General features: G+C 43.9%; 45 protein-coding genes (2 of these 45 only partly in view). 20 read left to right on the forward strand and 25 right to left on the reverse strand.

Annotated features, from left to right (window positions below):
• The 6 genes from AC5JPY_RS09930 to cysM form a co-directional block, all read right to left on the reverse strand.
• On the reverse strand, nt 1-121 hold the 5' end (the start) of the coding sequence (locus tag AC5JPY_RS09930) for a hypothetical protein (RefSeq protein WP_443525452.1). The gene continues 320 nt to the left of window position 1, outside the view; 121 of the gene's 441 nt are visible here — the first part of the coding sequence; its start codon is at nt 119-121; its stop codon lies off the left edge, out of view.
• A 282-nt stretch (nt 122-403) separates the two neighbouring features.
• Nucleotides 404-1342 carry a bifunctional DNA-formamidopyrimidine glycosylase/DNA-(apurinic or apyrimidinic site) lyase gene (gene mutM, locus AC5JPY_RS09935; protein ID WP_443525454.1) on the reverse strand — a complete coding sequence of 313 codons (939 nt, stop codon included), beginning with the start codon at nt 1340-1342 and terminating at the stop codon, nt 404-406.
• A 56-nt stretch (nt 1343-1398) separates the two neighbouring features.
• On the reverse strand, nt 1399-3933 hold the full coding sequence (locus AC5JPY_RS09940; protein ID WP_443525455.1) for a RelA/SpoT family protein: 2535 nt from the start codon (nt 3931-3933) through the stop codon (nt 1399-1401).
• Between the two features lie 379 nt (nt 3934-4312).
• On the reverse strand, nt 4313-5884 hold the full coding sequence (gene rlmD, locus AC5JPY_RS09945; protein ID WP_443525457.1) for a 23S rRNA (uracil(1939)-C(5))-methyltransferase RlmD: 1572 nt from the start codon (nt 5882-5884) through the stop codon (nt 4313-4315).
• A gap of 61 nt (nt 5885-5945) precedes the next feature.
• Nucleotides 5946-6770 (reverse strand): 3'-5' exonuclease, encoded by an 825-nt coding sequence (locus AC5JPY_RS09950; RefSeq protein ID WP_443525459.1) that lies wholly within the window; start codon nt 6768-6770, stop codon nt 5946-5948.
• Nucleotides 6771-6824: 54 nt separating this feature from the next.
• A complete protein-coding gene (gene cysM / locus AC5JPY_RS09955; protein ID WP_443525460.1) occupies nt 6825-7787 on the reverse strand; it encodes a cysteine synthase CysM in 963 nt (320 codons plus the stop codon).
• 607 nt (nt 7788-8394) lie between these two features.
• Here cysM and AC5JPY_RS09960 point away from each other — a divergent pair.
• From AC5JPY_RS09960 to tsf, 10 genes are all read left to right on the forward strand, one after another.
• Nucleotides 8395-11985, forward strand: coding sequence for an ATP-binding protein (locus AC5JPY_RS09960; protein WP_443525462.1), 3591 nt, complete (start codon nt 8395-8397; stop codon nt 11983-11985).
• A gap of 270 nt (nt 11986-12255) precedes the next feature.
• Entirely contained in the window at nt 12256-13068 is an 813-nt protein-coding gene (locus tag AC5JPY_RS09965) for a crotonase/enoyl-CoA hydratase family protein (protein WP_443525463.1), read from the forward strand.
• Between the two features lie 369 nt (nt 13069-13437).
• Entirely contained in the window at nt 13438-14697 is a 1260-nt protein-coding gene (locus AC5JPY_RS09970; protein ID WP_443525465.1) for a multidrug effflux MFS transporter, read from the forward strand.
• A 364-nt stretch (nt 14698-15061) separates the two neighbouring features.
• Complete coding sequence (locus tag AC5JPY_RS09975; protein WP_443525467.1) at nt 15062-15931, forward strand: substrate-binding periplasmic protein; 870 nt, start codon at nt 15062-15064, stop codon at nt 15929-15931.
• A 12-nt stretch (nt 15932-15943) separates the two neighbouring features.
• Nucleotides 15944-18151, forward strand: coding sequence for an ATP-binding protein (locus AC5JPY_RS09980; RefSeq protein WP_443525469.1), 2208 nt, complete (start codon nt 15944-15946; stop codon nt 18149-18151).
• 61 nt (nt 18152-18212) lie between these two features.
• On the forward strand, nt 18213-18575 hold the full coding sequence (locus AC5JPY_RS09985; RefSeq protein ID WP_087814005.1) for a response regulator: 363 nt from the start codon (nt 18213-18215) through the stop codon (nt 18573-18575).
• A gap of 30 nt (nt 18576-18605) precedes the next feature.
• Nucleotides 18606-19055 carry a chemotaxis protein CheX gene (locus AC5JPY_RS09990; RefSeq protein WP_443525472.1) on the forward strand — a complete coding sequence of 150 codons (450 nt, stop codon included), beginning with the start codon at nt 18606-18608 and terminating at the stop codon, nt 19053-19055.
• 41 nt (nt 19056-19096) lie between these two features.
• The gene (locus tag AC5JPY_RS09995; protein WP_319051887.1) at nt 19097-19546 is read left to right on the forward strand and encodes a chemotaxis protein CheX; all 450 of its coding nucleotides are present in this window, start codon (nt 19097-19099) and stop codon (nt 19544-19546) included.
• Nucleotides 19547-19956: 410 nt separating this feature from the next.
• Nucleotides 19957-20745 carry a 30S ribosomal protein S2 gene (rpsB, locus tag AC5JPY_RS10000; RefSeq protein ID WP_201607367.1) on the forward strand — a complete coding sequence of 263 codons (789 nt, stop codon included), beginning with the start codon at nt 19957-19959 and terminating at the stop codon, nt 20743-20745.
• Nucleotides 20746-21120: 375 nt separating this feature from the next.
• A complete protein-coding gene (gene tsf, locus AC5JPY_RS10005) occupies nt 21121-22002 on the forward strand; it encodes a translation elongation factor Ts (RefSeq protein ID WP_201607368.1) in 882 nt (293 codons plus the stop codon).
• Nucleotides 22003-22212: 210 nt separating this feature from the next.
• Here the strand turns inward: tsf and AC5JPY_RS10010 are convergent, their stop codons facing one another.
• The 4 genes from AC5JPY_RS10010 to hflX all read right to left on the reverse strand — a co-directional run bounded on the left by AC5JPY_RS10010 (nt 22213) and on the right by hflX (nt 26505).
• Nucleotides 22213-23025: a lytic transglycosylase domain-containing protein gene (locus AC5JPY_RS10010; protein WP_443525475.1), complete on the reverse strand. Its 813-nt coding sequence runs from the start codon at nt 23023-23025 to the stop codon at nt 22213-22215.
• Between the two features lie 582 nt (nt 23026-23607).
• Nucleotides 23608-24297, reverse strand: a complete 690-nt coding sequence (locus tag AC5JPY_RS10015) for an LrgB family protein (RefSeq protein WP_443525476.1) — start codon at nt 24295-24297, stop codon at nt 23608-23610.
• Nucleotides 24298-24313: 16 nt separating this feature from the next.
• Nucleotides 24314-24748, reverse strand: a complete 435-nt coding sequence (locus AC5JPY_RS10020) for a CidA/LrgA family protein (protein WP_443525478.1) — start codon at nt 24746-24748, stop codon at nt 24314-24316.
• A gap of 329 nt (nt 24749-25077) precedes the next feature.
• The gene (gene hflX, locus AC5JPY_RS10025) at nt 25078-26505 is read right to left on the reverse strand and encodes a ribosome rescue GTPase HflX (protein ID WP_443525480.1); all 1428 of its coding nucleotides are present in this window, start codon (nt 26503-26505) and stop codon (nt 25078-25080) included.
• Between the two features lie 306 nt (nt 26506-26811).
• Here hflX and AC5JPY_RS10030 point away from each other — a divergent pair, with 306 nt between their 5' ends.
• Nucleotides 26812-27615: a lysophospholipid acyltransferase family protein gene (locus tag AC5JPY_RS10030; RefSeq protein WP_443525481.1), complete on the forward strand. Its 804-nt coding sequence runs from the start codon at nt 26812-26814 to the stop codon at nt 27613-27615.
• Between the two features lie 175 nt (nt 27616-27790).
• Here the strand turns inward: AC5JPY_RS10030 and AC5JPY_RS10035 are convergent, their stop codons facing one another.
• Together AC5JPY_RS10035 and AC5JPY_RS10040 are read right to left on the reverse strand one after the other, a co-directional pair.
• Complete coding sequence (locus AC5JPY_RS10035) at nt 27791-28831, reverse strand: aldo/keto reductase (protein WP_443525483.1); 1041 nt, start codon at nt 28829-28831, stop codon at nt 27791-27793.
• Nucleotides 28832-28896: 65 nt separating this feature from the next.
• Complete coding sequence (locus tag AC5JPY_RS10040; protein ID WP_443525485.1) at nt 28897-29394, reverse strand: FKBP-type peptidyl-prolyl cis-trans isomerase; 498 nt, start codon at nt 29392-29394, stop codon at nt 28897-28899.
• A 192-nt stretch (nt 29395-29586) separates the two neighbouring features.
• Here AC5JPY_RS10040 and AC5JPY_RS10045 point away from each other — a divergent pair, with 192 nt between their 5' ends.
• On the forward strand, nt 29587-30243 hold the full coding sequence (locus AC5JPY_RS10045; RefSeq protein ID WP_443525487.1) for a DUF1294 domain-containing protein: 657 nt from the start codon (nt 29587-29589) through the stop codon (nt 30241-30243).
• Nucleotides 30244-30386: 143 nt separating this feature from the next.
• On the opposite strand, the gene lspA is transcribed toward AC5JPY_RS10045, so the two are convergent.
• The 4 genes from lspA to AC5JPY_RS10065 form a co-directional block, all read right to left on the reverse strand.
• Nucleotides 30387-31025, reverse strand: coding sequence for a signal peptidase II (gene lspA, locus AC5JPY_RS10050; RefSeq protein WP_443525489.1), 639 nt, complete (start codon nt 31023-31025; stop codon nt 30387-30389).
• Nucleotides 31018-33879, reverse strand: coding sequence for an isoleucine--tRNA ligase (ileS, locus tag AC5JPY_RS10055; RefSeq protein WP_443525491.1), 2862 nt, complete (start codon nt 33877-33879; stop codon nt 31018-31020). The genes lspA and ileS overlap by 8 nt, the downstream gene beginning before the upstream one ends.
• 460 nt (nt 33880-34339) lie before the next feature.
• The gene (locus AC5JPY_RS10060) at nt 34340-34903 is read right to left on the reverse strand and encodes a protein disulfide oxidoreductase (protein WP_443525493.1); all 564 of its coding nucleotides are present in this window, start codon (nt 34901-34903) and stop codon (nt 34340-34342) included.
• Nucleotides 34904-35030: 127 nt separating this feature from the next.
• Nucleotides 35031-36668, reverse strand: coding sequence for a carbon-nitrogen hydrolase family protein (locus AC5JPY_RS10065; RefSeq protein WP_443525495.1), 1638 nt, complete (start codon nt 36666-36668; stop codon nt 35031-35033).
• A gap of 533 nt (nt 36669-37201) precedes the next feature.
• Between AC5JPY_RS10065 and AC5JPY_RS10070 the strand changes: the two genes are divergently transcribed.
• On the forward strand, nt 37202-37831 hold the full coding sequence (locus AC5JPY_RS10070; protein WP_443525497.1) for a BLUF domain-containing protein: 630 nt from the start codon (nt 37202-37204) through the stop codon (nt 37829-37831).
• A 95-nt stretch (nt 37832-37926) separates the two neighbouring features.
• Here AC5JPY_RS10070 and AC5JPY_RS10075 read toward each other — a convergent pair whose 3' ends face one another.
• On the reverse strand, nt 37927-39369 hold the full coding sequence (locus AC5JPY_RS10075) for an FAD-binding oxidoreductase (RefSeq protein ID WP_493852392.1): 1443 nt from the start codon (nt 39367-39369) through the stop codon (nt 37927-37929).
• A gap of 345 nt (nt 39370-39714) precedes the next feature.
• On the opposite strand from AC5JPY_RS10075, the gene serA reads away from it, so the two are divergent.
• Nucleotides 39715-40941, forward strand: coding sequence for a phosphoglycerate dehydrogenase (serA, locus tag AC5JPY_RS10080; protein WP_493852393.1), 1227 nt, complete (start codon nt 39715-39717; stop codon nt 40939-40941).
• Nucleotides 40942-41047: 106 nt separating this feature from the next.
• On the opposite strand, the gene trhO is transcribed toward serA, so the two are convergent.
• The 4 genes from trhO to metX form a co-directional block, all read right to left on the reverse strand.
• Entirely contained in the window at nt 41048-42121 is a 1074-nt protein-coding gene (gene trhO, locus AC5JPY_RS10085) for an oxygen-dependent tRNA uridine(34) hydroxylase TrhO (protein WP_443525502.1), read from the reverse strand.
• Nucleotides 42122-42396: 275 nt separating this feature from the next.
• Nucleotides 42397-42978: a tetratricopeptide repeat protein gene (locus tag AC5JPY_RS10090; RefSeq protein WP_443525504.1), complete on the reverse strand. Its 582-nt coding sequence runs from the start codon at nt 42976-42978 to the stop codon at nt 42397-42399.
• A 387-nt stretch (nt 42979-43365) separates the two neighbouring features.
• Entirely contained in the window at nt 43366-43983 is a 618-nt protein-coding gene (metW, locus tag AC5JPY_RS10095) for a methionine biosynthesis protein MetW (RefSeq protein ID WP_443525506.1), read from the reverse strand.
• Nucleotides 43980-45308 (reverse strand): homoserine O-acetyltransferase MetX, encoded by a 1329-nt coding sequence (gene metX, locus AC5JPY_RS10100; RefSeq protein WP_443525564.1) that lies wholly within the window; start codon nt 45306-45308, stop codon nt 43980-43982. Before metX ends, metW begins: the two co-directional genes overlap by 4 nt.
• Before the next feature lie 490 nt (nt 45309-45798).
• Here metX and hemH point away from each other — a divergent pair, with 490 nt between their 5' ends.
• The gene (gene hemH, locus AC5JPY_RS10105) at nt 45799-46818 is read left to right on the forward strand and encodes a ferrochelatase (protein ID WP_319051868.1); all 1020 of its coding nucleotides are present in this window, start codon (nt 45799-45801) and stop codon (nt 46816-46818) included.
• Between the two features lie 192 nt (nt 46819-47010).
• On the forward strand, nt 47011-47841 hold the full coding sequence (locus AC5JPY_RS10110) for a BPSS1780 family membrane protein (RefSeq protein ID WP_319051867.1): 831 nt from the start codon (nt 47011-47013) through the stop codon (nt 47839-47841).
• A gap of 132 nt (nt 47842-47973) precedes the next feature.
• On the opposite strand, the gene AC5JPY_RS10115 is transcribed toward AC5JPY_RS10110, so the two are convergent.
• From AC5JPY_RS10115 to AC5JPY_RS10130, 4 genes are all read right to left on the reverse strand, one after another.
• A complete protein-coding gene (locus AC5JPY_RS10115; RefSeq protein WP_443525508.1) occupies nt 47974-48327 on the reverse strand; it encodes a hypothetical protein in 354 nt (117 codons plus the stop codon).
• A gap of 275 nt (nt 48328-48602) precedes the next feature.
• Nucleotides 48603-49139: a hypothetical protein gene (locus AC5JPY_RS10120; RefSeq protein ID WP_493852394.1), complete on the reverse strand. Its 537-nt coding sequence runs from the start codon at nt 49137-49139 to the stop codon at nt 48603-48605.
• 347 nt (nt 49140-49486) lie between these two features.
• Nucleotides 49487-52474, reverse strand: coding sequence for a DNA polymerase I (gene polA / locus AC5JPY_RS10125; RefSeq protein ID WP_443525511.1), 2988 nt, complete (start codon nt 52472-52474; stop codon nt 49487-49489).
• 379 nt (nt 52475-52853) lie between these two features.
• Entirely contained in the window at nt 52854-53267 is a 414-nt protein-coding gene (locus tag AC5JPY_RS10130) for an Ohr family peroxiredoxin (RefSeq protein WP_319051787.1), read from the reverse strand.
• 325 nt (nt 53268-53592) lie between these two features.
• On the opposite strand from AC5JPY_RS10130, the gene AC5JPY_RS10135 reads away from it, so the two are divergent.
• The 4 genes from AC5JPY_RS10135 to AC5JPY_RS10150 all read left to right on the forward strand — a co-directional run.
• Nucleotides 53593-54498, forward strand: a complete 906-nt coding sequence (locus tag AC5JPY_RS10135; RefSeq protein ID WP_443525513.1) for a hypothetical protein — start codon at nt 53593-53595, stop codon at nt 54496-54498.
• A 194-nt stretch (nt 54499-54692) separates the two neighbouring features.
• Nucleotides 54693-56288, forward strand: a complete 1596-nt coding sequence (locus tag AC5JPY_RS10140; protein WP_443525515.1) for a peptide chain release factor 3 — start codon at nt 54693-54695, stop codon at nt 56286-56288.
• A 328-nt stretch (nt 56289-56616) separates the two neighbouring features.
• Nucleotides 56617-57348 carry an RsiV family protein gene (locus AC5JPY_RS10145; protein ID WP_443525517.1) on the forward strand — a complete coding sequence of 244 codons (732 nt, stop codon included), beginning with the start codon at nt 56617-56619 and terminating at the stop codon, nt 57346-57348.
• Nucleotides 57349-57463: 115 nt separating this feature from the next.
• Nucleotides 57464-57671: the 5' portion of an FHA domain-containing protein gene (locus AC5JPY_RS10150; protein WP_443525519.1), read on the forward strand. 1037 nt of this gene lie beyond the right edge of the window; 208 of the gene's 1245 nt are visible here — the first part of the coding sequence; its start codon is at nt 57464-57466; its stop codon lies off the right edge, out of view.

A 57671-nucleotide genomic window follows, 5' to 3' on the forward strand; every position in this document is an offset into this window, starting at 1 on the left:
TCTCGTCTATTTCTATGGCTGCAAAAGTAGGCTGCATACTAGCAACCATTAACCCTAAGGTAGCACCAACAGTAAAAAGACTTTGCTTAACTGTGCGTTGGGTTCTAGCTTTAACAGTCATAACGATATCCTAAGATTCATAATTAGTATGATTAATGGCTGCTGCTGTCTTCACATGGGAATAATGCGGCAACGATATACGGGTGTAGTATTACAGAAAAATAAATAGCTTGCACTGTTTATGTAAGTGCTCCTTCTATTAAAGCAAGATGCACGTCAATAAGCAACAAGAATGCGCAGGATATTCTTACTGCAATAAAACATACTTTGCTCAGTTAGAGCGACTTGGTAAGAGTGCTCGCTTGAGCTTAAGGCAAAATAAGGCGCCATGTATAGCCAGCGGTTACGCTAGCGGTTGACACTCTGGACAGTAAACACTGGCTCTACCATTGAGTTTTATATTCTCCAATATAGTATCGCAATGTAGACAGTGCTCTCCTTGGCGACCATAAACGTTCAAAGTTTGCTGAAAGTAACCAGTCTGACCACTTGCTACTGTAAAATCGCGTAGCGTCGAGCCCCCAAGCTTAATAGCCTTTTTTAAGATATCTTTAATATGATCAACCAAAATATTAAGCTGTTGGTATGAGATTTGGTTAGCAGGGGTAGCGGGATGAATACCTGATAGATAAAGGCTTTCGGTCGCATAAATATTACCAACACCTACCACAACTTTTTGTTCCATGATCACTGATTTAATGGCTCGAGTGATAGATTTTTTCTGCTTGGTCGATAAGGAACTGTCCGGTTTTGTGCTGAGGTTATCTTTACGACCAGAATCAGTACGTTGAATCAACGCGTACAAATAATCTGCAGTAAACGCTTTTGAGAGTGGTTCAGGGCCTAAATGATCTAATAATTTAGCACCGTAATCTTTGTACCATAGTACTGAGCCAAAACGTCTAGGATCATAGTAATGTAGTTGAGACTTTGTATTGTCAGCATTGTTAAAAGTAATGATCAAATGATCATGTTTGCGTTTATCAGTACCATGAGGATGCTGCTGCAAACTACCTGACATTCCTAAATGAACGAGCAGCTGAAGTGGTGATGCTATTTTCATGGAGTCAGATTTGTCATCAACTATGACAGGTAAAAAACTGAGAACGAGATATTTTGCTCGACGCTCCACGCTATCTAACGTGTGATTCATTACACTATCTAAGTCATTTGGCATTGCCCAGCGTAACTTGGGTTGGAACACTTTTATATCAGCTACCTGTTGTCCCAATAGCGGTGCAAGGCTGGTTTTGGTCGTTTCTACTTCTGGCAATTCAGGCATAGTATTCTTATGACAACTCTATTGTTGAATAATCGATATATAGATAACGGTATGACTTAAGCGACAGCACGGCGAGCATGCAAAATACCATGCTGCTGCTCTAGCTTTGCTAGTAGCTTAGACAAATGTGCCAACCCTGAAACCTCGATATGAAACTTTAGAAAGGCAATATTGTCATCATTACTAAGGGTTTGAACTTGGCGAATATTGACATTTTCTTTGTCAATAATTTGCGTCAGATCACGTAATAGACCACGCCTGTCGTATGCTTCTACATGAATATCAACTGGTTGATAGCGACCTGATTGCACCTCCCAAGCTGCCTCGATTTTGCGTTCGGGATCGCGCTCAACCAGACGTGTATATTCAGGACAACCGCGGTTATGAACACTCACGCCTCGTGATAATGTAATATATCCAGCGATTGGTTCGCCATGCACAGGATGACAGCAGCCTGCTAAGTTGACCTCAATATTATCTAGACCATCGATATGGATTTTGTAAGCATCAATCTTACCTGAGTCTCTATTATCCACATGAGAGGTAAAATTCTCTGACGGTATTTCAGGCTCTAGATGCAGCTGACGCGAAATATGACTGGTAAGCTGATTAAGTCCAATATCACCTGTAACAAGACCCACAATAATATCATCGGTGGTATTAACGTGAAAATGCTGAATATAGTCATTTAAATCAATACTGTTAGGATGTACAGACAGACGCTCAAGCTCTTTGCTGAGCATCTGGCGACCTATCTCTATATTTTTATCACGGTCTTGCTTGTTGAACCACTGGCGCAGTTTTGAGCGCGCGCGGTTGGTATGAATATAACCTAGTGAGGCCACTAACCAGTCGCGGTTTGGCTCACGTGAAGACTTGGTGATAATCTCAACCTGCTCACCTGTTTTGAGTTGATAGGTCAGTGGCACATAGCGCTGATTGACTCGAGCGGCTTGTGCACTGTTGCCTACTTGAGTATGCACGTAGTAGGCAAAATCAAGAACAGTTGCACCTTTGGGCAGCTCGGTAATGTCGCCATCACGGCTGAAGATATAAATACGCTCAAGCTCGTCGAAATCAACGAGTTGTTCTTCTTCATCGAACTCTGTGTCATCGTCTTCGCTTGTCAGTGTGGATGAGCGCGTTTGACTACGCGTTTCATTATTAATAGACAATAACTGACGTAGTGAGCTGATTCTTTGGTTTAAGTAGTTGTCCTTTTTATTCTTCAGACCTTCTTTATAGTTGACATGCGCACACATGCCAAGCTCAGCCTCAAAATGCATTTCATGCGTACGAATCTGCACTTCCAGTGATTTGTTCTCAGCAATGACGGCAGTATGTAGAGAGCGATAGCCATTTGACTTTGGATTAGTAATATAGTCATCAAACTGCTCAGGAATATAACGCCATAAGCCATGTACCAGACCCAAAACGTGATAGCAGTCAGAGGGATTGGTTACCAATACACGTAGTGCACGAATATCATAAAGCTGATCGAACGACAAACCCTTAAGTTTCATTTTGCGATAAATGGAATAGATGTGTTTGACACGTCCAGAGACCTCACCTTCAATACTTGCCTGTGCTAATGAGTCATTGAGCTTGTCTTGTACACGTTGGATGTAGGATTCGCGTTCGCTGCGTTTTTCTGACAGTAATTTGGCAATTTCTTTATATCTGTCAGGCGCAAGATAACGAAAAGCCAAGTCTTCAAGCTCCCATTTAAGCTGTGCAATACCCAAGCGATGCGCGAGCGGCGCATAAATAGTCATGACTTCGCGTGCAACCCGGCTCTGACGCTCTTCATTAGAAAAGGTCAGCTCACGCATGGCAAAGGTACGCTCTGCCAGCTTAATAAGGACCACGCGCACGTCATTGGTGACAGAGATAAGCATGCTGTAGATGTTTGACAGCTGATCACGTTGGTTGTTTACGAAGTGGTCTTCTAAGCGCTTGTTACTCTCGATAATCTCTGAAAGCTTACCCATGGCCAAGGTGTCTTTGACAAGGGTATGAACATCTGAGCCGAAGTTTTTCTCTACTTCAGCAAGACTAATGATCGACTTACGAGCACTACGGTATAGCATGGCTGCGACGAGTGCATCTTCATCCTGATAGAGATAGGTCAATATATCCGTCATTCCGATGCCGGTCACATAAGCCCCTGAACGCTCAGATTGGCTGGTGTTCATATGATTGCGGATAAACTCACAGGCAGCACTAAGATGAGGCACTGACTCTTGTCCAATGCGTTTGGCAACATTATCTAGCCATGTTGGGACGTCGATATTGGCTTGATCTATATCAACAGGGTCGAGCTCTTCATTTGACTGCGCGTAGGTATTGTCTAATTGCTCATTATCAAGCTTGGGATCGCGGCCATCATAAGTATGTGCAGCGGAGCGATCAAAAGTCGTATGTAGCTTATGAGTTGCCAGCTGGTATTTGATATCGAGGGGAATTTGGGCATAGCTATTGGCCGACTGATGAGAGCGTTGGCTCGCTACCAGTTGCGCCGCCAGTGTTGCACTATCGGCCTGTGTGGTCTGTCCATCCACCAGTGGTAATCCTTCACGAATCTTTACCATAGCCGACTCCTCTTAGCTATTTTGAATTGATTATAACCTCATCTACTATGCACACACTCTGAATTGACGATTCATAAAGTGCCAGCTATAAACCAATACAACTGCTAAAAATGTTATTTTTAGCAGCTATAAAATGCGCGTAAAATATATAAAGCTATGAGCGTAGGTACTTCTCATACTTTGATCTAAAATATAAGAAGATTGTTTACTATTATCTCACTTTGAAATGACAAATCAAGCGAGCGTCTGTAATGACTGTGGCTAATTCTATGGATTAGCCGTTATTTCTCGATAAGAACTTATCCAAATTTTGTATCAGATTATGTCATCATCAAACGTCTACTTAATATGGCTTATTCATCATATGATAGGGCCTAAATTAAACGGCTACTTTTTCAAAGCGAGCGATAGATTCAACATGGCCTGTATGGCAGAACATGTCCATTACACCCGCGTGTGTTAGACGATAGCCTTGCTCTAGCAATGCCTTTGTATCACGAGCGAGCGTTGCTGGATTACAAGAGACATAGACGATACGCTCCGCATTGAATTTTGGCAAATACTGCATAATCTCCCACGCACCAGAGCGTGGTGGATCGATCAACAGTGCATCAAAACCTTGATTGGCCCAAGGCTTGTCAGTGCAGTCTTGCGTCAAATCTTGACTATAAAATTCAGTGTTATTGATACCATTGCGGCGTGCGTTGTCAGCCGCGCGTTCGGTCATAGCTTCGCTACCTTCGACCCCAATCACTGAACCTGTCTCCCCGACCAGACGCGCTAAAGGTAGACTAAAGTTGCCCAAACCACTGAACAGATCCAGCACTCGTTCGCCTGCTTTTAGATCCAACAAGTCGCAAGCCAGCTTCGTCATTTGACGGTTTACAGATAGGTTGACTTGGGTAAAGTCAGTAGGGATAAACTCAAAGGTTAAGTCATATTCTGGCAGTTGATAATACAAGCGACCAAACTGCTCGCTTAAGTCGTCGGCATCGGTTAAAGCGATACGTTGAATGCTATCAGCACCTTTCGACTGCAGATATAGCTGCCAGTTACGCGCTGCAAAGAATACTTTTAGTTTATCTATATCCGCATCTGACAATGGTTCTAAGTTACGCACGATAAGGGCAACTGGCTGATTACCATCGGGCAGCTCAGGCAAATGCTCACCCATCGCAAGTTCAAGCTGAGCAATCTTGTCACGACTCTCTAATGTGCTGATTAAAGTCTTTAGGTTTTCAATCTCAAAGCCAATACGTGGGTCTAAGATATGACATTCATTTAACTCTGCCAAAAAGTTGCTCGAGCGCTCACGGAAGCCGACCAGCGCTGTTTCTTTTTTGACCACATAACGCACGCCTAGACGTGCTTTGGTACGGTAGCCAAGTCGGTCGCCAACGACAGGAGGTAGCCAGTTATCAGGAACTGCATTGGCTTGATGTACCAGCATCTCAGCAAGTACAGTTTGCTTAAAGTTTATCTGACCGTCTGGCTGCCAATGTTGTAAGTTACAACCACCGCAAACCCCAAAATGCGGGCAAGGCGGTACTGCACGTTCAGGATTTGGATTGGCAGTAATACTAATTGCATCCCCTTCTTCAAAACTGGCACGGCTATTGGTTATTTTGACCAAAGCGCTTTCGCCCGGTAGTGCAAAGCTGACAAATATTTTTTTGCCGTGTTTGTCTTCAGCATGGCCATCATCAATACCAAAGCCATTACCATAGACAGCAACGCCTCGACCATCGTGTGATAAGCCGTCAATATTGAATGGAATCGGTTCTGCATCCTTTAGACGACGACGCGTTTTTGATGATGGTTTAGACTTTTTCTTACTAGGCGGAATAGCAATCTTCTGGGTATCGTTCGTTTGAGCTTCATTCGTTTGAATACCACTGTTTTGTGATGTCGCATCAGATGCTATAGGCGTTTTTGAATCGGTGGGTTGCATAAACCTGCCTTAATAATAAATAACTAGAAAAGGGGAGTGAGAGCTGCTGATCGTATTATGGCTATAATGTGGGTGCCGATGACCAGTCAGCAATAAATTCTTGGTGCCGCAGACTACCATTTGCCTGGGTATACTGTGCCAGATAGTCGTAGCTCTGCTGTTGCCAGGCATCGAAGCCTGGTGAGGATAACTGCCCCGTAAGACGTAACCAGCGTAGATAGATAAGCCACGTGTTCATCACATCAGACTCACAATAGATAGATAAGGTCTGCCAGTCTCCACTCTCGACTAGAGCACCGACCATGCTACCATCAACGTCAGTCTTGCCTGGCAAGCCATACAAGCTGGCGACGATATCCATAGCTTCGCGGCGGCTGGCGCCGTATTGACTAAATCTGTCCATCAAATCAAGGTGACGCGTGTGGAAGCGATTGACATAGTTATCAAAACGCATGTTTTTGATGCGTTCGCCTTCTTCAAACAGCCATGGCGCCGATAAATCGTACTGCATCGCACGATATATCAGTACAGGCATGTCAAAGCCCGAACCATTCCAGCTGATGAGCTGTGGCAATGTCTCAACATCGCTAAACGCTCGAAAAAACTTAGCAAGTATGTCTTTTTCACTAAACTTATCTGCAGTTAACGAAAATAACGATAACTTGCCGTCTTTGATATATAACGCTGAGATACAGACAATGCGCTGTAGTGGCAAGCGCATAAAGTCATGCCCTGCCTCTTGCATCCGGATTGCCGTCAGTGCGCTCAACGTATCTGCATCGTTGAGCTGCGCCAGCTGCGGATAGATACGACGCGCAGCATCAATATCGGCAACCGTCTCGATATCAAAGACGAGTATAGGGTCAGATGGTAGCGATTGTGACATGAATAATCCTAACTATTTATCAGCTTACTATTTGTAAGCTAGCTGGTTATAAGCTTAATTGGTGGCGTCATCTATAGCGCTATCATCGACGCTGTATAGACCGGTTGATAAATAACGATCTCCACGATCGCAGACAATAAAAGCAATAACAGCATCAGGATTGTTTTTGGCTACTTGCGTTGCTGCCCAGGTAGCGGCGCCTGAGGATACACCAGCAAAAATCCCTTCGTTCTTCGCCAGTTTGCGCATATAAATCTCAGCGATATGCTGATCGACATCCATGATGTCATCTACCAAGTCTGCGTCAAAAATACCTGGCATATATGCAGCAGGCCAACGGCGGATGCCAGCAATAGAAGCTTCTTCATCGGGTTGCAAACCGATGATTTGGATATCTGGATTTTGTTCTTTTAGATACCGTGAGACACCTGTGATGGTACCTGTAGTACCCATTGAACTAATAAAATGAGTGATTTTACCGTCGGTTTGTGCCCACAGTTCGGGCCCTGTGGTTAGGTAATGTGCTTGGCTATTATCAGGATTGTTAAACTGATCTAACACGATGCCTTTGCCGTCGGTTTGCATCTGTAATGCCAAGTCACGCGCCGCTTCCATACCTTCATCCACCTCAATCAACGTCGCGCCATAAGCAATCATAGCGTCTTTGCGTTCTTGAGTTGAGTTGGTTGGCATTAGCAAGGTGATTGGATAGCCGCGCATTGCCGCGACCATGGCTAGCGCAATACCAGTATTGCCACTAGTTGCTTCAATCAACATGTCACCAGGCTTGATATCACCGCGCTGTTCGGCTTGATAGATCATATTAAAGGCCGGGCGATCCTTTACAGAACCAGCAGGGTTGTTGCCTTCCAGTTTAGCCAATAGCGTGGCACCATTGTCGATGTGCTCTTGCTCAGGCAGTCGCTGTAATTTGACCAGTGGCGTTTGACCGACACAATCAGCAAGCGTGGTCACTTGAGTGATAAAGTTGGTGTTTGATATGGCCGTAGCGGACATAAGCGATCCTTATTTATTTTTTAGAATATTTTTTGGGTAACCGTTTTGGATAGGGTTACTGTTTTTATTGTTTGATAATAATTCGAGACAGCTGCTTTGTATATTGGTTTATGGTGAGAAGCAAACCAAAACGTGAAGGCAGTAGAATACGCTCCCATACGTGTTGACTATGAGCGATCTATTGTGGCAAATAAAAAGTTGCGTCATTATATCATTTTGTTTTCAGCTGCGCTTATCGCATGATGGAATAATAGTGACTGAGCTAGCTTGTTAGTTGAATGGGTCTTGATGGGTGGCCTAAATACCAGTTGTGGTACAGCAACCTTGATTATCATCGAGGTTAGATGTAACTAGGATGAAAAATATGTAGCGGGGCATATCACTTTCGTATTGACTGCCGTATTGGGTAGAGTGGTTGTCTGATCGAGACTTAACTGAACTAGTATTAATGGTTCACCGTCATTTATAGAATCCTGTTAAGATAATCTCAAGCGTAAAACAATATATTGTGTGAAGAAATAGGCTAGCATAGTTAATCGCTTGTGCAGCGCATGTTAGAAGCAGCATCAAAATTCACTGCAAAAATTCGGTAGAGAGTAGGGCGAGCATGGCATATAGAAAACGTTTCGATACCAGTAGTGCTTATGGTCAGTTGGTCATACTGGTGTTTTTGCCCATTTGCGTGTTGGCAGCGGTGGGTGGTATTTTGGTGTTTCACGAAACCATGCGTGCTAGTGACTCAGAGCAAGAAGTGTTGGCTGAAGCGGTACTTATTCGCTATACACCAGTTATCGCTGAGCTAATCCCTGATCTGTTAGCGCAAGAGCGTCAGCAAATATGGAAAGGCACCGCTGGCGCATCGGAAACTGCAATGACCACGCTTGAAAGCATACAAGATAAACTTGGGCGTATGCAGTCTGAGCAGCATGTACAGCGTATCGCTATCATCAATGAAGGCAATCAGGTCTTGGCAACCGTTGGCTATGGTCTGAATGAAGAGTGGCCTTTAATCACTGATTCGGCAAGTTTCTTGTCACAAAAACCAACGCCGGTAGGAACAGCATATGGCAGTGTTTTGGGTGAGTTTGAAGGGCAGACCTTGTGGCTACTGGTCGATATGGACAATGAGCCTCTTTATATTGCCCGTTATCGTATTGCGATGGCACTGGTGATTACAGGTCTATTCACTATCTTAATTCTATTGCTCAGCTTAAATATCTACTCAAAACGTTGGATTGCGCCAATCTACGAGCTGCGCTTGCAGTTACAACGTACCCATGTCGACAATCTATACCAGCCTGTACCAGTCGAGTCAGATGGTGAGCTCAATTTATTACAGCAAGACTTGGTTAGGACGCTACGCCGACTGCATAGGAGTTTCCAAGAGCTAAAAGACCACGCCGAGCAGACCGAAGATGACCTGCGTTTGGCTTTTGATGAGATGGAGATGCAGAATATCTCTATCCGAAACGCGCGTGATGCAGCAATCTCAACCAGCCAAGCCAAGTCTGCATTTCTAGCCAATATCAGTCATGAACTGCGTACCCCGCTAAACAGTATTGATGGTTTTATCAACTTGCTGGCGCGTCACGGTGAGCTAAACCCTGAGCAGGATTTGTATGTACAGACCATACGTAAGTCTTCGGCGCACCTGCTCGCTCTAGTAAATGACGTTTTAGATTTTTCTAAAATTGAGGCTGGCAAGTTAGTGCTGGATCGCCATGAATTTGATCTTTATGACACGATATACGATGTGGTCGATATGCTCTCTCCTGTCTCTGCGGAGAAGGGTTTGCGTATGGCAGTACTGTTCTACAATGATGTGCCGATGCGTATCAATGGCGATGCACTACGTCTTAAGCAAGTACTGACCAATATCGTCGGTAATGCCATCAAGTTCACGGATAGTGGCGATGTGGTGGTGCGAGTGAGCTTGGATGACCATCGCGATAACTATCTGATGATTAGTGTGCAGGACAGTGGTAAAGGCATCTCTCTTGCTGATCAAAAAATGCTGTTTCAAAGCTTCAGCCAAGGCGATCCATCCATCACGCGTCAATATGGCGGTACAGGATTGGGACTGGTCATCTCCAAACAGCTGACGCGTCTGATGGGCGGTGACATTGGGTTTCATGACAATGCTCAAGAAAATATTGCCAATCAAGGCGCGACGTTCTGGTTCCGTATGCCAGCTCATGTCGATGTATTAGAAGCAGCAACTGGTCAGACCATTGAGCTACCAGTCTTGGCGCCGCTTGCGAGCGAAACCGATGAGTTTAACGTGTTGGTCTGGATCAATCATACCGCCTCAATACAAGTGCTCAAAGCAAGCTTGCAATACTTACCGATTAAGCTAACCCAAGCCAACTCACTACCAGGGGTACTTGAGTCACTAAAAGAATATGGGAATTTTTGGGATTGGGTCATTGTTGATGATGATACGCAAGACGACATGATGGCGCTGCTCAAACAAATACGTCTGCACTATCAAGGTAAGCTAGCTGTATTTGGCTATCAAGTCGCTGCTGACCAAGCGCTGCTGAACCGTTATCACGCTAATATCTTGTATGAGCCGTTAGACAAAAGACAGCTCTATGCGATGCTTGATACGCAAAACCGCAGCGTACCAAGTAGCTTGCAAGCGCCGCGCTGGAAAGGGGTCACGGTGCTAGCAGTTGATGATCATTTGCCAAACTTATTGGTGTTAGATGCACTATTGAGTGAGCTTGGTATTCAAGTCATCACAGCGAGTAGTGGGTTTGATGCTATAGAGATTATCAGTAAGCAACAAACCAAAAATGTCAAAACTGCCAAAAATGATAAGCATAGTCTATCAAATAAGACCCAGCTCTCTAAAGCAGAAGCGCGTGATGAAGTAAACAAGAAATCAAGCACTGCGCTTTATACTGAAGATGCAGGAGTTGAAGATAAAGCCGCTGCCCAAGACAAAAGTCATATCGATTTGATATTTATGGATATTCAAATGCCGCGTATGTCAGGTCACGAAGCGGCCAAGCAAATTCGTAATATTGAAACTGCTGATAGCCGTATTCCTATTATCGCGCTAACAGCGCACGGCTTAGCTGATGAGCGTGACAAGTTGATTGCCAGTGGTATCAACGACTACGTTGGTAAGCCCATTAGCCAACCGCAGTTGCTACAAGTGCTACAAAAATGGCTGGGACGTACAAGCAATTCGCCACAACTCACCGCATTGTCTCATACAGACTTACAAGCATCTGGTTTACCACTCACTGACCTACCAAGCTCTGATCTACAAAGTTTTGATCCACACGATAACGATCTACAAAGCTTTGACCCACAAAGTGCCGACCTGACGCATGTAGATCTTAAAGAACACGCAACGCAGTTTTCAGGTTCAAAGACAGCGCCTTATCCTATAGCCAAAGACAGTGACAGGGTTAGAGGTACGCTTGATACGATAAATCAGGCAAAAGATCAGGCAAAAGATCAGGCAAAAGTTACTCGGCCATTATCATTGAAAAAAATTCGGGATGATTACTTACGTGACAGCCAGCCTCGAGAGGATTATAGACGAGAGACGACGCGTGAGAATCAGCCACGCTACGGAGGGGTACGCCTACATAATCAAGGACGCGCGCCGTTATTAGACTCACAAGCGGCACCTGTAGCGTATGCTTCTGAAAATATGGGTGCGAGTATAGATGAGAGAGTTTATGAGCAAGCAGATCATAATCTGCATCAAAACTTACACCAGACCCTAAATCAAGACTTAAATCAACACAACGTAAGTACGTCCGAAGATACGTCTGAGATTTTAGACTGGCAAGACGCACTGACGCGATCAGCAAATAAACCTGATCTAGCAGCGAAGCTCATCATCATGATGATTGATACGATCAATGAGGAAAAGCAAGCATTGACTCAAGCATGGGAAGCACGTGACCGTAGCCTATTGGCACAAATCGCGCACCGTATACTGGGTGGTAGTCGTTACACAGGTGTACCGCAGTTGCGTCAGGCCAGTCAGGACCTAGAGGACAAGTGCTTATTAAATGTGCAGCATACAACGCCAGTACAGTTTGCGATGATTGAGCCGTATTACGAGGCACTACTTACAGCGCTGAATAATTTACAGAGTCTTGATTTGTCTGCTTATCCGCAGCTCAACTATCATCGATTGAGCGAAAACGATATGACATGGAAAATGATATAAAGCGATCCATCATCCCGTTATTTGACTATTTACGATTTGACCAGCTATAGCTTGACTATTTATGGTTTAACACTAAAGCCACTGGCTTTTGTAGAGCTACTTATTGCTAGTAGCCAAATGACTTGTGCATCTCTTCAATTGGTGCATCTCTTCAAACAGACATCTCATATCGTACCGTGGCAGTCAGTTATTGCTACGGTAGAGTAGGGGTAAGCCTGCTAATATTATAACCACTACTATATTTATATTATTTCATTGATAAGGACTGTTATGAACGCGATTGCAAGTTACCAATACGAGACGTTACAGGTGAGTATTGTAGACAATATACTAACGGTCACCTTGAATCGTCCACACAAAAAAAATGCCATGAGCTTTCAAGTGATTGATGAGTTGATTACTTTGGCAGATCGAATCAGCAAAGACAAAACAATACGCGCCGTTATTTTGAAAGGTGCAGAAGGTACATTCTGTGCAGGTATTGATTTGGGTGATCTAAATCATCCAAAAAATAAAGCCTTTGCTATTTGGGAGTTGATCAAGCCTTGGCAAAGCTCGTTCCAACGAGTTTGTCTGGTATGGCGGGATTTGCCAGTACCTGTCATTGCGGTATTAGAAGGCTACTGTATTGGTGCTGGGCTACAGTTGGCCCTGGCTTGTGACGTACGCATCAGCCATCCTGATTGTCAGTTATCTATCATGGAAGCCAAATGGGGCTTGGTACCGGATATGGGTCTGACGCAATCGGCGTTTGGTGTGGTGCGAGAAGACGTGTTAAAAGAGCTGGCTATGAGTGCGCGCATCGTTAATGCCAACGAAGGTAAAGATTTGGGGCTCATTAGCCATTGTAGCGATACTCCGCTGGAGCAAGCACAAGAGCTAGCGGCTGAGTTTGCTGAACGTTCCCCTGATGCGGTGTTAGCAAGCAAGCGAGTCATCAATGCGATGTACGAGCAACCTACGGCAACCTTATACAAAGAAAAAGTGTGGCAGTTTAAGATGATGATCGGACGTAATCGTAAGCTTGCACTTAGAAAAGCAAAACAAGCCAGTACCGTATTTGGTAAACGCCAGTTCCGCTAATATGCTTTTACTTTAATGAGAGATAAATGAGATAGGTTAAATAGTTTCTTCCAAGCTATCTAACCTAAATATTTCTAATCTCAATATTTTTATACCCGTACTTTTTAAACAGTATTTTTAGCCCTGTTTAGGCAAAAGATATACCAGACATATTTTGACAAAAAATTTGATTGTTTTTTAGTTGTTAAGGGATGTTTCACTAGCAGTTCACAGCTATTGAAATACAGGCAGATAGCACGATATAACACTGTCCGCTTGCACAGATGCAGGTAAAGATGCACTATTGTTGTTAAAAGTGCCTCTCTACTCTACGCCTATAATAAGCACCTAAACACCAAAGCAATCATCACTATATAAAACGGTCCAAATATGTCTGTCTCAAAACCCTCCCTCCCCAATAAGCCTATCGCTTCTGAACGCGTACGCTCTGCTGATCTGCCTGTCGCCTGGATTATGATGCTTGGGTTGATGGTTGCGGTAGGGCCCTTGTCTATAGACATGTACCTACCTGCATTGCCCTCGATGGCAGATGATTTTGGCGTATCTACGGCATTTATGGCCAACTCTGTGCCAGCGTATTTTTTAGGTCTGGTATTTGGGCAGCTATTCTATGGGCCTTTTAGCGATCGTGTTGGTCGCGTCAAACCATTATATATAGGTATGACGCTGTATGTGATTGCCTCTATCTTGTGTGCAACCACCAATAACGAATACGTGCTGTTTGCAGGTCGTACTTTGCAAGCTTTAGGCGCTTGTGTAGGGGCAGTGGTGACGCGTGCTGCTATTCGTGATCGTCTCACAGCCAAACAGACTGCAAAAGCCTTTTCAATCATGATATTGGTCATGGGCTTAGCACCTATATTGGCGCCATCACTAGGAGCATTATTCCTACAGTTCTTTGATTGGCATTCTATATTTTGGTTCTTAGCTGCTTTTGGTGCGCTAAATTTATTGCTTACCAAGTTTTTCTTCTTTGAAACCTTGACCGAAGAAAACCGTAATGTACGCCCTGCAAAAGAAGTGCTAAGTCAGTATTGGGATCTACTAAAAGACCCAACCTTTAACTATCCAGCCATTGGCGGCGGGTTATTAATGGGTGCGATGTTTGTTTATATCAGCTCAGCGTCTGAGTTGATCATGGATACGTATGGCGTATCAGCGACGCATTTTGGCTGGTTGTTTGGAATGAATGCAGCAGGTTTTGTGGGATTAACTCAGCTAAATCAATGGCTCACCAACCGATTTCGCATCTTAAGTATCTTGCGGTTTGGCGCGATGATGCAGGTTATCTCTGCAGGCGTGTTGTTTGTGATAGGTCTGTTTTTGGGGACAGATGCTTGGCTACCCTTAGTGCTAGCATGTATTTTCTTTTGTATTGCAGGTTTGGGTTTGACGCAGCCTAATGCTTCGGCAATTGCATTGGCATTTCAAAAGCGCCGTGCTGGTATGGCAAGTGCGTTACAAGGCTCGCTTATGTTTTCAGTAGGTATTTTTGGTGGGCTATTACTCAATCTATTTCCCGTCAATCCTGTACTCAAGATCGGTATTGCGATGTTTTCTCTTATGAGTATTGGCTCGTTCTTGATTTGGCAAATAGACCGTAATCTCAACCTTGACGATGCAGAATAGATAAAAACCGACAAAATAATTCAGCTATATTTCAAAAAGCCCTTATACGTTAAGCGTATAAGGGCTCTTTTATGCCTCGTGTTTTGTATATGCACAGCCTCACTATGAGAATCTATTTTCAAAAGTGTCATCTTACAATTCATATAGACAATTTTCGAAAACGCCTACCTTTAAAAAATCAAATATATCAGTAACCTATAACTAATTATACATAATCACCAAACATTATTATTGCAATTGTAATTTTAGGTAAGTATTATCTGAACGTAACTTTCTGTAAGTAAGTATTATAGGGATATTGCCTAACCTTTCTGAAGTGTCATTCAATAAAATGCACAACAACGCTAAGCTCTAAGGGTAGATTATGATGCAGTTATACCGAGTGTTACCAGTGATACTGAGTGTTGGCCTATTTGGCTGCGGTGAGTCTTCCACACAAGAAAACACCAGTACGACAGTAACAGAGAACAAGGACAGTTTCGTGAGTGAGCTGCCTGATACCGCACCAACTTTAAAAGTGGCTACAACCGGAACGATGCCTCCATTTTCGTTCCAAGACGATTACGGCAATATGCAGGGCATTGATATCGATTCAATCCGTGCTATTGGAGAAGAGCAGGGCTTTAAGGTCGAGTTTTACAAAGAAACTTGGCAAAACATGTTTGACAGTGTGGCCTCAGGTGGCCGTGATATCGCGATATCAGGTATCTCGTACAAAGACGATCGTGCGGTAAAGTACGGTTTATCTACCCCTTACTTCTTTAACCCATCCTCTATCATGTATGCCAAAAGCAATGTCACCATCAATGACATACAGGACTTGCAGGGTATGCACGTCGCTGCTATGGAAGGCTCAAAGCAAGAAGATCAGCTGAATGCTATGGGCAAATATAGCGATATGACCACACGAACTACCGCTTATTTATTGTATGAAGATTTGATGCAAGGCAAAGTAGATGTCATCTTGCATGACTTGCCAATTCTACAGTTCACTGCAAAAAACCATCCTGAGTACGATGTGACTATCGTTCCTTATGAAGGGCAAGACAATCCTTCAGCACAGCAGGTTATTTTGATGGCCAAAGGCAACAATGAGCTGATCAACAATGTGAATGAAGGTATTGCTAAGCTCAAGCAAAAAGGGACGTTTAAAGAGATTGAGACGCGCTGGTTGGGTGGTACTGAACCTGCAGATAATAGCGCTTCTGACACTACTACCACGCAATTGAACTAAGGAATTCTGCAGATGGCAACCACACCAAATGTTGACAACAAGCGCTATCAAGGTCTAATCATTTCAATTGCACTATTCTTATCTCTGATTGGTGCTTTGCTAGCGTTTACGTTTTATACCTCGAGTCTACTAGAAAGAAACACGGCTTTAATTGACCAAACCAACCAAGTTGCCAATAGTGCACAGGCCGTAATTAAAGATCTTTTTGACTTAGACAGTAGTTATGGTGAGGATACTAAGTCCCCACACATACAACGAGTATTGAGTCGTCTAGAAGAAAACACGGCACTAATTACCAGCTCTATTGCTGCAATCCAGCAGGGCGGTACAATTACAGATAAGCAAGGCAATAGTTACGATCTGCCAAACATTGATAGCAATGCACAAGCAAACATTGCCGCTGCCAATGAGCAATGGACAACACTAGAGCCTAAAATCCAAGCCTATTTAAAAGATGCTGATAATGTGATGGTGCCTTCTGCTGATGAATTGACTCAGGCAGTTGAACAGGCAAAAACATCAAGTTTGTTTATTAACGAATCTTTAGACAGTTTGACAAGAGACGTATTTGATAGCGCAGAGCGTCAAGCGACGACCATTCGTCTTATCCAGATACTGGGTGTTGCCGCGATCTTTACCTACTTCCTAATCTTCGTATTCTTCTTTGTACGCCGTTTGCGTGAGACAGATGCTGAAGCCTTTGCTGCTCGTCGCGAAACGCAAGAGATTATGGAGACAGTAAATACCGGTCTATTCCTGCTTGATAAAGACCTAAATATTGGACAGCAGCATTCGCGCGCGCTTAACAATATTATCGGTTCTGATAGATTGGCTGGAGAGAACTTTACCAATGTATTGCGTGGTCGTATTTCTGATAAAGACCTAAATACCACACAGCAATTTATTGAACAGCTATACAACCCTCGAGTTAAAGAAAAACTGGTTGATTCACTCAATCCGCTGCATAAAGTCATGCTACACAACGTGTCGGATAACAAAAATCTTGATAACCGCTTCTTAGATTTTAAATTCTCACGTGTATATGATAATAAAGATATCGCGCGTATCTTGGTCAACGTAAATGATGTATCAGATGCCGTCTATCTAGAACAGCGTCTAGAAAAAGAGCGTTCACAAAACGATATGCAGATTGAGATGTTGACGACTATCTTGAATGTAAACCCAAAGATCATCAACGAATTCATTGGCAATACCCAAGCGCATATCGAGAAGATGAACAACATCTTAAAAAATCCAGGCAGCTCGCAGTACGAACTTGAGAACAAGCTAAAAGCGATTTATCGCGAGATGCACAGCTTAAAAGGTGAAGCCTCGGCACTGAAGCTGCACAGCTTTACCAAAATTGCCTCGGATGCTGAAGATAAGTTACATGCGCTGCAGAACCAAAGCCAGTTGTCTGGTAACGACTTCTTGCCACTAGCGGTACATTTGGATGATCTGCTCAGCCTATCAAACACTATCGCGACATTAGGCGAGCGTATCAATCGTTCAGCACCGCCAAAAGCAGCCACCACGCCGTTGACATCAGATGATGCTATGGCAACAAATAGCGTACCAGTCACTGCAACCCGTCAGCCTGTGAGCCAGTCAATCGGTAATATCAGCACTGGTGGCGGTTTAGACATTGATTTGGACAGTAATACAGAAGAAGATCGTTTGTCTTTTTATAGTGAGTTTGCAAAAGAGATCGCTGCAAGACAAGGTAAGCAAGTACAGTTAAAGAGTAATACACTGGCGCAAACTGACATCCCAGCACATCTTGCAAAACCAGTCAAAGAGATCAGTATTCAATTGCTACGTAACGCAGTCGTGCACGGTATCGAAACACCAAGCACTCGCCAAGCAGCGGGCAAGACTGACGTTGGTACGATTGATCTAGAAGTACAAGATAACGGTTCAGACTTTGTGCTGATTGTACAAGATGATGGTCAAGGTATCGACTATGACAGCATCCGAAATAAGCTGAGTGCAGAAGGTCGTTTTAGTGCGGAAGAAGCGAGCCAGCTCAGTCAAGGCGATTTGCTCAAGCAGTTATTTTCCTCTGGGTTCTCAACCAAAGAGCATGCAGATGAAGATGGTGGTCGTGGCGTTGGACTTGATATTATCAAAGCGCAAGTCAAAGAGTATGATGGCAAGCTTAATGTAAACAGTGAACTGGGTCAGATGACACGGTTTGTCATTACGTTACCTAAAGCTTAACTACAACAGTAAATATATTGTCAGGGACGACAAGCACTTCATTAAAGGTAATAGATAAGTTATGCATAAATTAATGATTGTTGATGATTCAAATATTATTAGAAACCGCATTCAGCGCGCGTATGATTCGGGTCAGTTCATGCTAGTTGCGACAGCAACCAGCGGGGTTCAGGCTATCGAAAAATTCAATATCCATCGTCCTGATGTTATTACGATGGATCTGACCATGCCACAAATGGATGGACTAGAATGTATCGAAAAAATCATTGCGATTGATCCTGAAGTACGTATTTTAGTGGTGTCAGCATTGTCCGATAAAGCCACTGGTATTGAGGCACTATCATTGGGTGCCAGCGGATTTTTGTGCAAGCCCTTCTCAGAAGAGGAGCTTGTCGAGTCTTTGTATGAGCTGATGCAAGACTAACACCATTCATCGACTACAGCAGATATCATTATGAAAGAACAAAAGTTACAGATTTTTTTAAGCATTATTAGTAATTACTTTGATCAGTTTAGCGGAGAAGAGCTCGTTGCTGATACGCCTTATTTGTTAGAAAACAAACAGCCAAAAGTTCATGATTATACGGGTGTTATCGGTATTTCAGGTGGACAAAAAGGCGTGGTGTACTTTTCGGCAACTCATCAATTACTATCTTCGATCTTAGATAGCATGGGTGAAACCGATAAGAGTGATGAGAACTACATCGATTTGGCGGGTGAAGTTGCCAACACGATCGCGGGAAATGCACGCAAAGAGTTTGGTTCAGAGTTTCATATCTCTGTACCATTTGTGTTCAAAGGTGCGCCCCAAAGTATTGTGTTGCCGAACGATGAGCGTTCTTTTATCATTCCCATCACTTGGCACTCGCAAGTTGGCGAGATTGTGGTTTGTCTGCAGGATTAATGGTACTGCTGCCACGTAATACAGATGGATATTAATATATTATGTTTAAAGTAGAAAAACTGGGTGTGTTTCTAAGCTCGATCAATGCGTTTTTTTCGCAGATTGATGGCTCAGAAGTGGCTATTGATACCCCTTATTTGAATAGTAACAAGACCGCGATTGGTTTTGACTATAGCGGCGTGATTAAGATATCAGGTCCTTTAGAAGGCTGCGTCTATGTCAGTGCGCCAAGCGTGATGCTGCGCGAAGTCATTAGAGTGATGGGTGAGCCTGACTCGTCAATCACCATGATGAAAGATTTGTTGGGCGAAATGGCCAATACTATCTCTGGTAACGCGCGTACAGAGTTCGGCTCAGAGTTTATTATCTCTCCGCCGCATATCGTTGAGAGTGCGCCTAGCGTCTCTTACTTGCCAAAAGACCGCCAAAGCTATATCACCCCATTCACTTGGCGTGGTCATAAAGCAGTGATTGGGATCTGTATTGCGTAATATATGCATAAAGTAGCGTCTATACAGTTGAATGAATAATAAAAAAGCGATACCAAGGTGTCGCTTTTTTTTATTTTGTTAGCGCTCTATTTTGTTTTTATCTTATTGATATGCTACTGATAAACAGCTGGAGATTCAAAGGCGTTATGTGATAAAATACAGCGCAGCTATTTTTATAATTCGCTTTATAGTTTGGATTTGAGTGTTTCTTGAATCTAATGATAGCTTCTTTTTTAAACCAACCAATGACACACACATCATGGCAAAAAATTGCTGGGTGTTTGGCGACTTGATTAATTTGTGAACCGTTAGTGCTTTACTAATGAAAACTAACCGGTAGCAGATGCGTGTCGCTAAATAGGCTGTTTTTGTGATGTGGAGGCATAACCCAACCAATAGGATATATTCTCATGGCTACAAAGAACCCAACCAAAATCGAAATGCGCGACTTACTACAAGCCGGTGCTCACTTTGGTCACCAAACACGTTTTTGGAACCCAAAAATGGGACCATACATCTTTGGTGCACGTAACAAGATCCATATCATCAACCTAGAGCACACCGTAAAAGCATTCAACGAAGCGTTGACTTACGTAAACGGCCTAGCTGCTAAGAAAAACAAAGTATTGTTTGTTGGTACTAAGCGCGCTGCAAGTGGTATCGTACGTGAGCAAGCTGCTCGCGCTGGCATGCCATACGTTGACCATCGCTGGTTAGGTGGTATGTTGACTAACTGGAAAACTCTACGCCAGTCAATCAACCGTCTAAAAGAGCTAGAAAAGCAAGCAGAAGACGGTACTTTCGCTAAGCTAACTAAGCGTGAAGCGTTAGAGCGTACTCGCGATATGGAAAAACTTGAGCGTTCACTAGGCGGTATCAAAGACATGGGCGGCCTACCTGACGCTATCTTTGTAGTAGACGTAGATCACGAAGCGATCGCTATCAAAGAAGCCAAGAACTTGGGTATCCCAGTTATCGGTATCGTTGATACTAACTCTAGCCCAGACAACGTTGATTACATCATCCCAGCTAACGATGATGCTATCCGTGCTGTGACTTTGTATGTAACTTCTATGGCTGATGCTATCATCGCTGGTAAAGAATACGCACAAACTCAAGCTGGCGGCAAAGCTGAGCAAGCACCTGCTGCTACTGAAGAAGCACCAGCTGCAGAAGAAGCTGCTACTCCAGCAGAGTAAGTAACTGAATCAAAAAGTTTAACGTTGTAAGTATACCTTGATAACGCGTTTATCAGTATTCACACAATAGGTTAAACAGCGTACAAGCTCATAATAGGCATGATGTAGTTTTACTCGTCATGCCTTGTTATTGAATAAAGCATTATTAATAACACCATGTGTATAAGCGAGTCGCTATCGGGCGAGTATTATCGTTCCTACTGGTCATATCGCTGTACTGTAGAGATGTTATCTGTTTGACATCAACTACGGTTATATTAGTAATCGTTCAAAACGAGCTGTCTGCTAGATTTTAAGTAATACCAAGATATCGAATAGAAATACAGCACTTAGAAATACAGTGCTCCTATAAATAACTATACTAAGGTGACTCTTATGACAGAAGTAAAAGTATCTGCCAAAATGGTAAAAGAATTGCGTGACCGTACTGGTCTTGGCATGATGGAATGTAAAAAAGCGTTAGAAGAATCAAACGGTGATGTTGAAGTTGCCATTGATAACCTACGTAAATCTGGTCAAGCAAAAGCAGCTAAAAAAGCGGGTAACATCGCAGCTGACGGCGCTATCATCATCGCTCAAGGCGAAGGCAAAGCATTCCTATTAGAAGTTAACTGCCAAACTGACTTCGTTGCAAAAGATGACAGCTTCACTGCATTTGCAGAAAAAGTAGCTAACCTTGCACTAGAAAACAACGTCACTGACGTTGCTGCTATCTCTGCATTGCCTTATGGCGATGGTCAAACTGTAGAAGAAGCACGTGTATCACTAGTACAAAAAATTGGTGAAAACATCCAAATCCGCCGCGTTGAAACGCTTGAAGGCGCAAACATTGCATCGTACCGTCATGGTCTACGCATCGGTGTTGTTGTCTCTTATGAAGGCGGTGATGCTGATACTGGTAAGAACCTTGCAATGCATATTGCAGCGTTTAACCCTGTTGCTGTAGATGACGAAGATGTTGCGGCTGACGTACTAGCACGCGAAAAAGACATCATCGAAGCAAAAGCAAAAGAGTCTGGCAAGCCTGACAACATCATTGAAAAAATGATCGAAGGTGGCCTACGTAAGTACCTAGACGAAGTTACTTTACTGCGTCAGCCATACGTTATGGACAATGAGAAAAAAGTTGGTGACGTACTAAAAGCTGAAGGCGTAAAAGTACTTGGTTTCAAACGTCTAGAAGTTGGCGAAGGCATCGAGAAGAAGCAAGAAGACTTCGCTGCTGAAGTTGCTGCAACTCAGGCTGCTAACAAGTAAGCACGACGTATATTGGACAAGGCTGCGGGTGCTCAATGAGCACCCGCAGCTTGGCTCTACTTTTTGCTTTAATCTAGAGTAGAGCATCCAAGCACAAAAAAGCCCGTTAGTCTTTTAACGGGCTTTTTTGTGTCTTAATATTTAGTTGGTGTCTAGTTAGTGAGTTCTTAGTTAGAGAGTCTTTAGACCTAATAGCATGTAAACTTAAATTTAGCGCAAAGCATCATAAGCTGAGTTAGCGTAGCTAGCACTATTCACATTACTACTGGTACCATAACTGACGTTTTGTAGACCGTTACCTGCAATGGTACTGCCTGTCTGATTGCTAGCGTTGATGCTTGCACCAGATAGACCTGCATCATTTTTATACAGGCTATGATAGCGGCTCATGACCTTTTGAACATAGTTACGCGTTTCTTTAAATGGAGGAATACCGCCGTATTTATCAACATTGCCTTCGCCAGCGTTGTAACCTGCTATGGCATACTCGACGTTGTTGTTGAAGCGGCGCATGAGCCAAGCGATATATTTGGCAGAGCCTTCGATATTATCGGCAGGGTTCCAAGGATTACTTACTTTGAATCGACGGGCTGTGGCAGGCATCAACTGCATGAGGCCTTGAGCACCTACTGGCGAGCGGGCATTAGGATTAAAAGCAGATTCGGTATGCATCATCGCTTTCATCAAGCCTGGATCTACGCCATGACGTTCAGCAGAGGCGCGAATGTAGCTGTCATAAGCATTGCGGCTGCCGCTATTGCTAGCAGCGCTGCTGCCATAACTGTTGCTGCTACTGCCACTATCATACGTTTTAGAATCTTTATAATAAGTGACTTTTACTTTTTTCGTAAATTTATCAAAATTTCCACTAGGGTTTACGTTGGTCAGTAATACTTGCCCACCTTTGTCTTTATAGATATACATATTGCCAGCATTGGCAGCAACAGAAAAACTAGACAGAGCAATTGCACTTAATAAAATAGGAGACAAACAGCGAGTAATCAAAGTAGCAGTATTTATCATAGTGTTATCACTTTTCATCGAATAATGGCAAATTGTTTTGACTATAGACGCGTTGTTTTGTGCGTTTAAGCGGTTATCAGTAATGCCGGATTTTGTAGCTCATCATGAACACAGCTACTCTGCGGATACCACGTCTAATAAGAACCACTTGCAATAGATACAAAAAATAATAGTTGCTTACTATAACATATAATAACTTTTTGCCGTATTAGATTGGCAAAATAAGTTGTAAAATCAAGTTTTTACCATCGTGCAATGTAAGGTGCGTACCATGCTATAGGTTCAGAGACTTTCGAGCGAAACCCTCATATCATGCGACCTCTAATTGCTTGCAGTCTATTTCAAAGTGAATGCAGCATCTTAACGCTCTAAAGTTTAATCATGATGACAATGTTTAAAAATAACGCTCAGAAATAGTATTTAGTTCAGGTAGTGTCAAAAATTAAAAACAGTGCTTAGAACAGAGGTTGCCACACATACCAAGATCAAAATCGTGTTCAGCAACGGTAAAAAACGACAACATAGCTATCGACCAGTTATTATAGCCTGTTACTAAAGCCAGCAGTTAGAAAGGTCTAAGTGTTAAGCAATAAGGGCACTGATAAATACAGGTACCCAGACAGCAGTAACCAGACCATTGACAGCCAGTCCAAAGGCAGCATAACGTCCAGCCGTATGACTGATTTGCCATGCCTCTACGGTACCAAATGCATGAGCGGCCAGTCCGAGCGCCAGCCCTTTGGCACGATCATCATTAACGCCGCGAAATAAAAAGCGCGCGACCGTGCCGCCGATGAGACCTGAGACGATAATGATAAGGTTAGCCATCGCTAATGGCGCTTTAATTAAATCTGCGACACTGAGTCCAATAGGTGTGGTCACAGAGCGGGTAGCGAATGCCAGTATGGTGTCATGGCTGAGCGAAAACAGATAAGCCAGCGACATGGGCAGTAGGGCGCCAACGACGCTAGCAATTGCAACGATTATAGTCAGTTTTTTGACTGGTAAGCCTTTAAAGTTCATTGCTGCTAGTGGCACGGCCAATAGTACAGTGACATATCCCAAGAGATGATCGAATACGGGCTTGGCTGCGCTATAGTAGTTGTTGTAGTCCCATTGCAATACAAACAAGAAGACCAGTACGAGAACGAGTGCGGTAATGACCATCGGTAACCAAATCAATTTACGTGCCAAGACACGAGCAGTCACGTGTGCTACTAAAGTTAAGAGTACAGCCGCTAGGGTCGCCATCAATACGCTATCAAAAGTCATAATATCTCTCCGCAGCTCACTGCTGTCCCTTTTGCTCATTAGTGGTCACACTATCAGCATTGGCATCTTGATTTAACCAACGGTTGGCTAGTATCGCAAGTCCCCACAGTGGTATGAGTGTACTGATCAGCATCGTTATCATCACTCCCCATAGCTCATCTCCTAACGCAAATAACAACAAGCCTGCACCCGCCGAAACGGGCAAAAAAGCGAAACCACTATCGACTAGCAAGGTGTTACTTGCTCTAGTCATCCAGTTGGGTAATCCCTTGCTCAGGCGCCATACCATCAAGATAACAAACATCGCGACCAATCCCACGATGTTGGCGGCTTTTTCGATACCAGCCATTTGACAGAGAATGACAGCAGTTTCACGAACAGTGATAACCATGGTTAGCGTTAGAATTAACGCAAGCCACAGCGGTATATGTGAGGATTGAGTAGGCTTCATAAGTAGTGTGGCCAAGTCAGCTATAGATAGACTATATGCAAAAGCGAGTGAGTAATAGCATCAAGAATACTATAGAGAGGGTGATGTTGTGAACACCGTTAATTTTGAGATTATGGCTCTTGGCTAGTTGATGCTATCTATCAATATTTGTTGAATGTATAACAGGCGATTATATAGAGAGTGAGCCAACTAATAAAGCGTACAAGCAATAGCACTGTATATCCAAAAAAATGGACGATATCAATTGATACCGTCCATTTATGATTTAACTATATACTAAGTACTATCTGGCATCACCCAATAATCAATAGCCTTATCGGGATAAGGGGTTATTTTTCTGAATCTATCGCTTCAGAGCTCAGCGCATCAAACTCGTCAAACGCCTTTTCTTCGGCTTCTGTCATCGTCGGCTCTTCAATATTGTCTACCTTCTCGAATTCCTCGAGTACCGGCATCAATAGTGTGGCTTGGGCAAGTGGTAACACATCTATTGGTTTTAGGTTGGCTTGACCAAGTAGCTGTCGCAAACGATCACTTGGTAAGCGAATAGTAAGACACTCACGCCCCGTGTCGTCATAGCTTTCTTCTAAGATAACACCCAGCTCATACAAGGTATTTTTGAACTGTCCAGCATCGTAGGGCAAGGTCAAATCAAACGTAGTCAGTTTGCCAGTAAGCAATTGCTGTACCGCAAGTGTTAGTCCTTCCATACCGAGGTTCTCTCTAGAAGAGACATAGACGCGGTTTGGCTGTCCTTCACTCGCATAGCCGATATGTGCAGGCTCATCAGTCAGATCGATCTTGTTATAGACATTGAGCACAGGCACATCGTTGTCGATCTCTGCCAATACTTCCTTGACTGCTTGAATTTGCTCATGCATGTCTTCACTTGAGGAGTCAATGACGTGCAGCAATAAGTCCGCCTCTAGCGTCTCCTCTAACGTTGCATGGAAAGACTCAACCAGCTCATGCGGTAGATGACGGACGAAACCAACGGTATCGACCAGCACCACGCGCCCAACACCTTGCCAGTCCAAACGGCGCAGTGTTGGATCCAGTGTGGCAAACAGCTTATCAGCAGCGTAGATATTTTCGTCGACCAAGCGATTGAACAACGTCGATTTACCCGCATTGGTATAGCCGACAAGTGAGATAGTCGGTACATCAGATTTTTGTCGACGGGCACGGCCCTGCGCGCGAGTTTGACGAACTTTTTCTAGTTTGCTCTTGAGCTGATTGACGCGAGTCTGTAGTAGACGGCGATCGGTCTCAAGCTGGGTCTCACCAGGTCCACGCAGACCAATACCACCTTTTTGACGCTCCAAATGTGTCCAACCACGTACCAGACGGGTTGATAGGTGGTTGAGCTGCGCTAACTCTACTTGCAGCTTGCCTTCGTAGGTACGGGCACGCTGTGCAAAAATATCCAAAATCAAACCCGTACGATCCAACACGCGACACTTCACTAGCGCTTCGATATTACGCTCCTGTGAAGGCGACAAGCTGTGGTTAAACAGTACAATATCGGCATCGTGTTCGCGTACCATTTCTGCAATTTCTTCTGCTTTGCCGCTACCGACGAAGTACTTGGCATCAGGACGTGAGCGTGAGCCCGTAACCAGTGCCAAACGATCGGCACCTGCCGAATCAGCCAATAGCTCAAATTCGCCCAGATCGTCAGGATCTTGAATTTGGCGGATGTCTAAATGTACTAAAATGGCGCGCTCGCCACCTTCATGTCTTTCAAAATAATCCAAAGAGTATCACCTATTTAATAAAGTAAATGTCTCGCTATCATCAGCTTCGTAAGCCTTATCGTAGCGTTTATATGGTTCTTTATATGTGGTCGTATCACTTGATATTAAAGGGCATTAGCACAATTAGCGATAGTTTTATGTTACAGCGTTTGCTGTGGATAAATTGTTATAAATCTGCTTTATTGCCCATTTGTATAAAAGTAAACACATACTGAGTGAACAAGCTATCACTGAGCGTGCGAACTTTGCTATACTGGGCTCGTTTTTTGACCATTAAACACCCGTTATTTAATCATGAGGGCGCAGATGAGCCAAGCTAAATCAAGCTTTTCACTCAGACGACAGTTGGGCCGCGGCAAGCAAATCGCTGGTATGACCACGACCATGGTCGGCGGTTTACGTGCGGCACAGCGTATCGGTGCATTTAAGCAGCCACCACGCGAAAAACTACCACGCTATATTCAGACGTTTTGTCGCAAGATGGTAGGCTCGTTTGGGGTAAAAGTAGTTGAAGTTGAGCCTGTAGAGCAGCTTCACGGGTTATGGGTATCGAACCATGTCTCATGGATGGATATCCCTGTTGTTGGCACGGTAAGTCCAGCATTCTTTTTATCCAAAGCTGAGATTGGTGAGTGGCCTGTATTTGGCAAGCTCGCTCACGCCGCAGGGACGCTTTTCATTGAGCGTGGTTCCGGTGACGCAGGTTCAGTATCCTCACAAATAGCTGATTTCTTAGCCAAAGGTTTTTCGGTGGTGTTCTTCCCTGAAGCTACCACAACCAGTGGCAAAAAAATCAAGCGCATTCATGGGACACTGCTACAATCAGCCATAGACGCTGACGTACCTATCAGACCAATCATCATTGCTTATGTTGATAAAGAGGGCACCTTAAGTGATGCGCTACCATACTATGGCAAACTGACCATGAAAGAGAGCATGAAAAAAGTGCTCGATAGCAAAGATGTCACCGCTTATGTCTTACCATTAGCACCGATCGATCCAAAAGGCTGTACTAAAAGTGAGCTGACTAATGTATTGCAGGCACGTATGCAAGAAGGCTTAGCAGAGCTGCATTCAAGAGTGCTTAGCACAGGACTGATAGACTTGTAGTACCGAGTGCTTGTAGTGCTTTTAACGCAGTCCAGGCAATAAGCAGTCTAGCCAACAAAAAGGCGCAAACTGTGAGTTATATGACTCCGATTTGCGCCTTTTTTTGTGTTAGTGCTGATAGGCTGAATACAATATCACGCAGTAAACGCTATCAGCACTTATGTCCTCCAACGAGCTATGGTGATGGATTAGGCTGCTGCGCATGTACCGCTTCAATAGCCTCTAACACATCTGCTGTCAGCTCTACATTGACACTATCGATGTTTGATTTAAGCTGTTCGGTCGTCGTGGCGCCAATGATGTTACTGGTGACGAAGTGGCGAGAGTTCACAAAGGCTAATGACATCTGTGCCATATCTAGACCTGCCTCAGCGGCTATCTTGGCATATTGCTCAGTGGCTGATTTGGCTTGCTCATTCACATAACGCCCAAAACGCTCATACATCGTCAGGCGCGCACCAGCTGGACGTTTGCCATCGAGGTATTTACCAGACAACACACCAAAACCAAGCGGTGAATACGCAAGTAGACCAACATTCTCACGATGGGCAATCTCAGCCATATTAACTTCATACAACCGGTTCAACAAACTATATGGGTTTTGCACGGTAATGGGTGCAATCAAGCCGTTTTTATCCGCTTCCCATAAGTAGCGCATGAGACCCCAGGCGGTATCGTTTGATAAACCGTAAGCACGAATGCGACCTTTTTTGATCTCGTCGTTCAGCGCCTGAATGGTCTCTAGAAAGGGCGTTAAGTCATCTAATGACTGCGCTGCCATGTCTTCTGTATAGCCGCGCTGACCGAAAAAGTTTGTTTTACGCTCAGGCCAATGCAGCTGATAGATATCGATATAATCGGTTTGTAGACGCTCAAGGTTGCCGTCAATAGCGCTACTGATATGCTGCGCGTTAAAGCGCGTTTGACCATCGCGCAAAAAATCCATGGGTGATATTTTGCTAGCAAGAACAACTTTGTCACGCTGTTTGGTCTTGTCAAACCAAGTACCCATGAATCGCTCGGTATCACCCTGTTTGTCTTTGTCTGGTGGTGACGGATACATCTCGGCAGTATCCCAAAAGTTCACACCTTCAGAGAGTGCCATGTCCATTTGCTCATGAGCCTCAGCTTCATTGTTTTGCTGTCCCCAAGTCATCGTACCTAGACAGATCTTAGATACTTTTTCATCGAGTTGCGGTAATATTTGATACTGCATGCAAGTCTCCTTTTTGACTGTTTTTTATCGATATTTATTTTTAGAGGGGTTGTACTTATTGATGTTTACATCAATTTGATACCAGTAACACCAGGCGGTGTGACCTTAAAGACTTTTACTTTAAACAGAACATCTTGCCCTGCTAGTGGATGGTTGAAGTCTACTTCGACTTGGTCCTCATCGATGGCGCTGATCGTACCGGGTAGGGTGTTTTTGCCTTTGTCTTCGAACTCAACCATCATACCAATCTCTGGGTTGTCAGCGACGAGGGCAAACTGAGTACGGCTAAAGTGTTGGATGTTTTCAGGATTCCATTCGCCAAACGCTTGTTCTGGCTCAAGGTGAGCGGTACGCGTGTCACCGGCACGTAGGTTCATCAGCACTTGCTCAAAACCAGGCAACAAGCTCTCATCACCGATAGTCAATGACACAGGCGCATCTCGATTAAAGGTTGAGTCGATGATAGTGCCGTTTTCTAATGACACTTCAAAGTGCAGCTTTACAAGGCTACCGTAAGCGATACGAGTGTCTTCGTTTGGATTAATAAATTGAGATTGAGTCATAATAAAAAGCCATCGGTTGCTAGAATAAATGAATAGAAAATGCTGCGTTGGATTGCAGTCTCTTTAGTTGCAGTAATTACAGTATTATAGTGTAAGAAATAATAAGCCATCTAAGGCCAGATGTAAGCGTCAATAATGTAACGCATATGGTGTACTATAATTGGCAATTCTAAAAGATATGAGGTGTCGGTGGTGAATAAACAACAAGGCACTGTCAAAAAATGGCAGGATGATAAAGGGTTTGGCTTTATCGAAACCGAGGCAGGGGATTCAATCTTCTTTCATGTGAGTGAATTTAGAGCGCAGCGCCGTCCCAATGTTGGCGAGGCAGTGGTCTTTAGTATTGGACAAGATGAGCAAGGGCGCAGGCAAGCCAAGGAAGTACAGGAGCTTGGCTTTGTGCAGCAAAAAATGGCACAAAAGAACCAGCAGATCCGTCAGCGCAATCAGAAGCGTAACCATCAAGCAGAGTTTGAAGCAGGACAGAAGAAACGCTCGTTCCTTGGCATTGCCTTTTATGGTGTCTTAGCATTATTAGCAGCGACAGATAAACTGAGCTGGCTGGTGGTCGGCTGGTACGTAGTGCTAGGGGTTATTACTTATGGCATGTATGCCAAAGATAAGGCGGCCGCGCAAAGTGGCGACTGGCGTACGCCCGAGTCAACCTTGCACGTGCTGAGCGCGCTCGGCGGTTGGGTAGGCGCGCTATTGGCTCAGACGTATCTGCGTCACAAATCACAAAAGCCTGAATTTCGTGTGACCTATTATTTGACCGTTGTCATCAATATGGCAGGGTTGTTGTTTTTACTGGCAGGTGGCGGGTTAGAGGCTTTGACAGAGTTTTTCTAAAACGTTATCAGTAGGGCTTTGGTCAGTAGCATCAATACCTTTGCGATGAAAGTAATAAATAGGTCGAAAAAAAAGGTGGATTACGACTGCGTAACCCACCTTTTTTATTTATAAGTTGAATTAATATCTCTAGCTACATACATTTATGACCGTGGCATTTCACGCTTTTTTTCCAAAAACAGCATATCAATGATAATCAATAATACACCGATAGAGATACCAATATCCGCGATATTAAAAATTGGATAATGCCAAACATCAGCATAGTGCACATGGATAAAATCAATCACATGACCATGCAATAGACGATCGATGAGGTTACCAACTGCGCCGCCCAATACTAAAGCCAGACCAAATGATAGCAAGGTAGCCTTGCGCGGTGCTTTAATCAGATAAACAATCAAGACCAGTGACATGAGTAATGCCAGTCCCGAAAAAAACCACTTCTGCCAACCGCCCGCATCCGCTAAAAAGCTAAACGCCGCACCGTAATTATAAGCGAGTGTCCAATTGAGAAATGGCTCAATCACTGGCACTGGATCGTGAAAGGTCAGTTTGGTTTCTGCCAGCCATTTGGTCCATTGATCGATAATGACGATAATTATCGCCAGCGCATACCACATAAAAGCGCGACTGCCGTTAGCTACCATCTTTGGCACTTTAGTCAGACGACTTCTAGGCGTGGTCGAGCTACCTGTGGTCGCATGAGCAGGTTTAGGCGAATGGTCAACCTCAACCTGCGAGTCATGCGGGCTTTCAGGTGAATCCGTTGGGTTAGGCATAGTAACGCACCTCGCCGTCACCACTGACATTGGTCACGCAGCGCGCGCATAGTTCAGGGTGCGCGCTATCTGTGCCGATGTCATCACGAATGTGCCAGCAGCGTACGCACTTAGTACCGCTAGCTGCACTTACTTGTACGACTAAGTCCACAACCTCTTCTGTACTCTCTGCGTCCGTATCGTCTGTCTGCTTGACGCTATCAGCAGGTGCTTCGCTCATCGGTTTTAGCGCTGCTTTACTGGTAATCAATACAAAGCGCAGTTCTTCACCCAGCTTGGCTAAGCTCTCATGCATAGCACCGTCAGCATATAGGCTTACATCAGCAGACAAGTTAGCATTGATGATTTTTTCGCCACGTGCGGTCTCAATATGTTTGTTTACCATGTCTTTGGCAAACATAATGCGCTGCCAGTCATCGTTGCTGATGTCACTCAGCTCAAACGCTGGGAACTCGTACCACTCTTGAGTGAATACATAGCCGCCTTTGTCTGCTTCACGTTGGTTCAGCACTTCCCATGCTTCTTGCGCCGTGAATGACAAAATTGGTGTGATCCAGCGAATCAGTGCATGAGTGATATGGTAGATGGCCGTCTGTGCAGAGCGACGCGGCTGTCCATTTGCCTGCGTGGTGTACTGACGATCCTTGATAATATCTAGATAGAAACTACCCAAGTCTTGCGAGCAGAACGCCGTTACGTGCTGCGTGACCTGGTGAAAGTCCATCGCATCATAAGCACTCATAATTTGCGCTTGTACAGTTTGCGCACGCTCAATGATGAATTTATCAAGGCTAACCAACTCATTGATGTCAATGCTGTCAGTAGCTGGATCGAAGTCATCGGTATTGGCAAGTAAGAAACGCAGAGTATTACGGATACGGCGATATTGATCTATTGCCCCTTTAAATGATGCTTTACCAGCGCTCATCTCATAACGATAATCGCTAGACGCAATCCACAGACGCAGCATGTCAGCGCCCGTTTTATTGATCTCTTCTTGCGGGGTGATGATGTTGCCCAATGACTTACTCATCTTACGACCGTTTTCATCAACCACAAAGCCATGGGTCAATACCTGCTTGAACGGTGGACGCTCATATATGGCTTCTGAGGTCAGTAGAGAGGTCTGGAACCAACCGCGATGTTGGTCAGAGCCTTCTAGATACATATCAGCTGGATTAGTCAGCTCATCGCGCTGGTCAAGTACCGCAAAATGCGTCGTGCCCGAATCGAACCACACGTCCAACGTGTCCGTTGCTTTGTCATAGTCAGCCGCTTCATTGCCTAAGAAGTCCTCACAGCTGGCATCAAACCAAGCCTCAACACCGCCCTCAGCGATTTTTTGTGCGGCATTTTCCATCAGCTCAAGCGTGTTTGGGTGCAACTCGCCTGTTTCTTTGTGGGTAAAGAACGTAATTGGCACGCCCCACGTACGCTGACGTGAGATACACCAGTCAGGACGACCATTCATCATCGCCTCGATGCGGTTCTGTCCCCATGCTGGTGTCCAGTTCACCGACGGGATGTCAGCAAGCGCGCGAGCACGCAGACCCTGGGTTTCCATATTGATAAACCACTGCGGGGTCGCACGGAAAATAATTGGCGACTTATGACGCCAGCAATGCGGATAGCTGTGCTCGATTTTGGTATGGCTGACTAAGTGACCATTGTCATGTAGGGCAGCGATGATTTTTGGATTGGCTTTATAGATGTGCTCACCTGCAAATACCGCCGCGCTATCTAAATAAACGCCCGTACCGCCTACTGGGTTTTCAACAGGTAAGTTATATTTTAGACCCACGATATAATCGTCTAAACCGTGACCAGGTGCGGTATGTACCAGACCAGTACCACTATCGGTAGTGACATGATCGCCCAAGATGAGTGGCACTTGACGGTCTTCAATCAGTGGATGCTGAGCACGTAGGCCTTCAAGCTCACTACCTGATACAGTTGCTAAGATACCGTTATTGTCTAGTTTAAGCTCACTCAATGCAGTTTCAACCAGATCAGCAGCGAGTAGCAAATTGCCCCTTGAAGTCGCAACGACACTATAGTTATGCTCAGGATGGACTGAGATTGCTTGGTTAGCAGGCAGTGTCCACGGCGTGGTCGTCCAAATAACCGCAGCGATGTTATTTGCGATATCTGCCAATGCGGCTATTTTGTCCGTATCAAGTACATCAAAACTGACATAGATCGCGTCAGAGACCTTGTCTTGATATTCTACTTCAGCTTCTGCAAGAGCTGAGCTACAGTCCAAGCACCAGTTGACTGGCTTCATACCGCGCGTCACATGACCATTGTCATAGATTTTGGCAAGCGCGCGTACGATATTGGCTTCCTGCGCGAAGTTCATGGTCAAATAAGGGTTGTCCCAATCACCAAATACCCCTAAACGCTTGAAGTCTGCTTTTTGCAATTCAATCTGAGTGCTCGCATACTCGCGGCATAGACCGCGAAACTCAGTTGCTGAGACTTTTTTACCCACTTTACCAACTTTGGCTTCGACCTTTTGTTCGATCGGCAGACCATGACAGTCCCAACCAGGGACATAAGGCGCGTCAAATCCTGATAGCGTTTTTGATTTTACGATAATGTCTTTGAGTACTTTATTAACTGCATGACCCAAGTGAATCTGACCGTTGGCATACGGAGGGCCATCGTGCAAAATATACTTGGTCGCACCCTTACGTGCCTGACGAATTTTACCGTACACGTCATCTGCTTCCCAAGCAGCCAACCAATCTGGCTCGCGTTTGGCAAGGTTCGCACGCATCGCAAATGGCGTGTCCGCAAGGTTTAGCGTATCTTTGTAATCTTGGCTTGGGGTATCAGTGCTTTTATCAGTCATAGAAGATATCTTTTTAAAAGGTAGGTTTGTGTGTCGGTTCAAAACCGGCTATAAGGCTCGATTTCCAGTGTGGTTCAATTCAGTGTGGTTCAATATAGTACTGAGGGCCACGCGGTATTGATAATGCTTAATTACGAATAGTAGGTATATTGCTCATGATAGTCGGTTTATCAACCGTCATATCAGTAAATAGCCATTATCGCTTATTAGCCCATAAATAGTTATGTCAATAATAAATGGTAATGAGACGATTGCAACATAAAATATGCTTGTATAAATAATAGGAAAAAATATTTAGATCGGCAGCTATTATATGACAAAAAGGGTAGGGTAAAAAGAGCTGAGCAATCTCATCCTTATTTTGACCAATATCAATCGTTTATCTACGTTATATGTCGTTGATGAGAGTATAACGATGACCTCTTTTTGAAATGATTTTTAAAAAAGTCAGGTTCAGTCGCTAAAAAACAGAGGCGAGCCATAAGCGTAGCTTCAACGACCATAATGGCTGTATGCCAGTCAGTCCTTGCGTCATTTTGCCATTCTCTAACACCACATATGATGGGGTAACTTGCCCTTGCCAATCGTCAAAGATATCGCCCTCTTGATCATTTATCGTCCTAAAACTAAAATCGTTTTCATCAAGGTAGCTATGTAAGTCCAGATCAGAGCCTGACTGGACAGCGATGGTAACAACAGGATAGTTATCTGCCGCTAGCTTATTGATGGTAGGTGAAGTAAAGCTACAGACTGAACACCATGTACCCCAGAAGTATACTAGCGTCGGCTGTTCATAACTCAACTTAGCCAGATCAATAGTCTCTCCCTGATAACCAGTCAGTTGCAATTGCGGACTGGCTGGCATGACCGGTTGTCGCCACCAGTTGACCGCTGTATAGATGACTGCGAACATCAAGCCATATATCACGACCGTTTTTAGGATAGATAATATCTTTTGCTTTGTTGTCTTGGCAGGGTTTACTTCTTGATGCTTAACTTCTTGATGCATAGTATCAATTGTCATTACGTCAGCTTTTTGGTTTAGATGAGTCTATTTAATAAATGAGTGAGTAGATAGTAGATAAAAATAAACGGCTGAAAATCAGCCGTATTATTTATAAAGTCTACTATAAGTGCGCTACGTCAACCTATTATGGCTTTTGCGCGCGGTTTTGTAGCGGATCACCGATGAGTACGCTACCTGAGTTTTCACGGCGCTGCTCATCAGTTAATTTGCTCGCTGGAACTTTGGATTTTCGCTTCCATTTCAAGCTAAACAAGTCATCACGGCGATCAATCAAGTTATGTACTGAACCTTCATGGCGGACATGAGTAAGTTTGTCTAAGTTTACATCAGAGAAGAATACCATCTCCGTGTTGGCAGTGGTTTCTGCCATAATCGCATCATGCGGGAACGCAAAATCTGACGGTGAAAAAATTGACGACTGAGCGTACTGAATATCCAAGCTCTCTACTTGTGGCAAGTTGCCTACCGAGCCGCAAATCATGACATAGCATTCGTTCTCGATCGCACGCGCTTGGGCACAATGACGTACACGCAGATAGCCGTTTTTGGTGTCTGTCCAGAAAGGTACGAATAAAATATCCATATCGTCAAGTGCCATCAGACGGGCAAGCTCAGGGAACTCAACATCGTAGCAAACCAAGATACCGATGCGCCCAGCATCTGTGTCAAACACTTTGACTTCATCACCACCTTCGATAACCCAAGCACTGCGTTCATGCGGGGTAATGTGGATTTTGCGTTGTTCTTCAACCGTACCATCGCGGCGACACAAGTAGCTGACGTTGTATAGCGTATCGTCTTCATCCAAATACGGCATAGAGCCTGTAATCACATTAACGTTATAACTGACCGCTAAGTGCGAAATCTCATTTTTGAACCACTCGGTATAACCTGCCAAAAAGCGAATGGCAATATTTTGATCTGTTTCTTCACATAGCCCCATCAATGGTGCATTAAAGAACTCAGGCAAGCACGCGAAGTCTGAGTTGTAATCAGCCATGATATCGACAAAGAATTCAACCTGTTGTAGTAGCTCTTCAGGAGATTCAACTTCACGCATTTGCCACTGAATACCACCGATGCGCACTTCAGATTTGCGTGTGTTGGGTTTGTAGTCTTTAGGCTCATAATAGATGTTGGCCCACTCAAGCAAGGTAGCAAAACCTTTTGATTGCTTATCGTCTGGTAAATAAGCGGTCAAGATACGTTTGACAATAAAGCCATTTGATAACTGAAAAGACAGCGCTGAATCGTGAATTTCACGGCTTTCGACCGCATCGATGTACTCGCCTGGGGTCAGGTCTTTATGATTGTGGTAATTAGGAATACGGCCGCCGGCAAGGATAGAGCGGAAATTCAACTGACGACACAGCTCTTTACGAGCATCATAAAGACGGCGACCTAGGCGATAGCCACGATAATCAGGATCAATCAGCGCGTCCAAACCGTAAATCGCATCACCTTCAGGGTTGTCTCTGATGATTTCTTTTTGCCCAATCAAATCATCATAGGTGTGCGGGTTAGAGAACTTTGCATAATCGACACGCATCGAGAGCACGATACCGATCAGTTGGTCATGGTCAAACAAAGCAATCTGACCTTCAGGAAAAGCATCAATTAAAGTATGAATGGTTGTCTTTGACCATGCACCACCTAAGTTTACATAGACCCGATCCATTAATGCTTTTAGTTGTGGGTAGTCTTTTTTCTTAATTTCAGCGATCGTAAGATGAAAGTCGTCTAGCTTTTCAATTTTGCTCATAATATTCCTGTGTTAAGTCTCTACTAAATTTGAGTATGTCTAAGATAAAGATATTAAAAACTGTATTCTGTCAATTTTTTATAAAAAAACCAATAAAAATATGTCAATAACCAGACAGAGCCGTTACAATGATTTATTGCCGTATTTACAATAGGTTATAGTCACATCTTATGCCGTATTGCTCAGTATGTTTGAGGTTTATTTTGACTACTATAGAAAGCAAACGGCAGTAACTATTGCCTGCTGTACTGTATGATCTTTATCGCATCATCAATAGCGAAAAAACATAATCATACAATGCTTTCATAACGGTTATTGTTTTGCTATTTATTATATAAATACATAATCTAAGTAATATCTATCAGTACCCTTCATTTTGCTTGCTATGATAGCAAGCTGCAGAGGTAATAATAGTCCTACGTAGTAATTATTTGCTACGTTTGTGTGAGTCAGTATCTTTATTTACTTCAGGCATAGTATCGTTTTGCTTGTTTCATTTAGCCGTATTTATCGGCTTTTAGGATTGTTTTATTATGCCCTCAAATCGTAGCAATAGAATCAAGAGATGGGAAGATATAGAAGAATCAGCACTGGTCCAGCTGGTTTATGTGAGTACATTGACCATCAGCTCACGCCTGAATACTTCTATTTTTGATGAAGTAGAAGGACATGCTCGTAATTACAACGAGCAGCACGGTATTACCGGTACTTTATGTTATGGCAATGGTCATTTTTTACAGTGTATCGAAGGCGAGAAAAGACACGTATTTGCGCTTAAAGAGCGTATATTTGCGGACAGTCGTCACAAAAACATCGAAGTATTGTTACTGGAAGTGATCAATCATCGTGGCTTTACTGATTGGCGTATGCGTTTACTGTTTTTGGAGCGCTGGCTATGGTCGCCTGCTACCAAAGAACAAGCAGCACAGCTGTCGCCGTTTTTGCCATTTGCACCGCACGGTTGGTCGTCTGATCGTACAGAGCGGTTTTTGCAAACAATCAAAACCTTTGATAGTCCACCGCATATCAAAGCGGCAGGCATCACTTACAATGCATTGGGTAACATGTTTCGCCATATTGCAGCACCGCATCAGGCATTTTTGATCATTCAAGGGTTTTTAAGTGTGTTACTGGTCGTCGCGCTGATACTGTTATATTTATAAACGATAGATATTATCCGCAAAAAAAGACGCTAAGCCTGATGGTTTAGCGTCTTTTTTGTGACAAAGCATTGGAGTATATTTGTGAACTCTAATGCTTACATATCAAAAATCTTACCACGGTTCATGATGTTATTTGGATCAAATACTTTTTTGATGTCTCGCAAGTAATTGATCTCAGTTTCGCTGCGACTATATTGTAGATAAGGCTTTTTTGTCATACCTACGCCATGCTCAGCAGATACTGAACCGCCGTATTTTTGTACGGTTTCAAACACGTGTTTATTCACTACCTGACACTCTGCAAAGAAATCATCCTTGCTCATGTTCTCAGGTTTCAAGATATTAAGGTGCAAATTGCCATCGCCGATATGACCGAACCAGCAGACTTCAAAATCTGGATAGTTAGTGCTCACAATACTGTCGATCTCTTCGATAAAATGAGGCACATGACTAATCAGTACAGAGACATCATTTTTATAAGGCGTAAACACTGATATGGTCTCAGAGATGTATTCACGCAGTTTCCACAGCTCTGCCGCTTGCGTCAAACTTTGGCTCATCACACCATCGACGACCCAGCCTTGCTCCATACAGTGCTCAAATATAGCCATGGCCTTATCCATGATAGGCTCATAAGGCGCTTCGAACTCTAGTAGGGTATAAAACTTGGTACGTGATTCAAACGGCTCTTGTACTTGACCATGTGCCATCAGCTTATCAATTGCCACGTCATCAAAGAACTCAAACGCGGTCAAATCAATCTTTGCTTGAAAGGCAGAGAGTACATTCATGACATCATTAAAGCTGTCCATGCCAAGTACCATGACGTTCAAGTCTTGTGGCTGACGCTCAAGCTTGATCTGTGCATGGGTGACGAGCCCAAGCGTGCCTTCACTACCGATGAACAATTGACGCAAGTCGTAGCCAGTAGCGTTCTTTACCATACCGCGATTGAGGTGCAAGATATCACCTTTACCCGTGACGACGGTCAGACCCATGATCCATTGACGAGTCATGCCATAGCGAATGACTTTGATGCCGCCTGCGTTGGTGCCGATATTACCGCCCATTTGGCTAGAGCCTGCCGAAGCAAAATCGACAGGGTAATATAGCTCTTTTGATTCAGCGAACTGTTGCAGTTGCTCTGTGATGACACCTGCTTCAATCTCGACCATACGATCAGCAGGATAGAACTGCCCAATCTGGTTCATTTTATCCATACTAACGACAATCTCACCATTGGCTGCTACTGCACCAGCAGACAGTCCAGTACGACCGCCACTTGGGGTCAGCACGACGTTGTGCTCATTAGCCAGTAGTACAACGGCTTGTACTTGCTCAGTGCTTTTTGGAAAGACGATGGCAGCGGCAGCAGGGGCGAAGTGCTTGGTCCAGTCTTTGCCCCAATGCTCTAAGCTCTCCGCATCGGTTTTGATTTGGCTGGGGTCAAATTGATGAGTGTCAGTCAGTGTGCTCAAGATCGTTTGCACAGCAGTGGTGTTGGTATCGGATATGGGCTGATCGGTAATGGTCGTCATGGTCAACTCTCAATATTAGCGTAAGCACGATGCTAGGAATGTTGGTACTGCTTATTATATAGCGAAACAACTAGAAATTCAGTGATGAGTCTGCTCGTGATAACAATAAGTGGGTGGTGGTTTTTACAAATAAGAAGCGGTTAATGATAAAAAAGCAGTTCGATAGGTTTTAAGTAGAATGATTCACTATAGCATAAAAATTTTTCAGGCTTGATAACCAATAATTCATCTAATCTGCTAACATCGACCTCAAATTTTGTGTAAGATATCGGGACTGTTTTCGTTTCATCCATCATAGATTATCCAATAGATAATCTTATAAAACAATTATAGGACAGTTCTCATATGGCGTTATCACTACAAAAAGACAAAATCCGGTTTTTATTGCTTGAAGGTCTACATGACAATGCCCTAAAAGTACTAGAAGGCGCTGGTTATCACAACATCGAGAATATCAGTCACGCACTAGACAAAGATGAGCTGATCGAGAAAATCAAAGACGCTCATTTTATCGGTATTCGTTCGCGTACTCAGCTGACGCGCGAAGTACTTGAGCATGCGCACAAGCTTATCGGCATTGGCTGCTTTTGTATTGGTACCAACCAAGTAGACCTAGAGGCAGCTCGTGACTTAGGTATTCCTGTCTTTAACGCGCCATTCTCGAACACCCGTTCGGTGGCCGAGCTGGTACTGGCTGAAGCCATCATGCTGTACCGCAGTATCCCTGAAAAGAATGCCACTGTACATCGCGGCGGCTGGGGTAAGTCTGCGACCAACTCACACGAAGTGCGCGGTAAGACTATCGGTATCGTCGGTTACGGCTCTATCGGCTCGCAGTTGTCTGTACTGGCAGAGAGCTTCGGCATGAAAGTCATCTATCATGATGTCGTGACCAAATTGCCGTTAGGTAATGCGGTACAAGTAGGTAGCCTAGAAGAGCTACTATCAACGGCTGATATCGTGACCTTGCATGTACCTGATGTGCCAAGCACTCGCTATATGATGAAAGCGGAGCAGTTCGCTCAAATGAAAGACGGCAGTTACTTTATCAATGCGGCACGTGGTACCTGTGTCGAGATTGACGATCTGGCGGCTGTGCTTGAGTCTGGTAAAGTATTGGGCGCGGCTATCGATGTGTTCCCAAAAGAGCCAAAATCAGCGGACGAAGAGTTTGAGTCACCACTGCGTAAGTTCGATAATGTGATTTTGACGCCGCATATCGGTGGGTCAACGCAAGAAGCTCAGGCCAATATCGGCCTTGAAGTCGCAGATAAGTTCGTTAGATACTCTGACCAAGGTGATACAGCGACTGCGGTAAACTTCCCAGAAGTGTCTATTCCGTTCAAAGAAAACTCGCATCGTCTGCTACATATCCACAAAAACGTACCAGGTGTACTATCGCAGATTAACCGTTTGTTTGCTGAAGCAGGGATTAACATCCTAGCACAGAGCCTAATGACGGAAGGTGATGTTGGTTATCTAGTCATGGATGTCGATTACAATGACTCAACAGCTGCACTAGATCAGTTAAAAGATGTGGAAGAGACTATCCGCGTACGCATTTTATTCTAATATAGTCAATTCATTAGAAAAAAGTGACAGCGTTAACCTCGTTTGAAGTTAAAAAAAGAGAGGCTCTATTTAATAGAGCCTCTCTTTTTATTTTGCCAAATCTAAACTAGTTGGCTTTTGCTTTATTGGCAGCTTCTGCTTGTAGACGCGCTTCAGTCTTAGCGACTTTACGCTTTTCGATGACGTCTATTACGTCACTACCGATATGAGCTTCGCCGCGTTGTTTTGCCAACTGCATTTGGTGCTCACGCTCACGGAAACGGGCTTTTTGCTCATCGGTTGCCTTGTCGATACAGTGTGGGCAAGACTCGCCTTTGATATAGGCAGGACTTTGCATATCCTCAGCGGTGATCGGCATACGGCAAGCAAAACACTGCTCGTAGCTGCCTTTTTCTAAATTGTGATTGACCGATACACGGTTGTCAAAGACGAAGCAATCACCTTGCCACATAGAGTCGCTGGCAGGAACTTCTTCTAGGTATTTTAGAATGCCGCCTTCTAGATGATAGACTTCTTCAAACCCTTGCTCACGCAAATAGGCAGTAGATTTCTCACAGCGAATACCGCCCGTACAGAACATGGCGACTTTTTTGTGCTTGGTGGGGTCCAGCTCTTTTGAGACGTACTCTGGAAACTCACGGAAGGTTTCCGTATTTGGATTGACCGCATTTTGGAAAGTGCCGATTTGCACCTCGTAATCGTTACGCGTGTCGATCAAGGTGACCTCAGGATCTGAGATTAGTGCATTCCATTCGCTCGGCTTAACGTAGCGACCAACAGACTCTAATGGGTCGATGTTTTCTACGCCCATGGTAACGATTTCTTTTTTTAGTTTTACCTTGGTACGATAAAACGGCTGTGCATCAGTATAAGACTCTTTAAAAGTAAACGTACCAATGGCTTCAATACTGCGTAGATAGTCAAGTACAGTATCAATACCTTGGCGCGTACCAGAAATCGTTCCGTTGATGCCTTCACTTGCCAGCAACAATGTGCCTTTGACGTCATTACCTAGCATAGTATTTAGGATAGGCTCACGATAGTGCTCAAAATCGGCAAAGCGTGTGAACTTATATAATGCAGCAACGACGATGTTGTTGGTAATGCTATCGTAGACAGGTGCTGACTGGTTATCCGTTATCGCGTTTTCTTTGGTATTACTATCTTGGTTAGTGCTCATGTCTCTCTCCTGCTGGCTAGGTCGCAAACCTAGTGCAATGGTAATAAAAAAGTAGATAGATATATAACATTAGCTCAATTGTGGGATTACTAATGCGCGCGTAGTGTAGCAAATTTTAATAAGGTTTTGAATAGCTTATCGTGTTTGAGCCGAAACCGTTAAAAAGGATCGGCAGTTTCTCTATCAATTGATGGTTTCTTCATAAGATAAAAAACAAAAAAGCCCAGTAAAATACTGAGCTTCTTTATATTCAATGCGTCACGCAAAACCAGCGTTTATTTACTCTGGAACCAAGTGTCTGCTTTGGTACGTGCGCTGGCAATGTCATCACTTGATAAGTTTAATGCCAACTGACCGATTTTACCGCGTGCTTTATTACGGACTTTTTCATCTAGCATGCCATCACGGGCAGCCAAATCATACCACTTATAAGCATCGACCAGATTCTTTTGCTTTTCATCTAATAGGGCAAGTGTATAGCTGGCACGGTTATCACCACGCATGGCGGCTTTCTCCAACCACAGACGTGCTTGTTGCAGGTTAGGCTGTACGCCTTCACCGCGTAAGTACATAATAGCAAGGTTTAGCTGAGCAGGAGCAACGCCTTGTTGAGCCGCTTTGGTGTACCACTGGATTGCTTGTTGGGTATTTTGGGCAATACCTTCACCTTTTTGCAAACGCTTGGCTAGATAGAACTGAGCGTGATCGTTGCCTTGAGAAGCACGACTAGACAACTCGCTAATAGGCATAAGCTCAAAACGTGAGGTATCAAGCGGTACATTTGATATTAACTCAGCATTGGCTAAACCAGCACAAGAGAATAATGCAGTAAACAACGCAGCTTTTAATAATTTCATAGCAGCTCCAAAATTAGGCAGTTAATAAGCAAAAAAATTGTACCGCCAAAGTGTTTTAGACGGCGATAACAACTAGGTGACATCTTGCGATATGAACTTACCTAATCATTAGCAATGGGTTTTATCATTTTTGTATCGTCGCTTGAACCCCAATAATTAGACAGACGGTCGTAATAGTAGGGTGGCTGACAACATTTTGCTAGCTTAACACCCAAACTTACGAAACTCAAATACTAATTACAAGATTTCATAGTCATCTATACCTGATTGTCCCTATTAAAATCATAGAGTTACTATAAGACAATAACCAATTGACTGTTTGACGGGCACGAATATCTACTGATGAGCACGTTGTTATTTGCGTCAGTATAAATCAAACAACTGACATTACTTCGGTTTTTTCTTCGTTACTCGGTAGATAGCAACATCTGCTAACAAATTAGGCGCTTGGCGTATGAGCGCTTTCATCAATGGTGTATGTCCTTTCTCAGAATCACTAACAGCAAAACGATTGATAATATGAATATCATGCTGCGCGCATAGCTGCTCAAAGTCCTTGAATGTACACAGATGAATGTTTGGGGTGTTGTACCACTCATAAGGCAGCGCTTCTGAAACAGGCATCATGCCTTTAAGCCCTAGATGGATACGGTTTTGCCAATGGGCAAAATTAGGGAAGGTAATGACCGCTTCACGAGCAACTCTCAACATATCAAGCAATAGTACGTCAGGGGACTTTACCGCTTGCAGGGCACGCGCCATGACCACCGTATCAAAACTGTCATCAGCGAAACGCGCCAGCCCATCGTTTAGATCCTGCTCAATAATCGATAAGCCATTACCAATGGCCTCATTGATTTTGTCTTCATCAATCTCAAGCCCATAGCCTGTTACGCCCAGCTTTTGTTGCAAATGTGCGAGGAGTTCGCCATTGCCACAGCCCAAATCAAGTACGTGTGCTTGCGGCGCAATCCAGCGCTCTGCCAATTGGTGATCCATTCTCATGAGCGCTCTCCTGTGGCTTGGCGACTAGGGGTAATAAAAGGCGCCGTCAAAAACCCTTCGACCGCACCCATGTAGCGTGGGATATCAAATAAGAAAGAATCATGACCATGCGGGGCATCAATATTGATATAACTGACGGGTTTGCCTGTTGCCATTAGCGCGTCCACGATCTCTTGCGAGCGCTCGGGTGCAAAGCGCCAATCAGTGGTAAATGACACGACTAGATATTGACACTGCGTATGAGCAAGAGCAGCTTTGAGCGCAGACAGTTCTTGCTGACGATCAGATTCAATCTCTTCAATCGTCGCTACCGTACCTTCTAACTCATTTTGTGTGTTTTTCTTATCCGTCTCAACAGCCGCTGCGATTGAATCCTCTAGCGGTACAGCAGACTCTGTACTGTCTTTCACTACGGCTGATGGGTAGCCACGCGTCGGATCAAAATAGTCTAGCGCTTTGGTCATAAGCAGATAGGTATTGGCATCGAAGTTTTCACTAAAGCGCTCGCCTTGATAACGCAGATAGCTTTCAACCTGAAACTCGACATCGTAGCCATACATAAATTTGCCAGATTTCAAATCACGGCCAAATTTGGCTTTCATCGCGTCATCAGTCAGATAGGTGATATGACCGACCATGCGTGCCAGTATGAGACCGCGGCGAGGGTATGTGCCCGCTTGGATATAACGTCCATCTTTAAAGTCAGGATCGGATAATATAGATTGGCGCGCTACTTCGTTGAAGGCGATATTTTGAGCAGATAGCTTTGGCGTACTGGCGATAACCACACAGCGCTTTAACCGCTCTGGATAATCAACAGACCATTGTAGCGCTTGCATACCGCCCATTGAGCCACCAACGATGGCGTGCCAAACGTCGATGCCTAGGCGATCTGATAACATGGCTTGGGTTTTCACCCAGTCTTTAATGGTGATCAGCGGAAAATCAGGACCATAAACTTGTGGCTCACTGCTGCTATTTGTATTGCTAGTATCTGAGCCAACGCTATCTGGGTTGATAGTAGTAGGACCTGTCGAACCAAAACAGCTACCGATATTATTGACGCATACCACATAGAACCGATTAGTATCGATAGCTTTATTAGGACCGATCATATTGTCCCACCAGCCCGCTTTTTTGTCGTCGCTGTTATGAAAACCTGCGGCGTGGTGGTTACCTGATAGTGCATGGCAAATCAAAATAGCATTTGAGTGGTCGCTATTGAGTGTCCCATAAGTCTCTACCATTAAGTCAAAAGAGGGTAGAGTCCGGTTGCACTCCAGGGTCAATGGTTCAGCAAAATGGTAATTCTGTGGCGAAACAATACCGACTGATCTAGCAGCAGAATTGGTTGGGCTGCTGGCTTTGGCATGAGAGTTGGGTTGCTGGTCATTAGTGTTATCAGAGCGTGCGTTCAAAGCTACCTCACAGGACGACAATCATCAATAAAATAAAAACAAAATGGCAAACGGTTGGCAGACTATTTTGCCTACCCAATTTTTATAAGCAGGGCTTGCCTATTGTATGGCGATGCGCGTAGGAGTACAACCTTTCAACAAACCTTTCGAGTGTCATCCCTGTAGCAAATAGGTCATAGACGAATAATGAATAAGTGCCAAATATAATGAATAAGGAAAGAATAAAGGACAACTGCGTATCAAATTGTATAAGAGTGCTTTTGCCATGCGCTATTTATGGATAAAATGCTACACTAAAGATGTCTATATTCCATAGTGTCTACACAATCCTGCGTTCTCTTATTGTGATAGTTGTGACATTATCTCCAATAACTTACTGCTGATAAATAGTGCTGCTATGAAACCTGAATTGCCTCCACGTATTGCTGTCCTGTTAGTCAACCTCGGTACACCAGATGAGCCAACGGCACCTGCCGTACGTCGCTATCTCAAACAGTTCCTGTCAGATCCGCGAGTGATTGAGATTCCCAAGTTTTTATGGGCAATCATCTTGAATCTGTTTGTATTGCCAAGTCGTCCTAAGCGCGTGGCAAAAGCTTATGCCAGCATTTGGGAGGGAGACTCACCGATTCGTAAGATACTCAATAGCCAAGTTGAGCTATTGGAACCGCGTCTGGCAAACAGCGTGGCGCCATTTCGTGTCTCTGTGCATCCTGCGATGAGCTATGGCAATCCTGGACTGCCTGATGTCATGGATGCACTACGCGAAGAAGGGGTGGATCACTTTGTCATTCTGCCATTGTTTCCGCAGTACTCGGCCTCTTCTGGTGGCGCGGTATACGATGCACTGACGAAGTGGACACTCAAGCAGCGTAATCTGCCAAACTATACGATTGTCAAAGACTACTTTGCTCATCCGCTATACATTCAAGCATTGGCCAACTCGATTCGCCGCTTCCAAGAGAAGCATGGCAAGCCTGACAAGTTAATGTTTAGCTTCCATGGTATCCCGCAGCCCTACGCGGATAAGGGCGACCCTTATCCTAAGCGCTGTAAATGTACTGCAGCACAAGTGGCACATGCACTTGGTCTAAAAGAGGATGAATGGATTATCAGTTTCCAGTCACGTTTTGGTAAGCAAGAGTGGGTAAAGCCGTATACTGATGTGGTGTTAGAAGACTGGGGCAAGTCTGGGGTACGCTCAGTACAAGTGGTTAGTCCTGCATTTTCAGCGGATTGTCTTGAGACGCTAGAAGAGCTGGCCATTGAAAACCGTGATAATTTTCTGGAAGCAGGCGGGCAAGAGTATCACTACATTCCCGCACTTAACCTTGATGAGACCCATATTGAGTTGCTTGAAGCATTGAGCTTGCCTCTTGTAAAAGGGTGGGCGGGTACGCTTGATGGTTGGGTTTGATTAGCCAAATGTAATAATTGCTATGAATAAGTATAAAAAATACCGGATATAACATTCGGTATTTTTTTGTCTTGATTATCTGGTAAATAAAAGTTGGGTTTTACACTATTCGATATGTAAAATAGTCCAAACAGATTTCGTTTTATATGAGTTTTGATTTGTATTTGTGAGATTTTATTTTTGAGGATCAATATGTCTAACGTTAGTAGTTCGGAATCATATATATCAGTACAGAAACCTAATGGCCAACCTTCAAGCCTACCGCCAATGGACGAATATAGTAATCCTCTACCGCAGTTATTGGATGAGCCAAGATTTTGTAAAGTATCATGGGGGATAAAGTGGATAATTCAGCCTTTTGAAATGTTTAAAGGTAACTTTTTAATATGGCTAGCCGTCAGTGTCATATTGTTTGCTATTTCAATCATAGGTTCTTATGTCCCTATAATTGATTATATTTTTGGAGCTACAAGCATTATAGCAGCGGCTATTATCATACTTATTTGCTCAGCACAGTTCCAGAATGAAGATCTTGACCTTCATCAGCTTTGGGTTAAGCTCAAAACAAACTTAAGATCTCTCATTATTCTGAATATTCTGTTTGTAGTTGGACTAGCTGTTGTATTCATACCTGTATTAATTTTCTTTAGCGGTATATCTTTAACGCTCCTATTGGATATTGAAGCGATAAAAATAAGTGACTTCCCAATGACTCCTTTTGTGTTTAGTATTTTAGTCTCATTGGTATTATTTTTAATGTTATCAATGGCAATGTGGTTTGCTCCAGCATTGATTGTATTGCATGGTTTAGATCCAAAAAGCGCAATGAAGCTCAGTCTTAAAGGGTACTTAGCTAATATATTGCCAATGATTGCTTATGGGCTGGGTCTTATTATTGTGTTGCTATTTTTTCTAAAAATCACATTAGGTTTAGGAATTATCATAGCCGTACCATGGGTAATCATGAATTGTTATATTAGCTACCGTGATGTTCTGACTGATCAACCATTATCAATAGTTTAAATATCAATAGTTTGAATGGTATTGCTCAAAAATTTAAACGAAAACAGAGTTATTGGGCATAAAAAAGCACGCTTAACGTTATTAAGCGTGCTTTCTTGATTTAAAGAAGTACTCCAGCAGTCGTACTAAATTCTAAAAATCATCATCATTGCTACGCTCTGCGGCATCTCTATCGGCGATATCCATCGCATCCGGATAATCACTGTCATCAAGATTGTCCTGTACCAACACCTCATCTACGCGTGATTCATCAATGTTTTGACGATGTATAGGCGTTAGCCCTTGTGTAGCTGCGCTACCAACTTCTGAGTTGTCAAAACCAGCACTGTTATCGATGACATCGTCATTATCGATAGTATGTAACATCGGGTTATCTAGATCGACCAACTGATTGTCTGCATCGGTTTGACCAACGACACCGTCATTGCGGCTGTTACCATCAATATGATCCATCTCTTCTTGTAGTGGGTTTTTTGAGTTTTCCATAAGTCATTCCTTATTGTAATTATTGGCAGTAAAATTATCGTACGCGCTTGTAAAAGCATTATTTATTTTGACAGTGTTATTCTACTGAACAGTCTGTACGGTTATTAGAATTTTCACTAGTAGTAAGGTGTGACAGGATGTTCAAAATATGTAAGGCGATGGACGAAATGCAAAATCGGACGGCTACTCATATTGAGCAGCCGTCCGATTTTGCAGCATTTTTTATACAGTTTGAGCCACTAAGTGATTAAGTGTAAGCCATTATGATGGTCTTTTTAATTATTGGTATGCTTGAATTTATAATTTAATTTCTGCATCAGATATGATTCATAGTCAGCCAGTTTGAAACGCCACAAATAGATCAAGGCAATCGCATAGATGGCCGTTTCCGACAATTCTTCGACGAACTCGCCCCAGGTATGCGGGAATACAATGGCGTTCTCTCCCATATATTGGATGATTGCCAGTACTGCAGCGCTGAGATAGAGTGAAACAGGCACGTTCTTTAGTACTGCCCAGAGGTATTTTCTCGAATACGCCAATAGCCCAAGCGCCACGAGATAAATAACGGTAAGTACACTATCTTCCCACCAGTCATAAGACTGATTCAAAAAAGAGAAGTCGCTTGGAACCAACAAATCTGGTAGATAGTTCAATTCCCGTCGTATCACAGCGACAAATACCAGTAGCGCTGCTAACCAAAAAGCCTGAATGTGTTTGATATGACTTTGTACAAGGTATTGTGCGCAACGTAGCAAACAGGCAAACAACAGGATCATACCGGGGATTTCAATGAGGCCATCTGAATTCAAAATAACTGGCTCCTGCGCGTCAAAAAATGTGTCAAAAACAAAAAAGTGAGCCCGTAGGCTCACTCTAACCAAAACTGTCTCACTAAATACAGATAATCTATAGGACGCTATTATAACCTAGCTTGACGATGATAACGTCATAAAATATAACCAATTGGTCATAAGTGGTTGTTTGTATAGGTAATATAAAAATAAATATTACCCTTCACTCTATCGATGATTGTACTAACTGACTAAACATAGCAAACAATGGGTTAAGTTTGACTGTCAGTATTGGTAAGTATAAAAGCACAAAACCCATGTTATCTTTACGTTGTGGGGAGCTATAAACTCCCCAAAATCAATAATTAGTGTGCTTCATCCCAGTTCTGACCACTGTCCGTCTCAACCAATAACGGCACTGCAAAGTCAACATCCCAGCCTTTATCGACAGCGGTGGTCGCTAGGACATCTTGCATGGCATCCGTAATCAATTGGCTAACCGCGTCTACCTTATCGGCATCTACTTCAAAAACGAGTTCATCATGAACCTGTAGCAGCATTTTGGCCTGATCTTTAGGCAGTACTTTATCAACGGCAATCATGGCAAGCTTAATCAGATCAGCGGCTGAGCCTTGTAACGGCGCATTAATTGCCGCGCGCTCGGCACCTTGCTTAACCATACGATTGCTATGATTGATATCAGGCGTATAGAGTTTACGACCCAATATCGTCTCGACATAGCCTTGCTCGTACGCACTAGCGCGCGTATTGACCATATAGTTTTTGACACCTGGGTAGCGCTCAAAGTACATATCAATGTAGTCTTGTGCTTCACCTCGGCTCATCTGTAACTGCTTGGCAAGTCCAAAAGCACTCATACCATATAGCAGTCCAAAATTAATAGCCTTGGCATTACGGCGCTCCGTTGGCGTAACGTCCGCGACCTCTTTGCTTAGCACTTCGGCAGCAGTGGCAGCATGAATATCTAGACCTTCGTTAAAGGCATGAGTCAGGTTGCTATCGCCTGAGAAGTGTGCCATCAGACGCAATTCAATCTGTGAATAATCCGCCGCTAAGATCACACGACCTTCTGGTGCGATAAAGGCTTGGCGAATCAGGCGACCAGTCGCCGTACGAATCGGAATATTCTGTAAGTTAGGATCGGTTGATGATAGACGACCTGTGCTCGTTAATGCCTGATGATAGCTGGTATGGACACGGTCAGTCTCGCTATCTGCGACATTATCGAGCGCATCGGTATAAGTGCTCTTGAGCTTGGATAATCCGCGATACTCTAAGGTAATATCGACTAGCGGGTGATCGACTTTCGATAGGACCGCTTCACCAGTAGAATATTGACCAGATTTGGTTTTCTTACCGCCAGGGACGCCGAGCTTATCAAACAACATCTCGCCGAGCTGCTTTGGCGAGCCTAAGTTGAACTCTTCACCCGCCACCTCGTAGGCACGCTGCTCGAGCGCGATGATTTCTTCGTCAAAGCGCTTTGATAGTTCGTTCAAAAATGAGCGTTTGATGAGAATACCATGCGCTTCCATTTGACAAAGTATCTCAGCCGTTGGAATTTCCAACTCGTGGAGTAATTTGGCATTGTTAGCATCATTTGCCAGCTCAACGCTGAACACGTCAAACAATTGATAGGTGATATCGGCATCTTCACAAGCATAGTCACTCGCAATATCGATAGCTACTTGGTCAAAGGTGACTTGTTTCGCGCCTTTACCTGCAATTTCCTCAAAGCTGATGGTCTGCGTTTGTAGATAATGGCGCGCCAGATCGTCCATACCGTGGCGAGTAGCTGCTGCGTTAATGACATAGCTTGCCAGCATGGTATCCATCGCCCAGTTGTTTGGCTGCTCATGTATCGCACCAACTAAGTCGATGTCATAGTGTGCGAGGATATGTGCGTCGTATTTTAGATGCTGTCCGATTTTACCGATATTTGGGTTTTCTAGCACAGGCTTTAAACGTGCCAATACCGTATCACGATCGAGCTGTTTTGCTGTTAGCTCGTCACCTTCTAAGCTGTGGGTGAGTGGCACATAATAAGCCTCGTGTGCTTGCACAGCAAACGATAGACCGACGATTTGGGCCTCGCGCCAATGGACGCTGGTGGTTTCGGTATCGATGACGAAATGCGGCGCTGCTTCTAATAATTCGACCAGGCTATCAAACGCGGGCTTGTCGAGCACAGTATGCCACGCTTTATCCTGATGGTTGACCTTGATGTCATCGCCGCTGTTTGCTTGCAGCGATTTGGCGACTTGTGCTTGTGACTCAGCATTGGCTTGGCTATCCTCGACACTCTTTGAGCCATTTGCAGGATGGTTTGGATGATCAAGCGATGCCAGCTCGTTTCTAAACTCAAGCTCATTGTATAGGTCGCGCAGCTCATCTATATACGCGCAAGGATCGGTATTGATTTTTAGATCGTTCCAGTCCTGACCGATTTGTAGATTGGTGACGATGGTAGCGAGCTGTCTATTAAAAGGAATGTCATCGGCGTGTTCGATCAACCCTTTGGCGCCGCGACCTTTGATAAAGCCAATATGCTTGAGCATGTTATCAATGTCACCATACTCAACCAGCAAATCTTTCGCGGTCTTTTTACCGATACCCGGCACGCCTTTGATACCGTCAGAGCTGTCACCCATGAGCGTCAAAAAGTCAATCATTTGGTTTGGGTTGATACCGAACTTGTCGATCACCGCTGGCGTGTCCGTGACTTTACCCGTAAAGCTGTCTTCTAATATCACACAGTCATTGACCAGCTGCATCATGTCTTTATCGCCCGTTGAGATGACCACATGATGACCTTGCTCGACCGCGCGATGGGCAAGCGTACCGATGATATCGTCCGCTTCTGCGCCTTCGATACGTAGCAGCGGAATACCTAGCGCGCTGACCAAACGATGGATATAAGGAATTTGCTCTACCAGCTCTACGTCTATAGGCGGACGGGCGGCTTTATAGTCAGGTGACATATGATGGCGAAAAGTCGGTGACTTGGTGTCAAAGCAGACCGCCATATGAGTGGGGTGATAACGACGCATCAATTTTAGCAGCGCATTCAAAGTACCACGGATCGCATTGGTTATTAGACCTTGCGAGTTTTGCATGGTCTTTGGAAGAGCGTGATAGGTGCGAAACAGATAGTAAGAGCCATCGACCAAGATAAATGGAGGCTGATCTTTGTCCACATGACTGGTATTCATCAGCGCAACGTTAGGCATATCGTCAAAATTTGGCAAGGCTTTTGGATCTAGCGCTTGATGGGAGTGGTGGTCATTGCTGGTCGTATTACCAGATGTATTGTCGGCTATATTATCAGTCATAAAAATCACTTATCAGCTATTAGATAGAAATATGCTCTTATTATAACGATAAAATCCGCGTGTGCCGAACTCCTTAACCGTTACGAGATATTGTAGTGGTATTAGGGCATGTCCCTAATTCAAACGCTTATCACTAAATGGGCTAAAAATGGCTAAATCTTTGACAAACGGCGTCAAATAGCTGGTTAATATCTCGATATTGTCTGCACTATTTTCCTTGTTTGCCTGCGGTTTATTTCATTTTTATTACCATTTTTAAAATAGGAACACTCCCTAGTTTTTCACCAAAATGTCAAATAAAAAAAGAACCCAGACCAGCTGAGTTCTTTTATAATTAACTTATTCTTAATTACTTATTGATAGTAAGTCTAATAATGCGTTATTTTACTTCTGAAGTGACTTCGACATCAATGTTGCCGCTGGTTGCTTTTGAGTATGGGCATACTTCATGCGCTTTTTCGACCAGTTTTTGGATGTCATCAGCAGATAGGTCTGTGTTATCAGCGATAACATGGATTTTTACAGCAAGCTTATATTCGTGGTTTTCGCCTTGTAGTAGATCGACAGAGGTCTCAACAGTTGAGCCAAACGTGGCGCTTTCCATTTTTTTGACCACGCCTAGAGCGCCATCAAAACAAGCACCATAACCCATAGCGAGTAACTGCTCAGGGTTGTTGCCTTTTTGATTACCGCCTGGTGGTACCATGTTGATTTCAAGATCACTATCGCTCAAGGTTGCTGTACCCATGCGACCGCCAGTAACCGTAGATTTTGTAGAATATAGAGATTTCATGACACATCCTTTGTTTTGAGTTTTTATGTTGAAGTGGTAAATCTAAATGTCCAATCTAGGATAGCAAATCATTAAGGCAGCTCAGTGAGTTAGTAGTAAATATTTACAACAAGTTTGTAAATGATTCTTGAATAAAGCTTGCATGAACAGTTTAAGTAGCAAGGCATATCAGCATCGGTGATATTAGGACCTATTGAATAAGTACTGGCAGGCATTAGTAGTGCTACAGGTGTCCATCACTATAGGCATTGCTATAATAGACTTTTAATCCGTCCTAATCTCCTCAAAACAGATAATAGAGTCTGACTCATAAGGATAGTGTTCGATGAATAGAGTGGTTGCAATATCTGGTGTTCTATCTGTGGCAGCACTTACTGTAGTGGGCTGCGGAGAAGAGGACGGCGCCTCTTATGGTTCTGGTAGTAGCACGATAACGCTGACAAGCTTTGATAGTAGCTATGATAGTAAAGCCAATGATACTGCCATTGCCCGAATCGATGAAACCTACCGTACTGGTGCACGTGATATCAAAACCACCAATCTCATCAATAGTTATAGCAATCAGAGTCTTAACGATCTAGACAGAACGGTACTAGCAAACGACTTCGAAGGTCGACTCGAGAATAAAGACATCGAAGTCAGTAACCGCACCGTCAAACGTCCCATTTATGAAAAAAACAGCAATAATAAACTAGACTACGAAACCACCTATCAAACTCTTAATTTATCAGGATTAAACGCCAACAGTTATAGCGCTGGCACGAATATCGAAGACCGCCGTGGTATTCGGACAGCCTTGAGCAAATACGCTAATATTCCTTCTAATGTTGCCTTTCCTGAAGGATCGGTTTGTTACATTCCGGTCGTGACAAGCGAACGCTCATTTTGGGCATTTAATGACAAGAACAAGACTGGCTACTCGTCATTAGAGAAATGGCTTGATGCGGCCAAACAGCGCTTTAGCGATGATAGAGATCATAGAACCTCTCAGTTCGGTGTGGGTATAGAAAACAAGCAAGCAGCGGCGCAAGTGATGTTTTTTGCATATAATAATCAGCCCGCTTATGAATATAGCGGCGTTGAATATGGAAAGGATATCTATGAGGCACACTATGTTGCTAAGGGCAGTATTAATCCAAATACAGACAGCCGCTTTGGCGTGGTAGATTGTACGCTGGTCAATGAGGTGGCTGGCGACTTCTTAGCTGAGCAAATAAAGCGCTATTATTAAAATCAAGCAAGCTCTACGATGACGGTTAAAAATTTTGTTAACACGCTTTGTCTGACTGAGAGAGCGTGTTTTTTTATACGCTAACTCTGCACCCTAACGCTAAATCGGCTACAATACGCTCATTATTTATTCTATTTATTTAGATTACTGTCTAAAAGACAGCCTTTTTGAAGTTAAGGTTGAAGCCAAAAACTATGAGTGTAGATCCAAAGAAATTAAACAAAGAAGTGGCCAAGCGCCGCACCTTCGCTATTATCTCGCATCCCGATGCAGGTAAGACCACCATGACCGAAAAGCTGCTGTTATGGGGTCAAGCAATTCAGGTAGTGGGCGAAGTCAAAGGCCGTAAGACTGATCGTCATGCGACCTCAGATTGGATGAGCATGGAGCAAGAGCGTGGTATTTCGATCACCACGTCTGTCATGCAGTTCCCGTACAAGGATCACATGGTCAACCTGCTAGATACCCCAGGTCACGCCGACTTTAGTGAAGATACTTACCGTACATTGACCGCCGTAGACAGCGCACTGATGATGGTCGACGGGGCAAAGGGTGTCGAGGAACGAACCATCAAACTGATGGAAGTGTGCCGTATGCGCGATACGCCAATCATCTCATTCGTTAATAAGCTCGATCGTCAGATTCGTGAGCCGCTTGAGCTGCTGAGTGAAATCGAAGCGGTGCTCAAGATTAAATGCGTACCTGTTACATGGCCAATTGGTATGGGGCAGGATTTTGTTGGGGTATATCACCTTGCAGAAGACAAAACCTATCTCTACGAAAAAGGCAACGGCGGCAAAATGACCGTCTCTGAGACTCGCGAGGGCTATGACTATCCGGATATACGTGAGCGTCTTGGGCAGTTGATGTTTGATGCGTTTGAAGAGTCATTAGAGCTGGTACAAATGGCGCTAGAAGAGTTCAGTGTTGACGCGTTCTTAGCAGGTGAGATGACGCCAGTATTGTTCGGTACGGCATTGGGCAACTTCGGTGTCAACATGGTCCTTGATACCTTAGTCAAATATGCCCCGCCGCCAAAAGCCCATCCAACGACGGAACGTAAAGTCTCAGCAACCGAGACTGATTTCACAGGCTTCGTTTTTAAGATTCAGGCAAATATGGATCCGCGTCACCGTGACCGCATTGCGTTCTTGCGCGTGTGCTCTGGTAAGTACGAGAAGGGCATGAAGATGAAGCACGTGCGTCTGGGTAAAGATGTCCGTATTGCTGATGCGCTAACCTTTTTGGCCGGTGACCGCGAGGCGCTAGAAGAGGCTTATCCAGGTGATATTATTGGTTTGCATAACCATGGCACAATCTCTATCGGTGACAGCTTCACGGAAGGTGAGGAGCTGAGCTTTACTGGTATTCCTCACTTTGCGCCTGAACTGTTCCGCCGGGTGGTGCTAAAAGATCCGCTTAAATCAAAAGCATTGCAAAAAGGGTTACAGCAGCTGAGTGAAGAGGGCGCAACGCAGGTATTCATGCCGCAGATTAATAATGATTTGGTCTTGGGTGCGGTCGGTGTACTACAGTTTGAGGTGGTCGCGCATCGTCTCAAAGAAGAGTACAAAGTCCAATGTACGTTTGAGCCGGTATCGATTGCCACCGTACGCTGGATTCATTGTGATGATGAGGTAGCATTAGCAAAATTTAAGAAAAAAGCCCACGACCAGTTATCAATAGATGGTGGTGGTTATTTGACTTATCTTGCACCATCACGCGTCAACTTACAGTTGATGCAAGACCGTTATCCAGAAATAACGTTCAGTAGTACGCGTGAGCATTAATATCATTCGTACTAAAAACACCTGTACCGCTTATTTTTCATCGATTAAGACACGCTAGCCGTGTCTTTTTTATTGTCTATCGTTTATGGTCTGATATTGGTTTTTAATGATTAGCAATACTTCATAAACACAAACAGTGTTCCTACAATACAGCGTCATTGTTACGGTAGAATGTTACGCAATACTTTATATTTATAAAAGAAAATGTATGGCAGCGATGATTCGATTCTATTTTAATAAGTCTATGTTTCAACTGTTATTGTGTAGGGCCGCGAATATTCAGCGCGTTAGTTCCTTGGCGAGTGGTTTACTAATCGGCGCTATCAGTATGTCTGCAACTGCAGGTAGCCTTGTCAGTAAAACAGAGTATCTTGATTATCAACTGCCAGAAAAAATTCAGAATATATGCGCTGAGCGTGATAATTGCCCAGAGATTGAGGTTAAATATCTCAAGAGTAATCATAGCTGGATAGATACAACAATCAATGCACGTATTAACAGTTTGGTTGTCAATAGTAAGCCAACAGAATCAGCACCGATTAAAACGCCAAGCACTCAAGCAGACGTGAATGCTGCGATTAATGACTTTGCGGCGTCGCAGTTTCAAGATATGCCTGAAGAGGTTTCGTGGGCTTATAGTTTGACGGTGACGCCTGTCTATTTAGGTCACGTCAATAACTTTGAGCTGTTTGAAATCAACTCTTATGTTTTTACTGGCGGTGCGCACGGTATGCCATACAGCGAGTATTTGACGTTTGATCTAAGTACCGAAAAACAAGTCACCCTCGATGATATGCTGATCAAAGGCAAGAAGCCTCGTTTCGAAGCACTCGCGCATGATGCGTACAAGACATGGGTGAAAACGGTCGCTGACGATGTCAGTAGCTATGAGAAAAATTGGCCATTTATGTTGAGCAACAATGTGACGTTGACAGATACAGGCATCAATATTCGCTATCAGCACTATTCTATCGGCCCGTATGCTTATGGTATGCCCGTATTGAGCATTCCGTATAGTGAGCTTAATAAGGTGATAAAACCTTACTTTATACCAAAATAGACAGATAAATAACGACTACATTATGTTCTCTACTACAGATCGACCAGTTAATAACCATCAATAATAATTTGCTTAAAATCGTTTGAAAATTAATAGAAAAATAAGGAGTTACAGTATGACGAATAATACAGATAACATGACAGCAGCAACCAATACGTGGCAGTTGAATGCATTGACAGAGGCATTGGGCGATTTAACACTGACAGTTAGTGATAGTTTGTCTGTTGGCCGTGGCAGCGACAGTGATGTCGTGCTGGGTAGCAAACAGGTATCTCGCAATCATGCTGTGCTGAGCGTACTAGACGGTCAGCTATACGTAAAAG

The organism is Psychrobacter sp. H27 (assembly GCF_059072655.1).

Coding starts and splice junctions, on each gene's coding strand:
- mutM (WP_443525454.1), bottom strand. CDS start 1,342: ATGCCTGAATTGCCAGAAGTAGAAACGACCAAAACCAGCCTTGCACCG.
- AC5JPY_RS09940 (WP_443525455.1), bottom strand. CDS start 3,933: ATGGTAAAGATTCGTGAAGGATTACCACTGGTGGATGGACAGACCACA.
- rlmD (WP_443525457.1), bottom strand. CDS start 5,884: ATGCAACCCACCGATTCAAAAACGCCTATAGCATCTGATGCGACATCA.
- AC5JPY_RS09950 (WP_443525459.1), bottom strand. CDS start 6,770: ATGTCACAATCGCTACCATCTGACCCTATACTCGTCTTTGATATCGAG.
- cysM (WP_443525460.1), bottom strand. CDS start 7,787: ATGTCCGCTACGGCCATATCAAACACCAACTTTATCACTCAAGTGACC.
- AC5JPY_RS09960 (WP_443525462.1), top strand. CDS start 8,395: ATGGCATATAGAAAACGTTTCGATACCAGTAGTGCTTATGGTCAGTTG.
- AC5JPY_RS09965 (WP_443525463.1), top strand. CDS start 12,256: ATGAACGCGATTGCAAGTTACCAATACGAGACGTTACAGGTGAGTATT.
- AC5JPY_RS09970 (WP_443525465.1), top strand. CDS start 13,438: ATGTCTGTCTCAAAACCCTCCCTCCCCAATAAGCCTATCGCTTCTGAA.
- AC5JPY_RS09975 (WP_443525467.1), top strand. CDS start 15,062: ATGATGCAGTTATACCGAGTGTTACCAGTGATACTGAGTGTTGGCCTA.
- AC5JPY_RS09980 (WP_443525469.1), top strand. CDS start 15,944: ATGGCAACCACACCAAATGTTGACAACAAGCGCTATCAAGGTCTAATC.
- AC5JPY_RS09985 (WP_087814005.1), top strand. CDS start 18,213: ATGCATAAATTAATGATTGTTGATGATTCAAATATTATTAGAAACCGC.
- AC5JPY_RS09990 (WP_443525472.1), top strand. CDS start 18,606: ATGAAAGAACAAAAGTTACAGATTTTTTTAAGCATTATTAGTAATTAC.
- AC5JPY_RS09995 (WP_319051887.1), top strand. CDS start 19,097: ATGTTTAAAGTAGAAAAACTGGGTGTGTTTCTAAGCTCGATCAATGCG.
- rpsB (WP_201607367.1), top strand. CDS start 19,957: ATGGCTACAAAGAACCCAACCAAAATCGAAATGCGCGACTTACTACAA.
- tsf (WP_201607368.1), top strand. CDS start 21,121: ATGACAGAAGTAAAAGTATCTGCCAAAATGGTAAAAGAATTGCGTGAC.
- AC5JPY_RS10010 (WP_443525475.1), bottom strand. CDS start 23,025: ATGATAAATACTGCTACTTTGATTACTCGCTGTTTGTCTCCTATTTTA.
- AC5JPY_RS10015 (WP_443525476.1), bottom strand. CDS start 24,297: ATGACTTTTGATAGCGTATTGATGGCGACCCTAGCGGCTGTACTCTTA.
- AC5JPY_RS10020 (WP_443525478.1), bottom strand. CDS start 24,748: ATGAAGCCTACTCAATCCTCACATATACCGCTGTGGCTTGCGTTAATT.
- AC5JPY_RS10030 (WP_443525481.1), top strand. CDS start 26,812: ATGAGCCAAGCTAAATCAAGCTTTTCACTCAGACGACAGTTGGGCCGC.
- AC5JPY_RS10035 (WP_443525483.1), bottom strand. CDS start 28,831: ATGCAGTATCAAATATTACCGCAACTCGATGAAAAAGTATCTAAGATC.
- AC5JPY_RS10040 (WP_443525485.1), bottom strand. CDS start 29,394: ATGACTCAATCTCAATTTATTAATCCAAACGAAGACACTCGTATCGCT.
- lspA (WP_443525489.1), bottom strand. CDS start 31,025: ATGCCTAACCCAACGGATTCACCTGAAAGCCCGCATGACTCGCAGGTT.
- ileS (WP_443525491.1), bottom strand. CDS start 33,879: ATGACTGATAAAAGCACTGATACCCCAAGCCAAGATTACAAAGATACG.
- AC5JPY_RS10060 (WP_443525493.1), bottom strand. CDS start 34,903: ATGACAATTGATACTATGCATCAAGAAGTTAAGCATCAAGAAGTAAAC.
- AC5JPY_RS10065 (WP_443525495.1), bottom strand. CDS start 36,668: ATGAGCAAAATTGAAAAGCTAGACGACTTTCATCTTACGATCGCTGAA.
- AC5JPY_RS10070 (WP_443525497.1), top strand. CDS start 37,202: ATGCCCTCAAATCGTAGCAATAGAATCAAGAGATGGGAAGATATAGAA.
- AC5JPY_RS10075 (WP_493852392.1), bottom strand. CDS start 39,369: ATGACGACCATTACCGATCAGCCCATATCCGATACCAACACCACTGCT.
- serA (WP_493852393.1), top strand. CDS start 39,715: ATGGCGTTATCACTACAAAAAGACAAAATCCGGTTTTTATTGCTTGAA.
- trhO (WP_443525502.1), bottom strand. CDS start 42,121: ATGAGCACTAACCAAGATAGTAATACCAAAGAAAACGCGATAACGGAT.
- AC5JPY_RS10090 (WP_443525504.1), bottom strand. CDS start 42,978: ATGAAATTATTAAAAGCTGCGTTGTTTACTGCATTATTCTCTTGTGCT.
- metW (WP_443525506.1), bottom strand. CDS start 43,983: ATGAGAATGGATCACCAATTGGCAGAGCGCTGGATTGCGCCGCAAGCA.
- hemH (WP_319051868.1), top strand. CDS start 45,799: ATGAAACCTGAATTGCCTCCACGTATTGCTGTCCTGTTAGTCAACCTC.
- AC5JPY_RS10110 (WP_319051867.1), top strand. CDS start 47,011: ATGTCTAACGTTAGTAGTTCGGAATCATATATATCAGTACAGAAACCT.
- AC5JPY_RS10115 (WP_443525508.1), bottom strand. CDS start 48,327: ATGGAAAACTCAAAAAACCCACTACAAGAAGAGATGGATCATATTGAT.
- polA (WP_443525511.1), bottom strand. CDS start 52,474: ATGACTGATAATATAGCCGACAATACATCTGGTAATACGACCAGCAAT.
- AC5JPY_RS10130 (WP_319051787.1), bottom strand. CDS start 53,267: ATGAAATCTCTATATTCTACAAAATCTACGGTTACTGGCGGTCGCATG.
- AC5JPY_RS10135 (WP_443525513.1), top strand. CDS start 53,593: ATGAATAGAGTGGTTGCAATATCTGGTGTTCTATCTGTGGCAGCACTT.
- AC5JPY_RS10140 (WP_443525515.1), top strand. CDS start 54,693: ATGAGTGTAGATCCAAAGAAATTAAACAAAGAAGTGGCCAAGCGCCGC.
- AC5JPY_RS10145 (WP_443525517.1), top strand. CDS start 56,617: ATGTCTGCAACTGCAGGTAGCCTTGTCAGTAAAACAGAGTATCTTGAT.